Below are 57671 nucleotides of genomic sequence, written 5' to 3' on the forward strand. Positions count from 1 at the left end.
GTCATCGTTCGGTGAATAACTTTATGGTGAATATTATGGCTGCTATAGTGGCTTATTGCTTAAATCCAAATAAGCCAACTTTCCAAAACTTGCTAAAAAGCTAAAATATTTCATCGAACTCAGGTTATTTAACAAAATTTATTCACGAAACACCATGCTATGATAGATATAAAATTTTCATGAGAAAAAACAGATGCACAGCATTAGTGGGGTGATTTATCTCATTTTAGCCGCTTGTCTTTTGCCTTATGTATTTACTTTGATTGCAAAGAAATCGGCAGGCTTTAGCGCAAAAGACAATCAGAACCCACGAGAGTTTTTAGCAAAATCAACCGGGCTCTCGAGCCGTGCCAATGCCGTCCAGCAAAATAGTTTTGAAAGTTTACCATTGTTTATTGCCGCTATTTTAATGGCTGAATATATGGTGGTTCCTCAAACCCTGGTCATGACCTTCGGGATAGCCTATCTGGTATTTCGTGTGTTGTACGGCATTTGTTATCTGGCCAACTGGGCGACTTTACGTTCGATCGTCTGGCTGCTTTCAATCTTATGTCCTGTGGCTTTATTGCTGCTGATCATCAAGATCGTTTAAGCAATCAATTACAGTTCGCGGACATATTTACAGTTCGATATTTTAAAATCCAAAAATTTCTTTAAAAACCGTTATAATTGTCGCGGTTTTTTAAAAGATATAACTTGTTAAAGAGTGATGCTATGAGCTACAGCAATATCCCAGCGGGTAAAGATGCGCCAAACGACATCTATGTGATTATCGAAATTCCTGCCAATGCAGCACCGATCAAATACGAAATTGATAAAGATTCTGATGCATTATTCGTAGACCGTTTCATGGGTACAGCAATGTTCTACCCAGCAAACTACGGTTATGTACCTAATACACTTTCTCTTGATGGTGATCCACTTGACGTATTGGTTGTAACGCCACACCCAGTAGAGCCAGGTTCTGTGATCCGTTGCCGTCCTGTCGGTAAACTGAACATGGAAGATGATGGTGGTGTTGATGCGAAACTGGTTGCAGTTCCACACGACAAATTGACTCCAATCTACAAAGATATTCAGGAATATACTGATCTTCCGCCATTGTTGATTAGCCAAATTGAACATTTCTTCCAGCACTACAAAGACTTAGAGCCTGGAAAATGGGTTAAGTTAAGCGGTTGGGAAGGTGCTGATGTTGCGAAACAAGAAGTACTCAGCTCAATTGCAGCTTATGCAGAAGCAAATAAATAATTCATTTGCTTTTTCAGTTTAAGTCTTTAACTTTTTAAAGCTTAAACAAAAAAACCTGCACATTGTGCAGGTTTTTTATTATGGCTTGAAATTCGAGTGAATTAGAATAATTTCACAGGAATGTCTAACCAGATACGCCATTCGTTGGTGTCACCAATGTAGTTAGATTGGTAATCATTGCTTGCACGGTAGTAAGAGTGACGTAAACGCAAGCTTGCATCTTTAGCAAAACCAGATTGAACAGTATATTTCACCTGGTTAAAGAATTCACGTTCATGAGCATCGCTAGTCGCTAACACTGAACGATCGCCTTCAGGGTCTGCTGGTACATCAATATCCCAACCATATACAAATGCTGAAGTCCAAGATAGACCAGGAACATTTACAGCACCGAAGTCAAAGGTATATTGAAGTTGTGCTGATTTTTCATTATTTCCAATGAAATCAGATAGATATGAGTTTGGTAGATAAATTGTTTGATGACCATCACCTACACCGCGACCCAAACCATAGTCATAGCCTGTGTTACCAGTATTTTGTTGGTAAGCCACCATGACATTGTGCGGACCAGTATTGTAAGTGGTAGAAATAGCCCAAATATTGTTGCTTAAGTTACTTAAGTCATTTGTGGTATGAGAATAAGTATATGCACCACCATCAGCTTTTTTATCCCACTCAGTATGATAGCCACTAAAATCGTGAGTTAAAGTGCCGCCATTGGCTACTGCATAGCTATAGTTCGCATTCACATAATGACGGTCTAAACGGTCTTTAATATCTGTACCATAGTAAGAAGCGTTTAGCGCATCACTAAATTTATATTTTGCGCCCCAAACAACAGCACTATCGAGCTCGTTACCATCAGAGTCGATTTGGTCTGAATATTGGTTTTTAGTAAATTTACCAGCTGTTAATGACAGGTTATCAATTTCATTACTAGTAACTAATACACCTTCAAAGTATTCAGGAACGAGACGTGCAGTATTTGATGCCAATACAGGAAGATCTAAAACTTGGGTACCATATACAGCAGTGGTATTAGATACACGAGCTTTCACATAAGCACCACCACGCGCCCAATGATCATAAGTATCGCCAGCGCCTTTAACGTAATCACCGTCAGCGTTGAAACCATTTTCACGAGGAATCATGCCATTACCGGCATTTTTGTTGTTTCCTAGTTTGAAAGAAGCATCACCGATGATCCCGGCACCAAAACCGACTACACCTTGAGTAAAGCCAGAATCCAGTTTCACGATTGCAGTTTGTGCAGCTGAACTTGTATCTGCTACGCCATTTTTCTTATCACGAGATAAATAACCAGTACGGAATAAAACTGTACCCTCAGCATCTTCTACAAAACCTTTCGATTCACTTTGCTCGCTAGCGAAAGCAGTAGAAACCAAAGCAGCCTGAATCAAAACTGCTAATGTTAATTTTTTTGAATTTTGCATTGGGAAGAGAGCCTTATACAAATTGATCGGAATTTTTTAGGAATTGTATAAGAAATGCTAAAAAAATGTCATTTTTTATTAGATATATTCCACTAAAGTTTAGATTTTTTTAACTCAATTAAACAATAGCAAGGATTTGAGGTGATTAATTTTTAAACTGTCGGTAAAAAGTGAGTAAAAACATAATTTTATTGGAAGATATAAATGATATTTCTGAAGGGGTGAAATGAACATAAGCAGCTTATTTATTTTAGAACGTGCAAAAAATGTGATCAAAAATTACGCACTATTTTTTAGCACAAATTTTAATCATTACAAAAATAGAATCAAAATGGGGCAAATTGTAAATGATTATGTATAAGTATTAAAAAATTGATGAAATACCCTTAACTACATTTATTTAAAAGAAAGCTTAGATAATTCATTTTTTCATAATTTTAATTTTTATTTAAAAACAATGGTTTAAATTTTATTTGTCTTTTTAGATTTATTATTTTGGTTCCTTTTATCCAGATTGGCATAGCTCTTGCAAATTTTGAGCTTGAGTTTAATCAATGATCATAAAAACGTCTCAGACGATCTGGGGGAGCCACACAATGAAATTAACATTAAAAGTATTATCTCTTGCTTTATTGGGCGCTGTATCTTCTTTTACTTTTGCCGAAGAACCTGCTGCTGAACATACAGTATCTGGAAATATCAGCGTACTTTCAAGCTATGTATTACGTGGTAATACAACAGCAGTTGAGAATACAGGGGCGACTTTACAAGGTGGGTTGGATTATAACCACGCATCGGGTTTTTACGCAGGTTGGTGGACATCAACTTTAGGTACAGATTCTTATGGTACTACTAACCCAATGGAAAATAACTTTTACCTAGGTTACGGTGGTTCAATCAATGAAGACGTAGGCTTTACAGTAGGAACCACTTACTATTATTACTATGATGTAGACACAAGTATTTATGATGGTTTTGAGCTGCTATTAGGTCTGGATTATAAAGATGTAAGCCTGACTGCACAGACTTTATTGGAAGATACTGGTTGGGGTAATGCAGGTGATACATACTTAAAAGGGACATATAGCTATGCACTGCCAAAAGACTTTAGCCTAGATACAGCTTTGGGTTTATATATTTACGAAGAATCGGGTAAGTATATTGAAGACAGCAGTGAATCATTTGGCTTCCGCCATTTTGATATCGGTTTAAGTAAACCTCTAGCGGATACAGGTGTGACTGCAAGCATGAATTATATCTTGGGTGGTTATGACCGTGACGATAATAAATTTAAGAACAAGGTCGTATTTGGACTGGGTTATAGCTTCTAATTCTCTTTAGATAAAAAGGCGACCTTAGGTCGCCTTTTTTAATGACTTAAATCTGCTGCTGCCCGCGATAAGAGAGGGCTTCAGACAGATGCTGACTTTGAATATCTGGACTTTGACTTAAATCGGCAATGGTGCGTGCGACACGCAAGACCCGATGGTAGCCGCGTGCTGATAAATTTAGTTTTTGCTGAGCCAGTTCAAGCATATTCTGGGCAGACTGATCCAAGCCAGCATAATGTTCTAGCTGCTTTGGACTCAAACTCATATTCAAGCTATTTTGCCGTTGCATCTGAATCTCATAAGCTGCTATCACGCGTTGTCTGACCGTTTCAGAGTCCTCTGTCGGCCGATTATCCTGTAACTCATGCGCCTGTAAGGGCGGTACATCAATATGTAAATCAATCCGATCCAGCAGCGGCCCTGAAATCCGGTTCTGATAGCGCTTGATACTGTCAGGCGAACATTGGCAGCGAATATCCTGATTAAAGGCATAACCGCATGGGCAGGGATTCATGGCAGCCACCAGCTGAAAATTGGCTGGAAAAGTGATCTGACGTGATGCACGAGAAATCACAATTTCTTTGGCTTCCAGAGGCTGGCGCAAAACTTCAAGTACCTTTCGATCAAATTCAGGCAATTCATCCAGAAATAACACCCCCAAATGCGCCAGCGTAATTTCACCCGGTTTGGGGTGTGAGCCGCCACCGACCAGTGCAACAGCAGAAGCAGTATGATGCGGGGCTCGAAACGGCCGCTGGCCAAAAGGATGATTGGCATTGGCGACTGAATAAATACTGGCAACTTCCAGATTTTCCTGGGTTTTTAAAGGCGGTAAAATACTGGCTAATCGAGATGCGAGTAAGGTTTTTCCTGTCCCCGGTGGTCCTCGAAACAGCAGGGAATGGCCACCCGCTGCTGCAATTTCCAGTGCACGCCGTGGCCGCAATTGGCCTTTGACATCGGCAAGATCACATTTATAAAAATGGTTGGTATCGACTGGGATGGTTTGTATTTCTGCTAAGCACTGCGTCTGAGCAAGATGCTCACACACCTCTTTTAGATGATTGGCAGCAAAGACCTTAAAGTCCGGGAGTTGGCAGGCTTCTTGTGCATTCGGACCCGGCAGCATCAGTTGATGCTGATCATGTTGACAGGCAATCGCAATGCTCAGGATCCCTGTGACTGGGCGAAGTTGACCATCGAGAGCCAATTCTCCAATAAACTCAAGATCATCGGTGCAGTTTTCCGGAAGCTGTCCGGAGGCGACCAAAATACCTAAAGCAATCGGTAAATCCAGACGCGAACCATCTTTCGGTAGATCTGCTGGAGCCAGATTAATGGTCAGGCGTTTGGTCGGAAACTGAAAGCCACTATTTAAAATGGCAGAACGCACCCGGTCTTTACTTTCCCGGACTGCGGCTTCAGGAAGCCCCACAATCGTGAGTGAAGGCATGCCGGAACTGACATGAACTTCGACTTCAATTAAAGGCGCGTGCAGGCCAAGCAAGCCTCGCGTATAAATTTTGGCAAAAGACATTATTATTGTTCCAATTTAGTGCATTATTTTTATCGGTCTTAGGTCTTTTGTGCACTGTACTTGTGCTTATTTTTTATTCGAAATTTTATCTTCTAAGGCTTCAACCTGTTTCAGCAAATCATTGAGGCGATGATTGGCATTATCGAGGGCAGTACGTTGACGTTCAATTTCTTCTTTGGACACCAGATCCATTTTTGTCACAGCTTCATTTAATAGAGCACGAATATTCTGTTCCAGATCTTTCTTAGGTTGTTCAACTTGCTGCAAAATTGCTTGTAATAGGGTTTCAATCATTGTCTGATCCATCGCCATCGAAAGGAAGCGACAGTTTAGCATTGCTCGAATACAGACCCTAGTATTTCAGACAAAATATAGGCTTAATCGATAAGAGATATTGTAAAAATCCACATAAAAAATGTCGGTTTTTTAAAGATTCAAAACCTTTATAAGTATAAAATAAGGTATAAATAAACCGCATGCCGGGCTTTCTAATTTCCCCCGACCTTAGGAATCTTGGCATGAAATTTGAACGTAAAACCTTACTGGTGAAATAAGCCGAAGGAAAACAAACATGAAGCTCGTAACTGCAATCGTAAAACCTTTTAAATTGGATGATGTTCGTGAAGCATTGTCTGAAATTGGTGTTCAAGGCATCACTGTAACTGAAGTGAAAGGCTTTGGTCGTCAAAAAGGCCATACTGAACTCTATCGTGGTGCTGAATACGTTGTAGATTTCCTGCCGAAAGTCAAAATTGAAATCGCGATTAGCGATGACATGGTTGACTCCGTCATTGAATCTATTACGCGTGTTGCTAGCACTGGAAAAATTGGTGACGGAAAAATTTTCGTGACGAACTTAGAACAAGTCATCCGTATTCGTACAGGTGAAACAGGTGCAGACGCTGTCTAACTTGGCACGAAGTTTGCTGAGTACCTAAGAACTCACAAAAACTTGGTTGGGGGATACGAATGAAAAAAATGCTACTTGCGTTCGGCATGGCCGGCGCACTTTTTGGTGGTTCTGTTGCATGGGCTGAAAATGCTGCAACAGCAACACCACCCGCAGAAGACATTGTGCTTGTTGAAGAAACAGGCGAAACCACACTGAATAATACGGCAGATACTCCAGCAGCAATTGCTGAAGCAGCGCCAGTTGAAACAGCAGTACCTGCAGAAGAAGCAACATTAGATACAGGTGATACTGCCTGGGTTTTAACGTCCACCGCATTAGTTTTACTCATGACCATTCCGGGTCTAGCACTCTTTTATGGCGGTATGGTCCGTAAGAAAAACGTCCTGGCGACCATGGCGCATAGCTTTATTGCCGCTGCAGTCGTCAGCATTGTCTGGGTGATTATCGGTTATACCCTGGCCTTCGGGGAAGGGAATGCCTTCATTGGTAGCTTGGACAAATTTATGTTGGCCGGTATTACCACAGAGGCGCTTTCAGGCACCATTCCTGAAATTCTGTTTGTCATTTTCCAAATGACTTTTGCCATCATTACCGTTGCAATTATTAGTGGTTCGATCGCAGAACGGATGAAATTTGGTGCTTTCGTTGCTTTCATTGCACTTTGGGTGGTGATTGTCTATGCGCCGATTACTCACTGGGTCTGGGGCGGCGGCTGGTTGGGTAATGACGGTGCGCTCGATTTTGCTGGTGGTACAGTGGTTCACATCAACTCGGGTGTTGCCGGTCTGGTAGCAGCGTATATGCTGGGCAAACGTATGGGCCTGGGCCGTGAATCGATGGCGCCACACAACTTGACCCTTACTGTGGTGGGTGCATCTTTACTTTGGGTGGGCTGGTTCGGTTTCAACGGTGGTTCTGCCTTGGGTGCGAACGGCTCTGCAGGTTATGCGCTGGTGGTGACTCAAGTGGCAGCGGCAGCGGCAGCGATCTCTTGGCTGATTACTGAAAAACTGGCACGTGGCAAAGCATCTGTATTAGGCGGCGTATCGGGTGCAGTTGCTGGTCTGGTGGTGATTACGCCAGCCGCAGGTTTTGTGACTGTCGGTGGTGCATTGGCGATGGGTCTGATCGGTGGTGTGGTGTGTTTCTGGGGAATCACTGCGCTGAAACGTGCCTTGAAAGCCGATGATTCTTTAGATGCGTTTGGCCTGCATGGTGTAGGCGGTGTGGTCGGTGCGATTTTGACCGCTTTTTTTGCCAGCGAATTCATTATGGGGGATGCTGCGCCAGCCAACATGATGAGCCAGCTTTGGGTTCAAGTTGAAGGTGTACTTGCGACCATCGCTTACTCTGCCATCATGACGTTCATTATCCTGAAAGTGATTGACTTGATCATTGGTATCCGTGTCGCATCTGATGATGAGCGCATGGGTCTGGATTTGAGCCAGCATGGTGAACGTGTCGAATAATAATAAACACACAATAATCAATATATAGTGCAAAACAGCCCAAATGGGCTGTTTTTTTTCTATATGTTGCGTAAGACTCTACAAAGTTTGCAATTTTTGCTACACTCGGAATCCATCTGGATTTGTTCAATTAAACCGCTATGCATTGCCCATTTTGCAATACTGCCGACAGTAAAGTGATTGATTCACGCCTGGCAGCTGAAGGCTGTCAGATTCGTCGTCGCCGTGAATGTGTCAGTTGTAATGAACGTTTTACGACTTTTGAAAGTTATGAAGTGGTGATGCCGCGCGTGATTAAATCGGATGGCAAGAATGAACCCTTTGATGAAGCCAAATTACGTCGTTCCCTGATGCATGCCTTGCAGAAACGTCCGGTAACTCAGGAACAGATTGAAACGGTATTGAGCGATATCCAGTTACAGATTCGCCGTCTGGGTGAACGTGATGTGAAATCGCGTACCATCGGTGAAATTGTCATGCAGTCTTTATTCGCACTCGATCACGTGGCCTATGTGCGTTTCGCTTCGGTTTATCAGGATTTCCAGGATGTTGAAGCTTTTCGTCATCAAATTGAACAGATGCAACAGCGAGAATCACAAGAATAAGCATGTCTGAACTGAATCAAGATCAAGTCTGGATGCGCCGCGCAATTCAGCTTGCCCAGCAAGGTCAATACTCGACCAAGCCCAATCCGAATGTCGGCTGTGTCATTGTCAAAGATGGCGTCATTATCGGTGAGGGTTTTCATCCTCAAGCAGGGCAGCCGCATGCTGAAGTATTCGCGCTGCGTCAGGCTAGTGAGCAGGCACGTGGTGCAACCGCGTATGTCACTTTGGAGCCGTGTGCGCATTATGGCCGAACGCCGCCATGTGCCAAGGGTCTGGTTGAAGCTGGTGTGGCTAAAGTGGTCGTGGCCTGTCCTGATCCAAATCCGCTGGTGGCGGGCAAGGGTGTACAGATTTTAAAAGATGCCGGTATCGATGTTGAAGTCGGGATTGGTCAGGAACAAGCGCATCAGCTGAATCAAGGTTTCCTGAAAGCCATGGCGACCGGCATGCCGTATGTGCGACTTAAAATTGCATCCAGTCTGGATGGCCGTACGGCGATGGCATCCGGTGAATCGAAATGGATTACCGGAGCCGAGGCGCGTCAGGACGTGCAGTATTGGCGGGCCATTTCCGGTGCAGTCATCACTGGGATTGAAACAGTTCTGGCCGATGACTGTCAGCTGAATGTGCGGCAACTCGATGGCATTGAAGATATTGAAACAGTAGTACAGCCCAAGCGTATCATTTTGGATCGTCAGGGGCGTTTGCCATTAACGGCGAAAATTCTAGCGCAAGCCGACACCGTGTTGGTGATGGGACCTTTTCGGCAAGAGCTGGCCGATCTGGGTGTGTTACAATTGCCGGTACAGCCTTTAAAACAATTATTGTCCCAGCTGGCTGAGCAGCATCAGATTTATGATGTCTTGGTGGAAGCAGGGGCGACCTTATCTACGGCATTTTTACAAGAACAATTGGTTGATGAACTGATCAGTTACGTTGCACCGACCTTATTGGGTCAGTCTGCACGTACTATGTTTAATGCAGAATTCAGCCTTATGGCAGAACAACTCCGATTTAAGCTGCGCGATGTGACCCGCTTGGGTGATGACGTGCGCTTCAGGTTAATTCCTTTTCAAGAGACACTATGAGTTCAGAGTCTACGGTTTATCATAAACGTCGCCATGCGGCACGTACCACCGATGAATATCTTTTCCATCAGCTGGTTCCTTATCTGGGCAACAAACGCCGTTTATTACATTTGATTCTGGAAGCACTTGAAATTACAGGAACTCTGAAGCGTGAAGATGGCCGTGCGCCGATTTTTGCTGATTTTTTTGCTGGTTCTGGTGTGGTATCACGCTTAGCCCGTCAAAATGGTTATCGCGTGATTGCCAATGACTGGGAACCCTATAGCCATGCATTGAATCATGCGGTGCTGGCCTGTACTGAAGCACCGGCGTTTAAAGAATTGGGTGGCTATCAGAAAGCCATTGATTATCTGAACCGTCTGCCGGAAGTGAAAGGCTGGGTCACGCATAACCTGTGTCCGCGCAATGATGAAATTTATGATCCCGCCCGTGACCGTTTGTTCTTTAAACGTCGTAACGGCATGCGTATTGATGCGATTCGTCAGCAGATTGCAGCTTGGCAGGCCCAAGGTGCCATTGACGATGTAGAGATGTCTGCCTTGCTGGCACCATTACTGTATTCAGCCAGTTTTGTCAGCAATACCTCGGGCGTTTTCAAGAGTTTCCACCACGGCTGGGGCGGAAAAACCCAAACGGCGCTGGAACGGATTGAATCTTTACTGTGGCTGACCCCAAGCCGCTTTTGCGAGTCGGATCAGAAGAAAGGTATGGCTGCCGAAATGTGGTGTGTCGATGCCCAGCATCTGGCCAATCAGATGAGCGGTTTTGAAGTAGATGTGGCTTATCTGGATCCACCGTATAATCAGCATGCCTATAGCAGTAATTACCATGTCCTGAATGCTTTGACCTTATGGGATCAGGCCGATTTACCGACGCCAGATACCAAGGGCTTCAAGAGCGGGATTGACCGGGCATGGCGCAAAGAGCGTCCGAGCCAGTACAACTCTTCCAAATATGCCAAAGAAGCCTATGAAAACTTGTTGGCGACCATCAATGCGCGTTTCATTCTGACCAGTTATTCAACGGATGGTAATATCAGCGCCACTGATTTATTGCAGGCCAACCTGAAACGTGGCCGGGTGACCTTGCTGACTCAGGATGTACCACGTTATCGGGTCAGCAAACAGCGCCAATCTGAACGTGCACGCGTACTGGAATTTATTGTGATTACCGATACCCATGCCAGGTCAGGTCCACCGATCCGTCAACTCCTCAGCCAGTTGCATCATTATGCAGAATTGGGCGGTGTGGATACCACCGGTGTCAGTACCCAGTTGGCACTCTGGTAAAAGAATAGAAAAGGAAATAAAAATGTTTACAGGTATTATCGAAAGCCTTGGCAAAGTAGACAGTCTGCAAAGTGTGGGTGGTGATGTACGTTTACGTATCCAGACTGACCTGGACATGTCGGATGTACATCTGGGTGATTCTATTGCTACAAATGGCATCTGCCTGACAGTCATTGACTGGGGCGAAAACTGGTATGCAGCTGATGTGTCCCGTGAAAGTCTGAACCGGACGACACTGGGCAACTGGAAAGCCGGTCAACCTGTTAACGTCGAAAAAGCCATGTTGCCGACCACGCGTTTTGGCGGCCATATTGTTTCAGGTCATGTCGATGCAGTCGGCGAGATCACTTTGGTGCGTGCAGATGCACGCTCGATTTATTATGAAGTCACTGCACCGGCTGAAATTGCCAGATATCTGGCAGAAAAAGGTTCGGTCACAGTCGATGGTATTAGCCTGACCATTAATCACTTGCGTGGCTGTGTGATTAGTCTGAACTTGATTCCGCATACGGCTGAACGTACCAATATCGGTACCTGGAAAGTGGGTAGCAAGGTCAATCTGGAAGTGGATGTGTTGGCACGTTATATCGAGCGTTTATTGCTCGGTGATAAAGCCGCAGATACCACTGAACAGTCTAAGATCAGCATGGATTTTCTGGCTGAAAATGGCTTTTTAAAATAAGCGGAATGCTTAAATACTGAACAGTCTGATTGAAAAATTAGACTGTTTTTTTATTTTTCGGGATAATCAGCAATTCAATTTGCAAATATTGCCTTGGTGGACGGGTCGAATGCTCGATTTTTTACTCAACTTGGAACAGTCATTACCGCTATTGCTTGATCAATATGGGGTATGGATCTACGCGATCCTGTTTCTGGTGATTTTTGCGGAAACCGGCTCAGTATTTTTCTTTTTTCTGCCCGGTGACAGTTTATTGCTGGCTGTAGGAGCGTTATGTGCCAGCAGCGATATATTGACCCTGCATTCGATGGGATTACTGCTCTTTACTGCATCGGTACTCGGCTACACCGTGAATTATTACACTGGAAAAGTGCTGGGCCTAAAATATTTTAATCGGCATTCACGCTATTTCAAGCCAGAATATATGGTGAAAACCAATCACTATTTTGTGAAACATGGCGGTAAAACCATTCTGATTGCGCGTTTTATTCCTTTTGTTCGTTCATTTGGCCCTTTTGCTGCCGGTTCAGCCCATATGAGTTTTGCCACATTCAGCTTTTATAATATTACGGGTGGTATTCTCTGGATTGGTACTTTATTAAGTATTGGCTATTTGCTTGGAAATGCTGCCTTTATGCTGGCCGATGTGCTCTAAAAGATCAAATTAAAAATCCGAATCAGCCGGATGCCACTCAGTTAAGCAATTGACTGGTATTTTCTTTTTTAAATTCATAATTATATTTGATGGATGGAAAGGTCATCCGCAACTGTCTGAGGCATGCGGTGAATTGCACCGCAAGATGTCCTCCTTGCGAAGCTCCGCTTCTCATTTGGGCAAAACCAAATTAACCAATAATTTACAGATGTTTGATGTAAAACCTTAAGGCTCCATCGTGAACGGCTAAACAGTTAAAGCATCTATTTCTAAACTCCTTAACTGATCAGCATTACCGAATGAGCGGGCTTTTTATATGAGTTGGGATTTTTAATCAGGTCTCACTTGCTCGGAAAATTCTGAATTTTTCAGTATATAGTCGATTTCTTCTTGGGCCGCCACACGCATTTGTTCTCTTAGTGCATTGATGGTCTGTTCAATCACCGTTTCTGCCTCCAGTTCCAGACGCAAACGCACACTCTCTAATTCAGATAAAATGGTGTGGTCTTGAATCTGGATACGACCTTGGGCAAAGTCAAAACTATGCTCAGGATTTTTCTGATAACGGGCAACATAGTGCTGCATTTCTGTCTCTAGACTGAGGTTTATGTCAGCGAGGGCTTGAGTCTGCTCAGTAAATTTACGCTGTTCATCCTGATATAACTGTGCAATCGCAGCCTGCTCTGCAGCACGTTTATCGGCCAGGGCCTGTTCGAGTGCCAGCTGTCTGCGAATACGTGCAGCCTCAATCAATTCAGCCTTGCGCTGCGCATAGGCTTCTTCAATCTTGCGTTCAGATTCCTGCTGTAAGCGCTGATCACGAATCTGCCATTCTTCTAAAGAGGTTTCAGGCTTTAAAATGTCACAGATCCGAGAGAGGTCATCGATAAAGGTCTGACGTACAGCTTCTGGCACATTTAACCAGCGCTGTTTAAAATCTGGACCTACATTTAATGCCACATGCCTCTCCTTGTGGGTGATATCGGTTAAAGCTTATGGGTGTTGGGCTCAATACCTAAACGACGATATTGTTTGAATTTTTCACGACCCAGCTGTTTAGCCGTTTCATGGTTTTCAATGATCTCAATAATGTGACTAAATTTTGCGTAAGGTTCAAGTGCTTCCGGATTAAAATTGAAAATAATCCAGTCGGACTGTTCAGGCAATGTTGCCGAAATACACACGCTCGCCTCAGGCTGATCAATGCCATGCGGAATAAAACTCGCGCGATCAAAGCTCCACAGGCGTTCATCCAGCTGCTGTTGTAACGCTGCATCGGCACATAGTAACCAGATCCGCGCCGGCTGGCGCAGAATCTTGCGGCATAAACGACAAGCACTTTCGACTTGTCGTTCAGGACTTTTTTCAAATAAATAAAAGCTGACCTTAGCCATTCGTTTGAACGCGGTTGGCCAGGAACTGCATCAATAATGGCACTGGACGCCCGGTTGCCCCTTTATTGGCACCTGAGTTCCATGCTGTACCTGCAACATCCAGATGTGCCCAGCGATATTCACGGGTAAAACGTTGCAAGAAGCAGGCTGCAGTGACAGAACCAGCTTTTGGGCCACCGATATTGCCAATATCGGCAAATGGTGAATCGAGTTGTTCCTGATAGTCATCTATGACCGGCATACGCCATACCCGGTCAAATGAATGCTGGCCGGCAGTTTCCAGTTCTGCTGCCAATTTATCATCTGGTGTGAACAGACCTGTCAGCACGGAACCCAAAGCCACCACACATGCACCGGTCAAGGTCGCAATATCAATCACCAGAGCAGGGTTGAAACGTTTCACATAGGTCAGGGTGTCACATAACACCAGACGACCTTCGGCATCGGTATTCAGGATTTCAACCGTTTGACCGCTCATCGTCGTGACGATATCACCTGGACGAGTGGCTTTACCAGAAGGCATATTTTCTGCTGCGGCAATGGTTCCTACCACATGCAGAGCTAAGCGGGACTCACACAATGCACGCATGGTACCCAGTACAGAGGCTGCACCGCACATGTCGTATTTCATTTCATCCATACCTGCGCCAGGTTTGAGTGAAATACCACCGGTATCAAAGGTAATGCCTTTACCGACCAGTACCACTGGCGCTTCACTACGCTCTGATTGATATTCAATGCTGATAATACGACCCGGACGCTCTGAACCCTGGCTGACTGCAAGGAAGGCACCCATGCCTAAATCTGCCATCTGTTGTTCATCCAGTACCGTGACTTTCAGTAAATCCGGATATTCAGCAGCCAAGGCGATGGCCTGATCTGCCAGATATTCCGGGAAACAGATATTGCCCGGACGGTTGCCCAGATCACGTGCCAGGTTTTGCCCGCTCTGTACTGCTTGAACCAGTTGCAGCTGTTCTGTCGTTAAAACGCTATGCGTGGCAATCAGGTCGATCTGTTCAAGTACAAATTCATTCTTTTTCGACTTATATTCATCATAACCATAGCTGGCTTGAGTCAAAGCCAGAGCAAACAGATAATGCAATTCTTGTGGAAGTTGTGTCAGGTCTACAGAAATCTGTTTGAATTTTTTTTGAGTGGCCTGAATAATAGTCTGGGCAATTTTTGCGAGTTTTGCTGGTTGCAATTCAGCGACTTTGCCTAAACCGATCAGTGCTGCATGGCTGGACTGGCTGACTTGGCCAATCAGGCTCAGACTTTCAGCCAAAGCTGCTTTGAACTGAGATGCTTCAATTAATCTGTCTAAATTGTTGATTTGATAGGTTGAGGTGGTATTTTGAAGTTGTTCTGAGTCAACTAAAATCAACAAAGATTGACTTGATCCATTCTCTGGGAATGACGTATTAATTGTAAGTTTCATATTCTGTTTTCACGCCTGTCTAGATTTGTAAATCATTCAGTCATTGAACCATTTATCTGAATAGAGTTTCAATGGGTAGGGCCGTCTAGGTTTTATATTTTTGCTATTCGGGTAAACTAGCACTCGTTTTATAGACCTTATTTTGGAAGAATTAATTTGATTATTCGGCGTTATCTGGTCAAGCAAGTTGTCTCGACATCCTTGGTGGTGATTGCCTTATTGACCTTGATCATGATGGGTGGCCGACTGATCAAGTATTTTGGTGTCGCAGCGCAAGGCCGTCTGGATGCAGGCATTTTATTTAGCATCATTGGCTACCGTTTGCCTGAGTTTTTGACCTTAATTCTTCCGCTCGGTTTCTTTATTGGCCTGATGCTGGTATTTGGCCGTTTATATGTCGACCATGAAATGGCGGTGATGAATGGCAGTGGTGTCAGCCGGCATCAATTGGCGCGCCTTCTGGTGCCGATGACCTTGGTGTTTCTCATTGCCCAAGCCGGCTTGATGCTCTGGGCAGCGCCATGGGGAATCCGCCAGTTTGAAGCGCTGACCACCAGTCAGGCGGTACGCACCGGCTTTGACCTGGTGCGACCGAAAGAATTTATTTCCTCTGGCCCCTATACCATTTATGCCGGTGATCTGTCCGAAGACCGTAAAAACTTAAAAGATATTTTCTTCTATCAGCGAGCAGAAAAACCCGGTAAACCAGATGTGATGATTCTGGCCCAGGAAGCCACCCGCATTGAGGTGCCAAATGATGCGGCCAATGTGGTCGATCTGATTCAAGGTCGCCGTTATGAAATCTATCCGGGCACTCCGCAATATACCCAGGCTGAATTTGCAAGCTATCGTCTGCGTTTAGAAAATGATGAGGAAGCACAGTTTGCCAGTGCTGAAGTTGAAGCCCTGCCAACCTCGCAATTGTGGCAGAACCGTCAGGATCCTGTGGTGGCCAGTGAATTAGGCTGGCGGGTATTTGTACCATTTGCGATTCTGATTGCTTTGATTCTGGCCGTGGCCTTGTCTGAAGTGAGTCCGCGCCAAGGTCGTTATCTCAAGTTATTTCCGGCGCTCATGATCTTTGCCAGTCTGATTGTGGCGTTAATGGCCGTGAAAACCCGGATCAGTAAAGAGGAAATGGGGATCTGGGCTTATCCATTGATCCTGATTGCTTATGCGATTGCGGGTGCCTTGTTCTCACGTAAACAGAATTTGGCCCCGAAAATCAAGAAACAGATTCAGCGAGTGAGGTCTTAATAATGTTGGCACGTCGTATAGTTGCAAAACATGTGACCCAAACCACTGCGCTGGCGATGCTGGGTGCAACCGCTGTGTTGGCGGGTTTACAGGTGTTATTTACTTATCTGGGTGAGCTGGGTTCACTAAAAGAAGGTTATGGCGCCTGGGATGCCTTGAAATATGTGCTCTGGGGTGCTCCGAATTATCTTTATGAAATTCTGCCGATCTCGGCGCTGATCGGTGCGGTTTTAGGTTTGGGCACATTAGCCTCAAATAGTGAACTGATTGTGATGCGCTCGATCGGGATCAGTCTGTGGCGGATTGTTGGCTGGGTGATCCGTTCAGCATTACTGCTGGTGGTCTTGTCATTTGCCTTGAGCGAGTGGGTGATTCCTTATACCAATGAACAGGCCAAGAGCGTAAAAAGTTCGAGTAAAGCCGCGCAACTGGGCGAAGTGCGGGGTTACTGGACACGGGAAGGGCAGCGCTTTATTTATATTGATTATGCCAATTCGCAAGGTCAGCTGAAAAATGTGCAGATGCTGGATTTTGATGAAAATTATCGCTTACGCGGCACCTTGCAAGCGGATCAGGGCGAATTCGTCACAGATGGCTCCTGGACATTAAGCAATACCGAGCAGTTCGATATTCTGCAAAATGGTAGTGCTACCCTGATCAAGCAGGAACAGCAACCTTTGGCACTGGCATTACAGCCAAAATATGTGCATATGGTCACCATCGATCCTGAAGACTTGTCACCGAGCCAACTGGTCAGTTTCACAAGTTATATGCATGAATATAGTCAGGTGCCAAAAACCTATCAACTGGCTTTCTGGCAGAAACTCGGTTCTCCTTTTGCCCTGATTGCACTGGTGGTGATTGCCTGTTCATTTATTTTCGGGCCGCTGCGTCAGCAATCCATGGGTTTTCGTCTGGTGATTGCCTTATTTGCCGGTCTGGGCTTTTTCTATCTACAGGATTTCCTCGGCTATGCCAGTCTGGTCTATGCGCCATCTCCGGCATGGTTTGTCTTTATTCCGATTCTGATCATGTTCGGTATTGGGGGTTACCTGCTGCATCGGGCACGCTAAGACCCAGGAAAATAGAACAAATCAATCGCGATGAGTGGCTTAAACCATACTCTGGTCATGGCCTCTTTTTGCAAACTTCGCTAAAATAGAGCGATTAATTCGTAGACGAACAGAGTATTTCATTATGACGGATGCAACTGCTGGCAAAATCCCTCACGTTTTGGTGATTATGGATGGTGTGGGTCATCGCGAAGCGGTCGAAGACAACGCGTTTTTAGCAGCTAAACGACCAAATTTAACTGCAATGCAGGACAAGCATCCGCATGGTTTGATCTCGGGTTCAGGCGAAGATGTTGGTCTGCCAGATGGCCAGATGGGGAACTCGGAAGTCGGACATATGAACCTCGGTGCAGGTCGTGTGCTGTATCAGGATTTTACCCGGATTACCAAAGACATTCGTACCGGTGATTTCTTCAATCATGAAGTACTCGTCGATGCGGTTGAAAAAGCCAAAGCTTCAGGTGGTGCAGTGCATTTGCTCGGCCTTTTATCTCAAGGCGGTGTGCATTCGCATGAAGACCATATTGTTGCGATGGCTGAACTGGCACTCAAACGTGGTGTCAAAGTTTATTTGCATGCTTTCCTGGATGGTCGTGATACGCCGCCACGAAGTGCCCAGCCGTCATTGGAAAAACTGGATGCCTTATTCGCACAATATCCAGGTCAAGGTCGTATTGCGACCATGATTGGCCGTTATTTTGCCATGGATCGTGACAACCGTTGGGATCGTGTTGAACAGGCCTATCGCTTGTTGACTGAAGGTGAAGCGGTTCGTACAGCTGCCAGCGCAGTTGAAGGTCTGGATCAGGCTTACGCAGCCGATGAGTCGGATGAGTTTGTCAAAGCGACCCGTATTGGCGAGCTGGCAAAAATTCAGGATGGCGATAGCGTCGTATTCATGAACTTCCGTGCCGATCGTGCCCGTGAATTGACCCGCGCATTTGTGGAAAAAGACTTTGCCGGTTTTGAACGTAAAGTGGTGCCAAATCTGGCGAAGTTTGTCATGTTGACGCGTTATCAAGCCACGATTGATGCACCTGTGGCGTATATGCCTGAAGCATTGGTCAACTCGATTGGTGAATACCTGTCTAACTTGGGTAAAACTCAGCTGCGTATCGCGGAAACAGAAAAGTATGCGCATGTGACCTTCTTCTTCAGCGGCGGCCGTGAAGATGAATATCCGGGTGAGAAACGTATCCTGATTCCATCGCCAAACGTAGCCACTTATGACCTTAAACCGGAAATGAGTGCTTATGAAGTGACTGATGAGCTGGTGGCTGCGATCAATTCAGGTGAATTTGATCTGCTGGTCGTGAACTTTGCTAATGGTGATATGGTCGGTCATACGGGTGTATTCGATGCTGCGGTGAAAGCTGTTGAAGCAGTTGATACCTGTTTGGGCCGGGTTTATGAAGCGGTAATGGCGCAAAAAGGTCATATGATTGTGACTGCCGATCATGGTAACGTAGAGCAGATGCAGGACTATCACAGTGGTCAGGTACATACTCAGCATACCACTGAACTGGTTCCATTTATTTATGTGGGTCCAACTCAGGCCACGATCGCAGAAGGCGGTGTATTGGCAGATGTTGCACCGACTTTATTAAGCCTGATGCAAGTTCCAGTGCCTGCTGAAATGCAAGGTCGTAACCTGATTCAGCTTGATGCATAATTTTCGATAAAATTCTAAAAAGGTCAAAGAATGACAAGAACACGCTGGAAGTCTGTTGTAATACCATGCTTACTGATGTGTTTGAGTCATTCAGCCTGGGGTGCGGGTTCAAATGAGCCCGCATTCGATGATATGGAAATGGATGGGCAGGTCTATTCTGAAATCCCTGTAGCATCTATTCAGGAATTCGTACAAATTTATGGCATTGTAAAAGATAATTATATTCAAGATAAAAATGACGATGCCTTATTCCAACAGGCCATTCAGGGTCTGGTCAGTGGCTTAGACCGCTATTCCCGTTATTTGTCGCCTGAAGATTATAAGCAGCTGCGTGAATATACCGAAGGGGATCTGGCCAGCATTGATTTTGATCTGCAATTTGACCCGCGGTTGAAGCAATGGGTGGTTCAGGGACTGAGTGCCGATGCAGATTCAGCCAAGCAAGGACTGCGAAATGGCGTCACTGTTTATAAAATTGACGATCAGGTCTTAAGTAGCCTGAATCAGGAACAAGTCCGGCAGTTATTGAGCGGAGCCGTTGGCTCTACGCTCATGATTCAGCTCTCCCCGCAAAGTCCGGCCGTTCGTCTGGTCCGCAATACCAAACTGGATACTGAAATTAAATCGAGCCTGCACAATAATCAGGTTCTGGTTTTACAGATCAAGGTTTTTCAGCAAGATACTGCCAATGAAATTAAACGTCTAATCGAAAGTTACTCGGATAAACGCTTAAAAGCCGTATTATTTGATCTGCGTAATAACCCGGGAGGCTTATTGTCTGCAGCAGTTGAATCTGCCGATTTATTTTTGAATCAGGGCGTAATTGTCTCGACCAAAAGCCGTGCTGAAGGCAACCAGCAATTTCAGGCCTTGCCGAGTTTTGAGTTCCAGAATCTGAAAGTTGGGGTGCTGATTAACAACCGCTCGGCTTCTGCAGCAGAAGTGTTTACTGCAGCCTTGAAAGAACATAATCGTGCCTGGGTAGTCGGAGAAAAGAGCTATGGCAAAGGCGTAGTGCAGAAACTCTTTCCTTTAAGCAATGATTCAGCCTTACAGATGACCGTATCGCAATACTTTAGCCCGAGTGGCCAGATGATTGAAGGGCGGGGCGTGCAGCCGCATTTCAACTATCCGTTTAAGCAGGAAATGCGTGAGGAGAGCTATCTGGAACATGTTACAGACTTGCTGCTCCTACAAAAATAATTATTCGTCTTCTTCGGTATCCAGTCCGAACTTTTTCAAACGATAGCGCAGGGAACGGAACGACATGCCGAGTTTTTTTGCGGCCAGTGTTCGGTTCCAGTGCGTTAGATTCAGCGCATTGAGTAAAATTTCTTTTTCGACCTTTTCCAAATACAGCTCTAGACCCTCTTCAGGCAGCTTTTTAGGTGCAATCAGGGTTTCGGTCGCAATAATCTCGCTCGTGAGCGTATTCATCTCCTGAGGGCTGTTTAGCGCCTGACGCAGCGGTGCACTCTGCAAATGCTGAAGATCAATCCGCTCTTCATCACTTAAAGTAATCGCGCGTTCCATAATGTTACGTAATTCACGTACATTACCTGGATAATATTGTCCCAATAAGAACTCTTTGCTGCGTTCGGTCAGTTTTTTATTGGAAATGCCCCATTCCTGGCAAATCTTCTGAATAAAGTGTTCGGCCAATAACAGAATATCCTGGCCGCGTTCACGCAGCGGCGGTAAAGTCAGATCCATTACATGAATACGGAAATATAAATCCTGACGGAATTTGCCTTGTTGCACCAAGGCTTCCAGATCCTGATGCGTGGCACTGATCACACGGAAATCCACATCAATTTCGGTATCCGAACCGAGTGGACGAATACGTTTTTCCTGTACGGCACGTAACAATTTGACCTGCATAGAAAGCGGTAATTCTGCAATTTCATCCAGAAACAGACTGCCACCATGGGCAGATTGAATCAGTCCCTGTTTGTCCTGAGCAGCGCCGGTAAAGCTGCCTTTCTTATGCCCAAACAGTTCGCTTTCCATCAACTCAGTCGGAATGGCACCACAGTTAATCGCAATAAAAGGACCTTCATTGCGGTTACTCAGGCGATGGACCAGATTGGCCACCACTTCCTTGCCAGTTCCCGATTCGCCAGTAATAAAAACCGGTGCCTGTGAGCGGGCAATTTTTTGTAAGGTAATACGTAAGTGCTGAATCGGTATCGATTGCCCAATCAGCATTTTATGTTCTAAAGCATCATTTGGATTATTATGGGAATAATCCACCGGTTTATTCAGTGCTTTTTGTAGCAGCTGTTCCAGATGTTTCTGATTGATCGGTTTGCTGACAAAGTCAAAGGCACCGGCCTTGAGTGCAGCAATCGCGATTTCCATGTTGCCATAGGCGGTCAGAACCGCGACAGGAAGTGCAGGGTAGAGATGGCCAATCCACTCCAGTAACTCCAAACCATTGCCATCGGGCAGGTTCAGGTCAGTTAAACAGGCATCATATTGATGATCTGCAAGACATTTTTTAGCATCTTGCAGACAATGTGCGATGTGCGTACGAATCCCCATCCGCAGCAACGACATTTGCATGAGGGTGCATAAATCTTCTTCATCATCCACCAAGAGCACCAGTGGCTGTTGTTCCACACTCATTTCCCTTAAACCCCTTTATACCGTAATACGTTGGCAGCTAATGCGAAAGCATGCGCCCTGTTCTTGTTGTATATAGTTTAATTGTGCCTGATTTGCTTCACAAAAACTATGTGATAAGTACAGTCCTAATCCGGTTCCACTAATCGAGGTGCTGAAAAAAGGTTGAAATAATAGGGCCTGGTCGTGTATGGCTACACCTGAGCCGAAATCCCGGATATCAATCCAGACCCGATGTTCATAGGGATGTATATTCAGCTGAATGTAATTGGCATCTGCTGAATTGTGACGGATGGCGTTGCGAATCAGATTTATCAGGATTTGCCGGAATTGTGCCTCATCAAACTGAATCGCCAGCGAGACATCAATATTAAATTGAATCTGATCACGAATATCAGCCAGATCTTCCTGGATAAATAACGGGATAAATTCATTGAGATGAATCGGCACCGGATGGGTTTCTTTATTTTTGACCATATTCAGTGTGTCCTGAATAATCCGGTCAATCCGGGTCGCCTGCCGGCCAATCATCTGGTGGAGTAGCTGTTGCTGTTCAGCTTCCGAGTCTAGATACAAATCATTGGCCTGGACAATGGCGGCTAGAGGATTACGAATTTCATGCGCAATACTGGCCGAAAGCTGCCCCAGTGCGGCAAGTTTGAGTTGTTGCACTTGCTGATTGAGTTTTTTGGCATCCTGTAATACCAGTAGCGTTAGGGTTTGATGCGGTACAATCAGCTTTTGTACCTGGACATGAATGTTATAGCGACTTTGCTGGGATTCAAACTGAAAGCGTTCACCATTTTCCAGCGTTTCAAAATGGATCAGTTCAAATAAATCCGGCTGTGACTGGTATAAGGTAAATTTTTCCAGACCGTATTTGGATTCAATCCCAAGCAGATGACAGGCAGCAGGATTACTGAGTACCACATGATAATTTTCATCCAGAACCAGATAACCGGTTTCAATTTGCTCCAGAATATAACGGTTAATATTCTGTAAGCGATAAAGTTCCAGCGATTGAGAGAAGTTCAGGTTTTCCAGAATCTGAAAACGGCGCACGGCAATTTGCCCGGTGCCATAGACGACAAAAAACAAAAAGGCCAGCAGGGCGCTATTACTGATATTGCTAAGTGAGGAAAATGCAAAAATACTGCCGATAAAATGCTGATAGATAATGCTAATGACGGCAATCAGGGTGAAGACCAATGCTTTTTTTGCATCTAATAATAAAGATGCAGAAAAAATGGTAATCACGAACAGCAGCCCGATTTGCAGATTCGGACCATTGCTGGCCAAGGTCAGCAAACTTAATAGGCAGACATCAACAAAGAAAATCATGATCAGCTGCGGCTGGATCAGACGTCTGATCCACTTCAACGCGAACAGCTGTACCGTATTGATTGCTACCCAGATTCCCAGCGCATAATAATACAGCTGCGGATATTGGTAGTCGCTGGTCAGTTCGGGGTAGGTCAGTAGAAAAATAAGCAGCAGGCCAGTGCTGATCAGCAGGCGATAAGCGCTATACCAGATACCAAGATGATATCGGTTGAGAGCAGAGTAACTAGATGGTTGTGCCATATGCACCGGAACTCGTTAAAGGCTAGGGTTTAATGAGTCCATAGCGCATGGCCAGATGCGTCAGTTTGACATCACTATCAATATTCAGTTTTTCAAAAATACGATAACGATAAGTATTTACGGTTTTGACGCTGACAAAGAGCTTGTCAGCAATTTCCTGAGCGCTGATACAGTTCACCACCATCATCGCCACTTGCATTTCACGTTCTGACAGTGCATCAAAAGGCGATTGCTGTGTATCAGAAAGGTAAGAACTCGCTAACTGTTCTGCAATGTCGGCACTAAAATATTTACCGCCTTGCATGACTTTATTGATGGCGCGAACCATTTCTGAAATCGGCGCCCCTTTGGTAATATAACCTTTGGCTCCGGCTTTTAATAACAGCGAAGGATAGGGTTCTTCTGCCAGACCGCTGACAGCCAGTACTTTGGTTTCAGGGGCGCTCTGAAGCAGACGACGCGTGGTTTCTACGCCACCAATGCCCGGCATATTCACATCCAGTAAAACCACATTCGGATGATGCTGACGAACCAGAGAAATCGCTTCTTCACCAGATTCAGCCTGTCCAATCACCTGAACCTCCGCATGGTCTTCCAGCATTCTGCAAATTCCAGTACGTACTAATTCATGGTCGTCCACAACTAAAACTGTGATCACCTACGCTCTCCCTCTGTTAAAAAAATCATTTTTTTGTTACATAAAGCAAAATAAGCTTGCAATGAAAGTACAAAATTAGCAATCCTATTCGCAAGATAAAATCTGAAACTTATCACACAGTGTCAAGATCAAAAAATGTTCTGCAATGTGTTTAAATGTAAGGCATATTAGAGGTAATACGCAAATCAATCTTACCTCTGTTAGTTGAGTGAAGAAATAGTGAAGAAAATAAACAAGTCTTTAAGGCATGTATTGGGCCTGTCCGTGTTAGTCAGCATGAGTGCGACAAGTTTTGCTGAAATCATTATGAATTCTGGCACGACAGAGGGCGGATCCAGCATTAGTTGGTCTTCTGAGGAAGTCAATCAGCTGATGAGTGATGATTTCCGTGTGGCTGCTGATGAGCCTTCGCCACCCGGTTCAGCCACCGTGACCACGACCTTGCGTCAGAGTGTACCGAGCACCCAGCAGTCGGTCAGTGTTCAGCAACCAGCAAAAACAACACAGATTTTTGATACAAACAGTTATAGCAATCAACCCTCTGTAAATGCCCGTGCTGCATTGGTTATGGATGCGCAAACCGGTGAGGTACTGTTTAGCAAAAACACCAATACCGCTTTGCCGATTGCATCTATTACCAAATTAATGACAGCAGTGGTGATTTCCGATGCACGTTTAAACATGTCAGAAAAAATCACGCTGCAACAGGCTGATTTCTCTTGCGCAGGTTGTAAAAGCTCAAGCTCGACCTTACGTGCTGGCGATAGCATGAACCGTGCCGAAGCTTTATTGTTTGCTCTAATGAAGTCTGAAAACCCGGCAGCTGCAGCCTTGGCGCGAACGTATCCAGGTGGTCGCAGTGCATTTATTGCAGCGATGAACAGTAAGGCCAAGGCCTTAGGCATGAATTCATCCCGCTTTATGGAATCAACCGGCTTACACCCTGGAAATGTGGCATCAGCACGTGATTTGGGTATTTTAGTGAATACCGCTTCTCAATATGGTTTGATTCGTCAATTCTCGACCACACCAAGCTATGACTTTAACTTGGGTTATCGTGTATTGAAATCGAATAATACCAATGCACTGGTGCGTAACGGCGGCTGGAATATCAATATTTCTAAAACCGGTTTTATTAATGAAGCAGGGCGCTGTGTGGTGATGCATACGACCCTGAATAACCGTCCGGTGGCAGTGGTACTGTTAGGTGCAAATAGCTCACAGGCGCGTACCAATGATGCGACCCGTTTGATGAGCTGGGTGAGCCAGCAACCAAAACGAATCTAATCTCTGCGCTCATAAAAAACCCTGCAAATGCAGGGTTTTTTATTCTGGCTGAAATTACATGTTCGACAGAATAGAGTCTTTTACCTGAGCCATGGTTGCGTCGATAGACAGCATCACCGCATCGGCACATTGTTTGATCGCGGTATCTGGATCTTTTAGACCATTACCGGTTACGGTACATACGATTACTGAACCTTCAGCAATTTTACCTGCTTTGATATCACGGATTGCACCGCCAACAGACGCAGCAGATGCAGGTTCTACGAATACACCTTCATACATCGACAGCAGACGTTGTGCTTCAAGAATCTCAGCATCCGTCAGTTCATCAAACCAGCCGTTTGAATCACGAACGACGGCTTTGGCATGATTGAAACTTTGCGGATTACCAATACGAATTGCAGTTGCAACAGTTTCCGGATTTTCTACTGGACCACCACGCAGGAACGGAGCAGCACCAGACGCTTGGTAACCGGCCATGATTGGCAAGCCAGCCGGTTTAGGACCAGTGAAAGCATCGGTTTCAGCATCGTAAATCACTTGCTCAAATTCTTCTTTCGACTGATTGGCCACCGCTTCGGTATAGCCCATCCAGTGTGCAGTGATATTACCTGCGTTACCCACTGGCAGGCAGTGGTAATCCGGGGCACGACCTAAAGCTTCAACGATCTCGTAAGCAATGGTTTTTTGACCCTGCAGGCGGTACGGGTTGATTGAGTTTACAATCGTTACCGGTGCCTGATCTGCAACTTCCTTCACCAGACGCATGCCGTCATCGAAGTTACCACGAATTTGCATGGTGATCGCACCATACATCATCGCTTGCGCCATTTTACCCATGGCAATTTTGCCTTCCGGGATGAGCACGAATGCTTTGATACCGGCACGAGCAGCGTATGCAGCCGCAGCAGCAGAAGTATTACCAGTGGATGCACAGATGATGGCTTTAGAGCCTTCTTCAACGGCTTTGGTCACTGCCATAGTCATACCGCGGTCTTTAAATGAACCAGTCGGGTTTAAGCCCTCGTACTTCACATAAATTTCAACATCTTTACCAATAATGCGTGGAATATTCTCAAGCTTGATCAGTGGAGTATTACCCTCACCCAAAGAGATCGCACGAGTAGTTGCAGACACTGGTAAACGGTCGCGATAGCGGTCAACTAAACCAGTATAACGATTGGCATTCGACATGATGATGTTCCAATTGTGTGTAGAGCTTGGCAAGGGGAAATACTCCCCTTAACCCGATTAATTATCAAGCGATTCTAAACGAATTCGTACAATTTCGCCATGAATGACGGGTAATGCTTGAATTTGTGAGAGCGCTGCATCCATTTTTGATTCGACGATAGGATCGGTCAGAATCACGATCGGAATAAGGTCTTTTAAGCGAGGTTGCTGCATGATGGCATCAATACTGATCCCGGCACGACTGAGGATCGTGGTGACATCGGCAAGCACGCCCATTTGATCTTCGGCATTAATACGGATGTAATAGCCGGTGGTCATTTGTTCACGACTCAAGATCGGTAAATCGGTCAGGGCTTCAAAGGCCAGTTGCGGAATGGTTCCAGCACCGTCTTCGGTATAAATGATATCACGGACAATATCCACCACGTCTGCGACCACAGCAGAAGCCGTTGGGCCTGCACCCGCACCTGCGCCATAGTACAGCGTTGGGCCAACCGCATTGGCTTGTACCAGTACGGCGTTTTTCACGCCATTGACGTTGGCAATCAGTTCTTCTTCAGGAATCAGGGTTGGATGAACACGGAGTTCAATCCCGGCATCGGTGCGGCGTGCAATTCCCAGGTGCTTGATACGGAAACCGAGGTCTTCTGCATATTTCACATCTTGTGCAGTGACTTTGCCAATACCTTCAGTAAAGACTTTGTCAAACTGTAGCGGAATACCAAAGGCACATGACGCCAGAATGGTCAGCTTATGTGCAGCATCAATACCTTCCACGTCAAAGGTTGGATCGGCTTCGGCATATCCGAGTTCTTGTGCTTCTTTGAGTACGTCTTCAAAAGTACGGCCTTTTTCACGCATTTCGCTGAGAATGAAGTTCCCCGTACCATTGATGATGCCCGCCAGCCATTCAATCTTGTTGGCCGCCAGACCTTCACGAATCACTTTAATAATGGGAATACCGCCAGCCACTGCCGCTTCATAGGCAATCTGCACGGCGTTGTCTTCAGCCGCTTTAAACAGCTCATTCCCATGTTCAGCCAAGAGTGCTTTGTTGGCAGTGACAATATGCTTGCCATGTTTCATGGCTTCCATAATAATTTCAAAAGCAGGATGAATCCCGCCCATGACTTCGACCACCACGTCTACGTCAGGTTGACGCACGATGTCCATCAAATCTGCACTTTGTTTCACTGATGCAGGTAGGTCCAGATCAGGACGTGGACGACGGGTGCCTACATAGGTAATTTCAATTTCACGACCGGTGCGACGTTTAATCTCAGCAGCATTTTCTTTTAATAGTTTCAAGGCACCACCACCTACAGTACCAAGACCGAGGATAGCCAGACGAACTGGTTTCACGTCACACTCCAAATAAACAGTTTTTTACGAGAACCTAGATCATAGCTAAAAAAACGCCATGACTCTAGGGTCATTTCAGAATATCTTTATGTATAAAATAAAGTTAAATAACGTATTAAAATGAGTTATTTAAGTCGCTTCAATAATTCAGCGCTAGACAGATATCCGCCTAGGTAAACCCCTTCCGAACTATAAATGGCAGGGGTGCCATTGACGCCCATATTCAGGCCCATGTGATATTGATCTTGAACAGGATTTTCACATTTCTCTGCACTAATCTGTGCGCCGGCAATGGCCTGATCAAAAGCACTATGACGGTCAGCACTACACCAGATTGCTTCCATGGCCGGCATATGCTGTTCACCACGCGGCCAGGCGATATAACGAACCTCAATACCTTTACTATTCATTTCATCCATTTGTTCATGGAATTTATGGCAATACGGACAGCTGACATCGGTAAAGACATAGACCACATGCTTGGCCTTGCCTTTGGCCGGATAGATCAGCAGATCTTCTGCTTTCAGTTCGGCAAAGAGTTTGTTGTTGATTCCGGCTTGCAGGTTTTCACTGACATTATGCAGCTGTTTATCACCGAGTCGGATCACGTCGCCCTGAATCAGGTATTTACCATCGCTGGTGACATAGACCGCAGACATATCTTCCAGACTGACCCAGAACAGGTTCGGTACTTCGGTGGTTTTAATATCGATAATTTTGGCACTGATCCCCGCAGTTTTGAAATGCTTTTCCAAGGTAGAGACCAGACGCTGTTGTGCATTGCGTTCGGTCAGGGTAGAGGCTTCTCCCGTTGCTGGTGCACTTGCAGTCAGTGTATCTTGCTTTTTAGTGTTGTTATCGGAATTGGAACATGCGCTAAGCCCCAAACCAGCAGCAAGTGTACAAGCCATAAAAACTTTTGAGCGGGCAAATGTCATAAATAACCCTTTTCTTCTTGGACTAAAAACAGAGCATTAGCATAACAAAAAAAAATACAAACACGTCAAACTTCTCAGTTTATTCCATATGTAGATGTTTTAAGCCCGTGGATGATGCGCTGCATGCAGCTGCTGCATCCGCACTTGCGCGACATGGGTATAAATCTGGGTGGTCGACAGGTCACTATGTCCAAGCAGCATCTGTACCACACGTAAATCTGCGCCATGATTGAGCAGATGCGTCGCAAAGGCATGCCGCAAGGTGTGCGGTGACAGCTCGGATGCAATCCCGGCCTGTAAAGCATAGCGTTTAATCGCATACCAGAAATTTTGCCGGCTCATGATGCCGCCATGCTGAGTCAAAAACAGATAATCGGTTGAGGTTTTATACAGTTGTGGACGGGCTTCATTCAGATATTTTTCCACCCATTCACAGGCCATGTGTCCCATCGGTACCAGCCGTTCTTTATTGCCTTTACCGACGATGCGTAAATAGCCCTGTTTTAAGTTAATCAGTTCCAGACGTAAGTTAATCAGTTCAGTGACACGTAAACCGCAAGCATACAGCACTTCAAACATGGCACGGTCACGCAGGCCTAAAGCAGTATTGATATCGGGGGCATCAATCAAGGCCTCAACATCGGCTTCAGACAAATCTTTGGGCAAGGCACGGCCAAGCTTCGGGGTTTTATGCGCTGCCACCGGATTATCACTACGCAGCTTCTGTTCACGCAGAAATTTATAAAATGAACGCAAGGCTGACAGACAGCGGGCAATTGAGCGTGGGCTTTTTTGCTGTTTGGTCAGTGCAATCAATACATCGGAAATATCGTCATGGGTCCATTCTGGCAAAGGCTTGCTCAGACATTCTGCACATTGCAGCAAATCAGATAAATAGGCATTTCGGGTGTGTGGACTGACCGTTTGCGCAATCAGATAATCACGAAAACCCTGTAAATAGCTCAAGGCTTCAGGAATTTGAACCGGGGCGGGAATACGGGGTTTTTTATTCAGCATAGGGTGCAAGGATCTGATCTGAAAAAGCGATGAATTTAATAGGTATTCTCCACTGTAGTTTAATTTCACCAGACTGTCGATGTGATATAAAAACTAATTCAGCATGTAATCAATCTTATTTGTTAATTATTCTCATTTGTTTGTATACTGTACAAAATAGTTCAGGAATTTCACGGTGCGTTTGTCTGATTTAAAAGCAAAACAAATTGCCATCATTCGAAAAGTGAGTCGAACAACTGATGGTGAAAGTGCTCTACACGATGTCGTCGCGAGTCGTTTGGAAACTCTAGGCTTTGTGCCGGGTACGAAGGTACAGGTGATTACGAAAGGTATTTTTGGTGGAGATCCCATTTTGATTCAAGTTGGATTTACCCGTTTTGCTTTGCGTAAATCAGAAGCAGCCAAAATTGAAATCGAACAGGCGGTGTCGGCATGAGTGATACATTACGTATTGCCCTTGTCGGTAACCCTAATTGCGGTAAAACTTCATTATTCAACCATTTAACCGGAACACGCCAAAAAGTTGGTAACTATGCGGGGGTCACGGTTGAACGTAAAGTCGGTACGTTTCAGCTTGCTTCAGGCAAAGCGGTGCGGGTACTGGATTTGCCAGGAACTTATAGTCTGGATGCGACCAGTCCGGATGAAGAAATCACCCGTAATGTGGTGCAAGGTAAAATCGCAGAAGAACAGCAGCAGGATGCATTCTTATGTGTAGTAGATGCCACTAACCTGAAACTGCATCTGGGTCTGGTCCTAGAAATGATTGCTTTGGGTCGTCCGATTCTGGTTGTACTCAACATGATGGATGAAGCACGCCGTCGTGGGATGCAAATCAATACCCAGAAGCTGTCTGAACGTCTCGGCGTGCCCGTGGTGGAAACTGTAGCGGTACGCAGTTCAGGGATTGAAAACCTGAAGAATGCCCTGGATCAGGGAAAATTCTCGGTACCGCAGACTGAACTGAGTGGCTTAAAGGGTGACCCGCATCAGCAGGTAGAAGTCATTCTGAACGACGTGGTCAATTTCGTCGATCAGGAAGACAAACGTACTGATTTTCTCGACAGGATTTTTTTACATCCGGTACTGGGTCTACTCAGCCTGGCTGTAATGATGTTCGTGATTTTCCAAGCGGTATTTGCCTGGGCTGCGCCGTTTATGGATGGCATCGAAACCTTCTTTGGTTGGCTCGGTGAATTCCTCGGTGAATATATTGCTCATCCTTTACTGAATAGTCTGGTGGTGGACGGGATTATTGCTGGTGCCGGCGGGGTGGTGGTATTCCTGCCACAGATTCTGATTCTGTTCTTCTTTATTCTAGTCTTGGAAGAATCAGGTTATTTACCACGAGCAGCCTTCTTGCTCGATAAGCTGATGTTTAAAGCGGGCCTGTCAGGCCGTGCCTTTATTCCGTTATTGTCCAGCTTTGCCTGTGCCATTCCGGGCATCATGGCATCGCGTACCATCAGTGATCCGCGAGATCGTTTAACCACGATTTTTGTGGCACCGCTGATGACCTGTTCAGCACGTTTGCCGGTATATGCCTTGCTGATTGCAGCTTTCATTCCACAGCAAACTGTCTGGGGTTTTATGAACCTGCAAGGTCTGGTGTTATTTGGCCTGTATATGGCGGGTATTGTCAGTGCTCTGGCGGTGTCTTTTGTACTGAAATTTTTCCATAAAGATAAATCCCAGCACATGCTGTTGATGGAGCTGCCAAGCTACCGTTTCCCGGATCTGAAAAACGTCTGGATCGGCTTGCTGGATCGCGGCAAAATCTTCTTGAAGCGGGTCGGCGGTATCATCTTTGCCTTATCGATTGTACTCTGGTTCCTGTGTACCTTCCCGCAACCCCCAGAAGGTGCGACTTTGCCGGCGATTGATTATTCACTGGCAGGTATGCTCGGTCATCTGATGCAGCCAATCTTTGCACCGCTCGGTTTTAACTGGCAGATCTGTATTGCCTTGATTCCAGCCATGGCAGCACGTGAAGTGGTGGTTGCTGCATTGGGCACTGTCTATGCACTGTCTGCCGTAGATGACGATGCAATGTCCGAAGGTCTCTCTTCACTCATCAGTAGTGGTGGTGATCTGGGCTGGTCAGTGGCGACAGGTCTGTCTTTACTGGTGTGGTTTATTTATGCACCGCATTGTCTGGCAACTTTGGCGACAGTCAAACGTGAAACTGGTTCCTGGAAAACGGTCAGTATCATGACGGTTTACCTGTTTGGCTTGGCATATTTCATGTCATTCCTGACTTATCAAATTGCTTCATATTATTTGGGCTAATCTCAGGTTGGCCTCGGCCCGTTGAGCTTGCCTGAGTATATGCATGGGAGATTGAGATGATTGAAATTCTGATTGTGGCGGCACTGGTGCTGTGGAGTGCGCTGGTGGTATTTAAAAAGGTGTTTCCGAACACCTCTCACTCAGTCTTCCAGAAGCTGTCTGATGCCTGCGCAGCAAAAGGCTGGACGCGTCTGGCCAAATGGCTGCAACCGGGTATGGCTGCAGGCTGTGGTGGCAACTGTGCCTGTCCGGTGTCGGAGCAAAGTGCACAGGAAAAGCCGGCCCAGCAAGCGGTCAAATGGAAATAAGTTCCTTTTTGGCTGTAATTTTAAAAACCGTCATGAGCATGACGGTTTTTTTACGCATGGACACAAAAAAATATGCAGAAAGCTCAATCAGAAAAGGCATTCAAAACAGCAAAGTGCTACCATTTCGTCAGTTTCAAAATAGACCAAAATATGGGGCGAAAATGTTAATACAACGTGGTGGGTTAAAAGTCGTTGCAGGACTCGGAATATCAGGTGTTGCAGCAGTCAATTTCTTACATGACCAGGGCTACCGCGTTGCAGTAACGGATTCTAGAGCCATCCCTCCGGGACATGACCAGATTCCGGCCGAAGTCCAGACCAGTTTCGGCCAGTTTGATGCCGAGCTGTTGCTGTCTGCAGAAGAAATCGTGATCAGTCCGGGACTGGATCCAAAATTGCCAGAAATTCAGGCGGCGATGGCGCAGGGTATTCCTGTGGTGAGTGAAATCCAGATTTTACGCCGTGCTACGGATAAGCCCATTGTCGCGATTACCGGTTCCAATGCCAAAAGTACAGTGACCACTTTGATTGGCTTAATGGCAGCCGATGCTGGCAAAAAAGTCGCGGTCGGTGGCAATCTGGGACGTCCTGCACTGGATTTAACCAAAGATGATCCTGAGTTATATATCTTAGAATTATCCAGTTTTCAGCTGGAAACTACTTCAAATCTGGCGGCTGAAGTGGCGGTGGTACTGAACATGAGTGAAGATCATCTGGATCGGCATGGCGATATGATGGGCTATCACACCGCCAAGCACCGGATTTTTCAGGGTGTGAAAAAAGTGGTGTATAACCGGGATGATTCTTTGACCCGTCCTTTGGTGCCAGATGTGACGCCGATGCAAAGTTTTGGCCTGAATGCACCCGATATGAACCAGTATGGGATTCTTAAAGATACCGATGGTGGCATCTGGTTGGCGCGTGGTCGTGAACGTCTGTTAAAAAGTACCGAGATGTATATGCAGGGCACGCATAATGTTGCCAATGCCCTGGCTTGTCTGGCACTCGGTGAAGCGATTGGTTTGCCATTGGACAGCATGCTAAACACTTTAAAAACCTTCAAAGGTCTGGAACATCGCTGCGAATTTGTCAAAGCAGTGCAGGGCGTACGTTATTATAACGACTCCAAAGGCACCAACATCGGTGCAACCTTGGCGGCTCTCGATGGTCTCGGTATGGCGATTGAAGCCCAAGGTGGCAAAGTTGCGATTATTCTCGGTGGACAGGGCAAAGGACAGGACTTTAAGGCTTTGCGTGAATCATTGAGTAAATATGCCAAGATTGCAGTGCTGATTGGTGAAGACCGTCCGATCATCGAAGCAGCGATTAGGGGCACGACTGAGCTGGTTCATGCAGAGAGTTTGCAGCAGGCCGTAGAAATCTGCCAAAAGCACACCCAGGCAGATGATGTCGTGCTATTGTCTCCTGCATGCGCAAGTTTTGATATGTTCTCGGGTTATCCTGAGCGTGGTCGCAAGTTTGTTGCGTATGTGAATGAACTCAATTAAGAATAACAAGGATTCGTGATATGGCTGGGTTTGCTCAGACTACGATCAATAAACTAAACCAATTTTATAGCCAGTGGGTACCCAAGCTCCCCGCTGAGCTAAATCCACGGAATGTACTAATTTTCTGTGTATTGGCTTTACTGTGTATTGGTTCGATCATGGTGGCATCGGCCTCGATGCCTTATGCTGAACGTATGCATGAAAATGCCTTTCATTATATTAGCCGCCATGGCATTTCGATTTTTGTGGCAGCAGTAGCCGCCTATCTAACCTATAAAATTCCCTTAAAGGTCTGGTTTAATAACACCTTCTTTTTGTGGATTATTACCATTGTACTGTTGGTGGCCGTGCTGGTGGTCGGGACTGAGGTCAATGGTTCCAAGCGCTGGATTCGGGTGGCCGGATTTACCTTGCAGGCCTCGGAAGTGGCGAAAGTGATGATGGCGATTTTTACCGCGGACTATGTGGTACGCCGTGCGGAAGAAGTCCGGAACAATATTAAAGGTTTGGTTCGTTTAAGTGCGATTATGGGTGTGACCGTCGGTTTGATTATTCTTGAGCCGGACTTGGGGGCAACCGTAGTAATTACCTTGACCATGCTTGGCGTGTTTTTCCTCGCGGGTGCGCCGTGGATTCAGTTTGGTGTGGCCTTTATGACCTTGGTCGGTGCATTTGCCGCAGCGATTTTATTAGAGCCTTATCGCTTGCAGCGTTTGATGTCTTTTTCAAATCCATGGGAAGATCCACTGGGTAGCGGTTATCAGCTCTCGAATGCACTAATGGCCTTCGGCCGTGGTGAGTGGGCCGGGGTTGGATTGGGGCACAGCATTCAGAAAATGTCTTATCTGCCTGAAGCGCATACTGATTTTATGCTGGCGATTTTAGGTGAGGAATTTGGCTTTTTAGGTATTGCGACCATCCTGATCCTGTCTTTTACCATGCTGGTCTGCTGTATCCGGATCGGACATCGTGCCTTGCAACATCAATATCTACGCGCCGGCTATCTGGCCTATGGGATCTGTATCATTTTCCTGTTACAGATTCTGGTGAATGCCGGTATGAATATGGGCGTGTTACCGACCAAAGGTTTGACCCTGCCATTTATTAGTTATGGGGGGTCATCATTGATTATCTGTGCGGTGATGATCAGTTTAGTGCTGAAAATTGATTCGACCACTCGGCAGGTCAATCCAAGCCGGGAAGAATCAAGCTTCTAGATTGGAGTTGGACCCGGGCTCCGGCTGAGCATGGTCAAGCACTGTGCTCGGCATTGCAGTTCCGCAATTGGAACAGGTCACAAAAGCAGTTTTAGGCTTGGAAAGTGGAATCAATGGAATAAAAAACAAAGAAAAATAATGACGTTGCTGTTTCAGCTCATAGCCTGTACGGGTTCGGCAGACTGGACACAGGAACTGGCTCTTTTCAATAGTTTTGGTTTTAGGGCCGAATCCAAAAATAAAAAACATCTGCTTTTCCTCTCTGATTTTAATTCTAGAATTCTAGCTTAAGCCAAAACAGGTTTTATTGATAACAACCTTGTAGCGCTGTTGTATGTGGAATCCGTTCAATGTTCCATTGCGCAACCGCCTGTTGCAGCATGCGTTGTGGCGTATCCAGATCAACTTCAGCCTGATGCAAAGCATTAAGTGCCTGTTTTAAGAGTTGTGGGGCCTGACTTAAATCCAGTGCTTGGGCCAGATTCTGTTTTGAGAGTTTTTGTCCCTGATCATTCATCGCCAGGGGTAGATGCATATAATTCAGACGCGGATAACCGAGCAACTGCCCCAGATAGATTTGCCGTTCGGTATTGTCCAGCAGGTCAGCACCACGTACCACATGGGTCATGCCTTGCAGATAGTCATCGACCACTACCGCCAGCTGATAATTAATAATCCCGTCACGACGTTTTAAGACAAAGTCTCCCAGATCTTTCTTCAGCTTTGAGCAGTGTCGACCTTGTAATTGATCTTCAAAACAGATTTCGATATCTTCGACTTTTAAACGGATCGCTTGATTGTCGAATGCCAGAGCTAGGTCACGGCAGGTATCCTGATAGATATGATTGGAACCGAGCATTTTACGGGTACATTGACAGGCATAAACCAGACCCTGCTGACGTAATTGTTCGATCACATCTGCATAAATATCTAAACGGTCTTTCTGGAAAATGATTTCGCCGTCTGGCTCAAGCTGAAAGGCGTCCATGGCACGCAAAATATGCTCTTCACTGCCCGGATAAATACGCGGAATATCGGTATCTTCCACCCGAACCAGCCATGTGCCGTGGTTGGCTTTGGCATCGCAATAACTGGCAACTGCGGTAATGAGGGAGCCAAAATGCAAAGGGCCGGTTGGCGATGGCGCGAACCGACCCACATAAGCCATCCTATTGTCCCCCTCCTTTTTTAAAGGAGGGGTTAGGGGAGGATTATTCAACAGCATCATTAACCGTTATTTTGCTTCTCTTTGATTTCCGCCAGGGTTTTGCAGTCAATACATAAAGTAGCCGTTGGACGGGCTTCTAAACGACGCAAACCAATTTCGATGCCACAAGTTTCACAGAAACCATAGTCATCATTCTGGATCGCTTCGATTGACTGTTCGATTTTACGGATCAGTTTACGTTCACGGTCACGGGTACGCAGCTCAATTGCAAATTCTTCTTCCTGAGTGGCACGATCGTTGACATCAGGCAGGGCAGTATTCTCATCTTGCATCGTATTCAGCGTACGATCCACTTCTGACATCAACTCGGCTTTCCAGGCCAGCAAGATTTGGCGGAAATGCTGAAGCTGACCTTCAGACATGTATTCTTCATTTTTTTTAGGTTGATAAGGTTCAATACCAAATAAGCTAGCAGTAGAACCACCGTCAGTCGTTTTAGGCTTAGATTTGCGTACGCGCTTTGCAGCTTTCTCTTCTACAACATCAGTTTGATTGTCTAAGACTTGATTTTGGTTGTCATTCGCCATTTAGGGCATTCCTCATCATATGCGTATGATTGCTACGCAAAAAATATGGTGATATGCAATTTTTATCCACCCTGTAGAAGGATTATCCTCCTGTGGGGGCCGTCATCATATAGACTTTTTATGCTTATTGATAGTCTTTGATGTCTGGACTATGCATATCACATTTCCTTTGGTTGCAATAAAGTAATGCAAAAAAAACAAATTGAAAAGTTAATAACCTGAAATTTCAGTATTAATATTTTGCTGACTCAATGCCACCCGTTCAATATAGGTATCAAACTCACCATTTTGTTGCAAATGTAATACACGATAACCGGGCGCCGCCTGATCTAGCGCGAAATCCTGGCTTTTAGGTTTGAACTGCACACTGGTCGATGGCGTGGATAAAAAATAGATACCATGCCATTCATTACAGGAATCCTGATGCACATGACCAAACAAGACCAACTTTATATTCTGGTGCCGTGCCAGGACATCTTTCAGAGCTTCGGCATTTTTAAGCCGGTGCTGGTCAATCCAGTGCGATTTCATCGCAAAAGGGTGATGATGACAAGCGATGATGACATGCTGATGCTTAAACTCAAGCAATAATTGGTTCAATTGATCAAGCTGAGCTTGTTCCACCCAGCCATCAACCTTGCCTTGAACCGCACTATTCAACAAAATCATGGTCCAGCTACCAAAATGAATCGCATGTACCTGATTGGCATTCTGATGAAACGGAAAGATCCGGGTGTCATCATGATTACCTGGAATTTGATAATGCGGCACGTTTAAGAACTGGATAAAGTCTAAATAACGCTGATAAGTTCGTTCCACCGGCACTTGCGCCAGATCACCGGTATGAATCAGCGCATCCATTTTGGGAAAGCGCTGCTGAATCTGCTGCATCACTTCATGAAAACTCTGCTCCGGATTCATCCGGGCAAATTCCAGCTCTTCCCGATCCATCAAATGGGTATCAGAAATCTGGATAATGGTCCAGTCGGGCTGTTCGGTTGTATTTGACTGCGAAAAACTCATGTCTTTCCCCTTAGACATATCCCTGCAGTATGAATATGTTGTTGCAACCATTGCAAGGCCATAATGACCGGTGCATTCCTTAAGCGCCCATTGCTGAGTAGTGCGGAAATATCTGCATAATCCAGAATATGCAGCTGGATATTTTCACCTTCATCCGGCATGCCAAAAATCCCGCCATGTTCAGGCAGTTCAGTTTCGGCGACATATAGATGAAACAGCTCGGAACAAGCACCCGCTGAAGGATAGAAGCTGAAAATATGCTGTAACTGATTCAAGCTACAGCCTGATTCTTCGAGTGCTTCGCGACGGATACACGCTTCAGGCGCTTCATCGCCATCCAGAACACCAGCAATCACTTCGAGTTGCCACGGTGAATCGACATCGTCCAGTCCGCCAATCCGGAACTGTTCAATCAGGCCGAATTTCTGCTGTTGATGGTTATAGAGCAGCACACCCGCTGCTTCTGGCCGGTGAATCAGCTCGCGTTGCAAAATAGGCGTCGAGCTGTCCTGCTGGAATAAACGGTGTCGCAGGCTGACTTTTTCCACCTGAATAAATCCCCGGTACAAAAACTCACGTGCCTCTATGCGAAAGTCTTTTTTATTATAAGAGGCCTGTTTAATAATATTCATATGCTCAGATAGAATGAATTGATTTATTTTCATCCTATCTGAGTTTTTTTTGAAGACAACTGTTTTTTTTAAAGTTTTATAGTTTGTGGTACAGATTTTGGCCAGACTTATGGAAGCTGGCTTTCATCTGATCCATACCTGCTTCAATTTCGGCCTGAGAGCTTGCCGGCTGATCCAGCTTGGCCTGCTGATTGGCATAGTCTCGAACATTCTGGCTAATCTTCATTGAACAGAACTTCGGTCCACACATGGAACAGAAATGTGCAGATTTATGTGCTGCTTTGGGCATGGTTTCATCATGCATGCTGCGGGCTGTATCCGGATCCAGACTCAAATTAAACTGGTCTTCCCAACGGAATTCAAAACGTGCCTTGGACAGCGCATTGTCCCGGGCCTGTGCGCCTGGATGCCCTTTGGCCAGATCGGCTGCATGTGCTGCAATCTTGTAGGTAATAATGCCGTCTTTGACATCTTTTTTATTTGGCAAACCCAGATGCTCTTTCGGGGTGACATAGCACAGCATGGCGGTGCCATACCAGCCAATCATTGCGGCACCAATCGCTGAAGTAATATGGTCATAACCCGGGGCGATATCCGTAGTTAAAGGGCCAAGGGTATAGAAGGGCGCTTCTTTACAGACTTCCAGTTGCAGGTCCATATTTTCCTTGATCATGTGCATCGGCACATGGCCCGGACCTTCAATCATTACCTGTACATCATGTTCCCAGGCACGATGGGTCAGTTCACCCAAGGTTCTCAGTTCAGCAAATTGCGCTTCGTCATTGGCATCTTGCACACAGCCCGGACGCAGGCCATCGCCGAGGCTGAAAGACACATCGTAGGCTTTCATAATGTCGCAGATGTCATCGAAATGGGTGTAGAGAAAGTTTTCCTGATGATGCGCCAGACACCACTGTGCCATGATCGAACCGCCACGCGAAACAATGCCGGTCAGACGGTTGGCCGTGAGCGGTACATATCTTAAAAGCACACCGGCATGAATGGTGAAATAATCCACGCCCTGTTCCGCCTGTTCAATCAGGGTATCTTTAAAGATTTCCCAAGTCAGGTCTTCGGCTACGCCGTTGACTTTTTCCAAGGCCTGATAGATCGGTACGGTGCCAATTGGCACGGGAGAATTGCGGATAATCCATTCCCGGGTTTCATGGATGTTCTGCCCGGTTGAGAGATCCATAATGGTATCTGCGCCCCAGCGTGTCGCCCAGGTCATTTTCGAGACTTCTTCTTCAATCGAAGAACCCAAAGCCGAGTTACCAATATTGGCATTGATTTTGACCAGAAAATTGCGTCCGATGATCATCGGTTCCAGTTCCGGATGATTGATATTGGCCGGAATAATCGCGCGGCCGGCAGCGACTTCCTGCCGTACAAACTCCGGGGTGATTTCAGTCAGGTTTTTAGCACCGAAATTTTGTCCCGGATGCTGGCGCATATCGACACCCTCCAGTTGATGCAGGTTTTCACGAATGGCGATATATTCCATTTCTGGCGTAATCATGCCTTGTTTGGCATAGTGCATCTGGGTGATATTCTGGCCGCGTTTGGCTTTGCGCGGTTTTTGAATATGCGCGAAACGGATGGCCGCAGTACGGATATCACGTAAACGTTGTCGGCCAAATTCAGAGCTTAAATCGTCCAGCATTTCTGTATCGTTACGCTGTTCAATCCAGCTGTCACGGATATTGGGCAGGCCTTTATTCAGGTCAATCGTCACATTGGGGTCGGTATAGACACCAGACGTGTCATAAACCATCAAGGGCGGATTATATTCACCGCCCAAGCCGGTCGGGGTTTCACTGAGGGAAATTTCCCGCATCGGCACCTGAATATCAGGACGCGAGCCTGGCAGATAGACTTTACGTGAAGCGGGTAGAATGCGCGTTAAATCACGTGCTTCCTGTTCATGCGTGGAGAGAGAAGTTTCAGAAGAAAGATTCGTTAACTGGTTCATGGCTATGATCCTTATGAATGACATCAACGAATCAAGCACGACCAAAAACGCGGGCAGATTTATCCTGAGCAGATAAAGCAGGGGCTGGGTTTTTAGCTGGCTTGATTCCTACGCAGGTATTAACCTGATCAGGTTCAACGGTACCCATGCTCAATTCCTGATAAAGATAAAAGGAATCACATGATCTCAGCGAGGGATTACTCGCGCTCCGTCAAGCGAGGCTAAAGCTTAGCTCAGTTTATGCCGAATAAACAGGTCTAAATCTCTCAACTTTAGCGATGATCTCTTCAGGCAGGGGAAGCTGGACTTAAGCCAAATATTTCTAGCTAGATACAGAATGCATCCATAAAACAGTCTTTATCATATTTTTGTGAGGGTGGGCTGATCTTGGCATAATACAGAATCTGTTCAGCATCCGAACGGTTTCGATAGTCGGCAGGCAAGGCTTGCTGGCGCTGTTGCGGATTCATGTCCAGAAACTCCAGAAATTGGCGAGCCTGGGTCGAAAGCGTTGATTTCTGACCACTGGATAGACCAATAATGGTTTCCAGATGACTGGTATCGACTGCATAACGGTCGCGATAATCCTCAGAAACGGGAGATGCTTCGGTGCCTCTAAACAAAAAATAGGTATATTGTTTCAGCAGGTATTCGGCATCCCGCTTATAGCTGCTCTCAGGATAGGTCTTGAGATAATCTTCCCAAAGCAGACTGCGGGCTGCAATGTCAGCCGCCTCAATTTGCAGGCGTTTTTCCACCAGTACCGGCTGCATATTCTGTTCAGCCAGATGTTCAATAAAAACTTTTTCAGCGTCGGGTAAATAAGGCGCAAAAATGCGGGCCAGATATTCCGGACTACGACGATAATGTAAGTTGCCATCGCCAAGATCCAGCAGTTCGACATAAGCCTGACCTTTGTGTTTTAACAGGTACTGGTCACGTGAGGTGAGCTGCTGAAAATGGGCTTGCTGAATGGTCGGATGCTGGGCCATTTCAAGCGCATACTGTTCAAAGGCGCGTTGCTGGAACTCGGTACGGTCGACGGCTAAAAAGCGCTGATACATTTCAGTAGAACGCAGCATCAGATGCTTCTGCTCCGCCAATTCCATCAGGGGCAGACACACTTTAAGATCCTGATTAACCTGTTCCAGCGCAAAAGTGGTGCGCTGGTCATTAATCTGGGACATATTTTTTTCAATATTCTTGCACATCAGGCTAAAGTCATTGACTGGACTTTGCTTCTGATTGGTCTCAGTCTGTTCAACCTGGATCTGTGGTTCTGACGGCTGCTGACAGCCTGCCAGAAACAGCAGACTGCCGGAAATTAGACAGGCTTTGAATATCGACGGGAATGGCATTAACACTATGTTTCAGGACTCTGTATAGGTGAATTCAGAAAATAACGGCCTTGCTGGAGATATATTGTATAGATCAAATAAAAATACTATGTTTAGTATTGTGAATTGCTTTGTTACATTGCGGGTATAGATCTTGAAAATTGAATTAATCGTGGATAAAACCCGAGAGTTATATTAAAAAGTTAATAAAAATCATACGCAAAAATGCAAAAAATCTCTTTAGTATGGCTTAGCTTAAAGCGCCAGAATTTTTGATCTGAATGGCTGTTAGGGGTTAACACTATAAAATGAAACTAAAACTCAGTGTCATGGCCGGTTTATTGTGCAGTAGTCCGGCGATTTTTGCCCTGGATTTGCAACAAGCCTATGCGCGCGCCCAGCAAAACGATCCGAACTGGCAAGCGAATCTGTTGCAATATCAGGCCGATCAGCTCAATCTGGGGATTGCCAGCGGAAATTTACTGCCGACCGTGAGCCTTTCAGGAAATATCACCCGTAAAAACCAGTCTGTCAATAATTCGCAATCTGCAGGTTTGCCGCCTGAGTTTGGTGAGTTGCAAAGTTCCAGTACCACCAGCCGTCAGGTGGCTTTAACTGCACGCCAGCCTTTATTCCGCTGGGATGCCTGGCAGGGCTATAAACAGGTCAAAACTTCGGTCGAACTCAGCGAAGTCAATCTGCGTCTGCAAAAACAGCAGCATATTTTACAGGTGGCAGAAGCCTATTTTAATGTCTTGCGTCAGCAGTCTTTGACCACGGCATATTTGCAGGAAGAACAGGCTCTATCTGAGCAGCTGCGCATGATGAATGCCAAACTAAAAGAAGGTCTGGTGGCACGTAGTGAGGTCAGTGAAGCCAATGCCCAGTATCAAAGTGCCCAAGCCAACCGGATTTCGACCCAAGTTCAGCTGATTCTAGCTCAGGAGCAACTGGCTCAGCTGATCGGGCCTTATCAGGAAAATCTGGCGGTATTACGCAATGACTTCCAGTTTCAGAAACCGATTCCAAGTGACATGCAGTCCTGGACAGATTTGGCACAAAGCCAGAATCTGAACATTCTGCAAGCCCGTCTGCAAAAACGCTATTCTGAAGATGCCAAACGGGTTGAGCAGGCCGCCCTCTATCCGCAGGTTGAAGCGGTCGGCACCTATGGCTATCTGAAACAGACACCAGAAACGATTATGTCCAGCAATGGTGATTTCGACCAGATTGGGGTGGAAGTCAACTGGAACCTATTTAGTGGTGGCCGTACCCAGAAAAGTATTCGTCAGGCTGGGGTCAATGTACAAAAAAGTGCAGCCCAATTAGACGCTGCGATCCGCAAAGCCAATACCGATGTGAAGCAGTCCTTCATGCAGGTAGAAACCGATCAGGCCAAACTGAATGCGCGTAAAGCGGCGATGGAATCTTCGGAAATGGTTTCACAAGCCTCCAGAGCCCAATATCAGGAGGGCTTAAAGACCATGGTCGATGTGTTGCTGGCCCAGCGCAATGCTTTTTCTGCCAAAACGGATTATCTGAATGCCAAATATGATTATCTGCTGCATGTACTCCAGTTACAGGCTTCAGTCGGGCAGCTGACCGAAAAGGAGCTGGCAGAGCTGAATGCCTGGCTGATCGAATATGATTCACCTCAGCCCAGATGACGCTACGATTGTCATCAAACTTTCATCATAAATATGCTTTAATGTGCTTTATTATTGATCATCGCTATATGCCGTTTCAGGAGTAGACTTCCTTGTGTCCAAATAATCCTGTGTTAAGTCATCACATTTCTTCGCAATTTAATGAAGAGTTGCAGGACGTCAATACCAAATTCATGACCATGGGCGGACTGGTGGAACAGCAGGTGGCCAACGCCATTCATGCCTTACTGGATACCGATGTCGCCATGGCAATTGATGTGCAGTTTCAGGACAATGTTGTCAATCAGATGGAAAGAGACATTGATGAAGCACTGACCCTGATTCTGGCACGCCGTCATCCTGCTGCGATTGATTTACGTATGGTGCTTGCCATGTCCAAGGCCAATACCGATCTTGAGCGTATTGGTGATGAAGCGTCTAAAATAGGCCGGATTGCACAAAGCCTGAGTGAAGAGGGTAGCTCGCCGCGCGGTTATATGGAAACCCGGCATATTGGCAACCAGGTTCGGGTGATGATTCATGATGCACTGGATGCTTTTGCACGTCTGGATGTAGATCAGGCCTTGAAAGTGATGTTGGCAGATGCGGATATCGACCGTGAATACCAGTCAGCAACACGTACCCTCATGACCTATATGATTGAAGATCCGCGACATATTAGTCGTGTTATCAATGTGCTATGGGTACTTCGTTCACTCGAAAGAATTGGCGACCATGCCCGGAATATTTCTGAACAGGTGATCTATATGGTCAAAGGTTTTGACGTACGTCATACCAGCGTCGAAGAAATTGAGCAAAAAGTTCAGCGTTAAGAGTGATCATCTTTCAATAAAAGACCTCCCGCTCGGAGGTTTTTTTATTGGCTTGGAAGAAGCCCTAACTATGGGTTTCTTCCTCGGCATCATCCTCAAAAGTCTTGGCGATTTTTTCAATATTCAGGCTCTTGGCCATGGCATCAAAAATTTCCTTATACACGCCTTGCTGATGATAAAGCTGAGCGTGCTCACCATGTTCGGCAATCCTTCCCTCTTTCATCACATAGGTATAATCCGCGTCAATAATTTGCGACAGGCTATGTGAAATGATGATCACGGTACGGCCTTGCTTGATTTGATCCAGACTTTGCTTGATCTGTTCGGTGGCGATGGCATCCAGACTCGCCGTCGGTTCATCCAGAAAAATAATCGGTGGATTTTTCAGGAACATCCGCGCCAAGGCAATGCGTTGCTGCTGTCCGCCAGAGAGCATGAGAGCATCACTATCATAGCCATCCGGTAACTGTAAAATCTGCGCATGAATCGAGGCTTTTTCTGCCGCCTCAATGACATCGTCCATTGAAGCTGTAATTTTTCCATAACGTATATTCTCAAAAATGGTGCCTTGAAAAATATGATTTTTCTGCAACACCAGACCAATATGATCACGCAAAAATTGGGTGTCATAGTCTTTCAGGTCAATGCCATCCAGTTTAATCTGGCCTTGTTGCGGCTCATAAAATTTATCCAGCAGGCTGATCAGGGTAGATTTCCCCGCACCGGATAAGCCGACCAAAGCCGTGATCTTATTCGGACGAATTTCCATCTCAATATCTTTCAGGGCGTGATGGCCATTCGGATAATAAAAATTCACCCCATTCAGTTCAAACTTACCTTGAACAGGCGGTTTTTGCTGGCCGCTTTGTTCAATTTCCTGATCCGCTTCCAGAATCTTAAAGAAGCTTTCTGAATAGATCATGGCATCATTCACTTCATCATAAATCCGGTGCAGTGAGCGAATCGGGGCGGAGACATTATTAAACAGCAGCACATGAAACATGATCATGCCGATACTCATCTGGCCATCCAGCACAAAGTAAGAGGTCAGAATAATAATCAGCACAATGCCGATCTGTTCCAGGAACGTTTTCAGACCATCAAACAGGAAACTGGTCTGGCGGGTTTTCATCTGGTTGTCGGTCAGTTCGCGTTGCAATCCTAACTGCTTTTCCGACTCAATCGCTTCCCGGTTAAAGGATTTGATCACGGTAATTGAATTAATAATACTGAGAATACCTTGACTCTTTTTCTCGCGGCCATCTCTTAAACTGCGGCGCCAACCACCGAGCTTTTGTGCCTGTTTATAGGTCAGCCAGAAATAGATTGGGACAATGGCGGTGGCCACCAGACCAACATACATATTGGCATAGTACATCAGGCCCAAAGCCACAATTGCGCTGGTAAATAACGGTAAAATATCAATAAAGAAGATTTGTACCAGACGGGTCAGTGAGCCGATACCACGATCAATACGGGTCTGTAATTTTCCGGCCTGATTATTTTCCTGATTAAAAAATTCCAGACGATATTTTAAGAATTTTTCAATAATTCCTTGGGCCAGATCCTGAGAAACAAAAATCCGTAGCTTTTCTCCATAGAACTTCTGGCCGAACTGGACAAAGGCATTGATAATCTCTTTACCGAGCAAGATCGCTGAAATCGTAATCAGAATATGCCAGCCTTGCTCCAGTCCCTGACCTTGTTCCAGCAGCGCATTGATACTATCGACTGCATATTGCAGGGTCAGCGCATTGACCTGTGCGGTAAAGGAACCGATCAGGGTCAAAATCAGCGTGGCAATGACCAGCACCCGATAGGGCTGAACAAAAGGACGAAGTTTCTGAAACAGCTGCCATAAGTTCATAAAGGATTATTTTTATTGTGAAAGTTAAATTCAGTTTAGGCAGGAACAGGACAAGTCACAAGAGCAAATCTTGTAGTCATTTGTGAAATTCGGTTGTACTTTTTCAAAGTCAATGTCAGTATTTTCAGTAAGATACTCGGTCTAATTGAGATGACTTTAGATTTATTTGCGCCCCAACCTGAAACGAATATCTTACCCTTTGATGGGGTGGTGGAGGACTATGGTCTGATTCTGGATCAGGCGCAAAGCCAGCAGTATTTGCAGTATTTTCTGAGCCAGTTGGCCTGGCAACATGATGAAGTACGGTTGTTCGGCAAGCACTATGTCACAGCACGCAAGGTGGTCTGGTATGGCGATGCGCACTATCAATATCGCTATTCGGGGACGCTCAAGCAAGCTCAGTTGTGGACCCCGGGATTATTGCGTTTAAAGCAGCATATTGAACAGCTGGTGGGTCATCCCTTTAATTCCTGTCTGGCCAATTTATATGAAGATGGTTCACAAGGCTTGGGCTGGCATAGCGATGATGAGCCTGCTTTATATACAGGAAGTTCTCGGGAAAATGTCATTGCTTCTCTGAGTCTGGGCGCGACCCGTAAAATGAGTTTTAAACATAAAACCCACGGGGATAAAGTCGAGTTACTGTTACACAGTGGCCAACTGATTGTAATGCGCGGCCAGACCCAGCAGTACTGGAAACACAGCATTGGTAAAAGCAGCAAAGTTTTGACACCCAGAATTAATCTGACCTTTCGTTATTTTTACCCTTAAATCATGTTTTTAGGCATAAAAAAGCATCCCAAAGGATGCTGATTTTAAAATTTTGCCAGCAGTTTAAGGGGTGATTCCGGCAGGATGGCGATACCAACTTTCAATCAATAAGGCTGCGGCGATACTATCAGCAGAAAGTTTCTTGCCGCGACCTTGCGCCTGATAATGATCCAGCTCATCGCGTGCTTCACGGGTGGTCAGACGCTCATCGACCATCAAAGTTTCAATATTGGTCTGGTGCCGTAAACGGCGCGCAAATTTACGTGCCCGTGTCGAAAGCTCCGATTCACTATCATCCATATTCAGTGGCAAACCGACCAGAAATAGATTCGGTTGATGGCTTTTCACTATTTTGAGCAGTTCATCCCAGTTCGGAATGCCGTCTTTCATGGGAAATAAAGGTAGGGGACTGGCACTTGCAATCAGGGATTGTCCAACAGACATTCCCATTTTTTGTGTACCAAAATCAAACGCCATAATGGTTTGTGGCGTGTTTACATCAGGCATGTCCAATCTCGGAAGATAACCAGTTGCGGTCGACGCCCATCTTTTTATAGGCAGCATCCCAACGGTCGTTATAAGGTAAGTTAAAAATCAGATCCATATCAGAATCACAAATCAGCCAGTCACCGTGGGCAATTTCCTGTTCTAGCTGGTGTTTGCCCCAACTGGCATAGCCGAGTGCGATCTGATAGCGACCTACACCTTCATTATGCGCAATTGCATCCAGAATATCTTTGGAGGTGGTAATGCAGACATTTTCACCCACGGCAATGGAGGAGTGCCAGGTCGGCTGACCGGTATGTAAGACAAAGCCGGCCTCAGGGCGCAAAGGGCCACCTTGCAATACTTCATGCGGATTGACATTATCTGCTTCAATATCCAGATCATTCAGCAATTCTTTAATTTGAATGCCGGCAGGTCGATTGATAATGATGCCTTGGGCACCATCTTCATCATGACGCGCGAGATAAATGACCGTCTGTGCAAAAAAATCATCATTCGCATGCGGTGGTGCAATCAGACAACGATGTGTCAGAAACTGTTTGGTCACCTGAGCAGTTCTCCCAAAGTCAGTATGCTATGCAGTCTGAAAAAGTGAAGCATGGCCTACGGGCCTAATTGTAATCACTCAAACAGCGGCTTTCTTCCTGCTAGTTATCCCATAAAATGCTTAGGCTGACAACTTGGATATGGGGTAAATCAGGCATGAACAGGTTAAGGCCGGTTTTAAAACTCCTTTTAAAAAGACTTTCAGTGATTTTATTTAAATGATGGGAGGTAGTTTTAAGCGTTTTTTATTTATGCTAAAACAGCCAGATAAACCGAGTAAAAACTTACTTAAATTTTAATAAAAAATATTAAATATATTGTGGTGGAATGATGAATAATAACAATAGATCATTCATGGTTAAAAGTAGACTATATATAGTTTCTTGCTTTTAAATAGAATTTATCTGAAAACTAAAGGCAAGTTATTACAATCTCAGCTCATTAATTAAGCTCTAACTATATTTCGATACATAGTTTCTAGTGATTAAAAAATGGTCAATATTAGATAACAAACTATAATATTTGTTTATTTATGTAATAAATTTGCGATATATTGTACAGAATATTTCAATTGTTATACAAAATATACATATTGAAACCATATTGCTTTGTTCGTAGAATGCAGAAATTTTCATCTTTAATTTATTTTTTTAATGGGGTTGTTATGCATCATATTTTAAAAGGGACTTTAATTTCTGCGCTATTTTCTGTGTCGGTCACTTCACAGGCAGCAGTATTTAGTAGTTATAATGAAGAAGGTAGTTTTTTCCGTAGTCATTTGAATAGCGCTTTATCTGAAAACCTCATTACTCAGTTTAAGGACAAAGCTGATTCAAAGGATGGAGTTTTATATTTACTTGAACAAGCCCGCTTATTACAAGTTAACCATCAATATGAAGAAAGCCGAGATTATTATAAGCAAGCCTTTACGCTGTTAGAAAAACAAAAAAATCGGGCCAAAATTAGTGTGTCCCGAATGGGGTTTAAGGCTCTTGCCATGGTCAGCAATGACTCTGTAGTGCCTTATCTGGTACCAGCACATGAGCAGGTGCTGGCGCATATTTCCCAAGCTAAAAACTATATTTTCTTAAAGGATCTGGAAGCTGCTGCGGTAGAAATGCGCGTGGCTCAGGGCCTCCAGCGTGAAATCGAATTGGCACACCAAAAAGAACTAGAAAAGAAAAAAGACAAAGTAGCTAAAAACACGGAAGCAGAGAAGAATCTGAGTGTGCTGGATGAAGCTTTTGTCGGTCTGGACCCCATAGCCGGCAAGATTAAGAACAGCTATCAGAATGCCTACGCTTTTTATATGGCAGCCAATTTATGGGAAACCTTGGGTGAATACAATGATGCCTTGGTTGATTATAAGAAAGCTTATGAGTTACAACCAGATAAGCAAATTTCCGAAGACGTGAAACGTCTGGATCAACTGGTCACACAGCATAAAAAGGGCAGTGTTCCGGTGATTGTATTTATCGAACAGGGAATTGTACCGCAAAAGGTGGAAAATAAAATTGATGTCCCTACACCGGGCGGTTTAATCAATATTGCTTTTGCGACCTATGAACCAAGTACCTATGTGATACCAACTAGCCTGAAAGTGAAAGTCAATAATAAAGCTTTACAAGACAGTTATGTGATTAGTGATATTGGTGCTTTGGCCGTCAAGGACCTCAAAGAAAAAATTATGGCGAATGTGAGCAGTCAGGTGCTGCGCGCCACTGCAAAATATGCCGCACAAAAAGAACTTGGTAACCAGTTTGGTGTGTTTGGTCAACTTGCCGGTAACGTCTTAAATATGGCGACTGAGCGTGCTGACTTGCGTGGCTGGAGTACCTTGCCGAGTAATGCCCAGATTGCGCGCTTAAATTTAACGCCGGGCAAACATAATTTACAACTTTCTAGCGGGAGTGTATCTAGCTCTCCGGTCACCCTAGATGTGAAAGCCAATCAAACAGTGTTTGTCTATGCCCATCATGTTAATGACAAAATTACGGCTAGTGTAAGCACCATTCCACATTAATCATAAATAAGGGAACAATATGAAACGTCAATTTAGCTTTGCTGTACTTGGTTTAGGGGCGCTGTTCATGGTGGGTTGTACCGCACCGAATGCCTTATCTACCCAAACCAATGCCAATAATGAAATGAGTATCCGCACCATTACCAATAATCCGGTATTAACTACGGAAGTCTTTGTGGAACGTGTGAATATGAGCTTGGTTGGTGATTTAAAGCGTGCTTCAATCGCGATCAAAAACCGCCGTTTTAACAATAAAGATTTTAGCTACAAGATTGTTTGGGTGGATGCACAAGGTGTGGAAGTTAATCCTGAAGGTGCCATCTGGAAGCCGATCCAGTTAACCGGACGTGAAACCAAAGGTGTGCAGTCCTTGGCGCCAAATCCATCTGCTGTTGATGTTGTTGTGTATTTGAAAAAATAAGAGAGACTTGAAATGAACGCAAAATTGATTTTCGCCGCATTGGCAACTACGACACTGCTTAGTGGCTGTGCCTCTACTGGTTCAGTAAGTTATGGTGATGCCCAAGCAGTCGAAACCTTAACCACAGACTTTGGTTCAACTGACTTGCAAATGATTGCAGCCAAAATGGTGGATGACATGTTGATGTTCCCGCCAGTGGTGCAAATGACCCAAAACCGCCGTCCGGTCATTGTCCTTGATCGGATTCATAACAAAACCCAGGAACATATCGATACCGAATCGATTACTGACAGTATTCAGAACAAACTAATCAATTCTGGAAAATTTCGTTTTGTTGATATGAAATCGGTGAATGCGGTGGCACAGCAGCTAGCTTATCAAAAGCAGAGCGGTATGGTGAACCAGTCAACAGCAGTACGTGCCGGTGGTCATATTGGTGCCGAATTTATGCTAAATGGCAACTTGTCGAGTATTGTGAAGAATGCCGGTGGCAAGAGTGATGTGTATTACAAGTTCACTTTTAAATTGCAAAACCTGCAAACTGGTATCGTAGAGTGGACTGGCGAGAAAGAAATCCGTAAGGCAGGCAAACGCTCGACTTTTGGTCTGTAATTTCAATGAAGGTCACTGTGCTTTTGGCACAGTGACTGTAGAAGAATATAATATGAAAAAAATATTACTTGCAGGCCTGTTGTCTGGATTGTTGAGCGCTCCGGCCTTTGCAGCCATTAAAGAAGTGGTTAAAGAAGCCAGTGGAAGTGGTCCAACTCAACACCAGGCGATTTCTGAAGCCTTATTAATTGCTGTGCAATCGGTAAATGGTGCTTCAGTTTCTTCCCAAATGAATTATGAAGAGACTGTTTCTGTATCGGTGAATAATCAGGGCTGGAGTTATAACGGTAAAGTTTCACCAGTTTTTAGTGTGGCAAATCAAGGTTCAGGTTCAGTGACCAAGTTTCAGGTGCTGAGTGTGACGGGTGCAAAAAATAATTACCGTGCCAAAGTTCGCGCACATGTGGTGAAGTTTGAATCGACTGTACAAGACCAGCATTTGCGCAGGATTGCAGTATTGCCATTCCAGATGGCCGAGAAAAATAACCGACTGGCCAATGACACATCTGCCTATGAGTTTAGTCAGGAATTATCCGATACTTTAGGAAATTATCTGGCTCAAAGCGGACAGTTGAGTGTGGTAGATCGTCATTATCTGGATGAAATGCAGTCTGAAAATGCATTCCTGTATTGGGATGGTGCACCGCATGAGCTGGCGCGTATCGGTCAGAAAGTTGGAGCAGACTATTTACTGGTGGGACGAATTAATGATCTGTCTAGTGCCAGCCATCAGCAAATGTATGGTTTGAATGCCGGCGCTGAACAAGTGCGTTTAAGCTGGCGTGTCATTGAAGCCAATACCAGTAAAGTGGTAGCAGCGGGCACTTTCAATCGAACTCTGTCTAATTTAATGACACAGAATATTCTGACCAATAGTTTAAATGACAGTACGGCGGATAAAATTGCTCAGGGCTTAAACCCGGAAATTTTACAGGGCTTAAAATTACAGCCTGTACAGTCGCAGACTGGTCAATCTTATGATTCATCACCGGGCTATGAAATGACGCCAGGTTCAAGCGATCAACCTGTAAAATGGTAAGTTAATATTAGTTCGAATGATTTTTAACACATAAAAAATCTCTGACCTAAATGCAGGGATTTTTTATGTGTCGCTTTACAAGTAGCTCAAGCCTGCTGAAATTTCAGCTGACGTAACTGGCGGGCATGTTGCAAGGTGGTTTCACTAATCTCTACACCGCCTGTCATTCTTGCAAGCTCCTGAATAATTTCATTTTCCTCAAGGTCAATGATTGTGCTGCTGGCAGGATCAGTCTGCTGTTTTTTTACCAGTAGATGCTGATCAGATTGTGCTGCCACTTGTGCCTGATGGGTAATACACAGAATCTGTACATGCTGGGCCAGATCGGCCAGTAAACGCCCGACAATCTCTGCGGTACCACCACTAATCCCGACATCAATTTCATCAAAGACCAGCACTTCAGCTTCGGTTTTTTCCGCATTCATGACTTGCATCACTAGCGCAATACGCGAGAGTTCACCGCCTGATGCAACCCGGGCCAAAGGCTGTGCCGGAATGCCTTTATTGGCAGTAAACAGCAATTGAATAAAGCTGAGACCTTCACTAGAGGGATGCTCCAAAGGCTCAAACTTAAACTCAAAATGTGCTTCAGGCAATGCCAGTTGTTTGACCTGCTCAGTGAGCTGCTTGGCCAACGGTGCTGCGGCTTCACGGCGAATCTGATCCAGATGTTGGGCTTTATCCAGAAACTCCTGATAAGAAACCGCGACCTGTTCAGCCAGTGTTTCCGGATCTTCCAGTTGATGCAGCTGTTCTAATTCGGTTTGCCAGGCTTCATATTCTTCTTTGAGTAATTCTGGCTGGGTACGATATTTACGTGCCAGACGATGGAAGATTTCTAAAGTCGAATTTAGTACTTCCATGCGTTCCGGATCAAAACTCTGCCGATCCATAAACTGGCGTAAATTCGCTGCTGCATCTTCAAGTTCGCTTTGGGCATTCAGCAGGGAGGTGTAAATTCCGGAAAGCTGTTCGCTACGACCGGCATGTGATTCCATGCGACGTAGAATGGAAGCCAGTTCTTGGGAAATATTCTGTTCGCCTTCATCCAGACTATTCAGGCTATAGACACAGTCCTGCATGATCGCTTCATGATGGGAAAGCCGGTCAAATTCCTGTTCAATCTCCTGATAATCCGTCTGAACAATGTCTTCCAGTTCTTCTAGCTGCAGTTCCAAGGTTTCCATGCGTTGCTTACGGGTCGCTTGTGCATCTAGCGCTGCCTGATGCTGACGAATATTTTTCTGCCAGGTACTGTAAGCATCCCGTACCGCTTGCGCCGGCGCATAAAAATGATAATAACGATCCAGCCAATGCTTCGGATAAGGGGGTTCGAGTAGTTGCTGCTGGCTATGCTGGCTATAAAGTTGAACCAGCAGACGCCCAATTTCTTTCAACTCTGACAGGCTGCTCGGGCGTCCATTGATCCAGGCCTTGCTGCGGCCGGTAGCAAAAATTACCCGTCGTAAATGAATTTCACCTGATTCATCATCCAGCTCATGCTCTTTCAACCAGGCTGCTTCAGGACTGTGTTCCTGATAGCTGAAGCTGGCGGTGACATCCGCCTTTTCCGTACCATAACGCACATAATTGGTATCGGTTCGCTCACCCAGACAGGCAGACAAGGCATCTAACAAGAGGGATTTACCTGCACCGGTTTCACCGGTTAAAACGTTAAAACCTTTATCAATATCAATAGCAAGGTGCTCAGCTAAAGCAAAATTGATCAGAGTTAAATGTGTCAGCATAAACGCATCCGGGCTGCGAAAAGTTTGAGTGAAATAGCCTGATGTTGGATTGGGGTCACAACACGGCTGTGATTATAAATCAGGATGAATCAATTTCATTCTATCTTAAATTTTAGCGATTCATATATGCTTATTTCACTGTATTTTCGAAAGAAGCTGACTCAAAAGCCGGCAAATTCACTGCTTGTTTTCATAGTTTTGACATTGTCAAAGTTTAAGCTAGAAACCAAATCTGGCGGGCTGAATATACCATCAAGCCAGTAAACAAGCGGCCAGAATACCCCTTTCGCAACAGGCATTCAGGCGAGATAGAATATTTCACCGCTGCGGACAAACTTCGATTGATTAGTTGAGAGTGCACATTTAAACTACAGCAATCAAAATATTACAAAATGCTTTATCTGGAGAAATCGCATGTCAGCTCAGTTTGATCATGTATCTGTACTTAAAAAATCAAATGTATATTTCGGCGGTTTATGTATCAGCCATATTGTTCAATTTGAAGATGGCACCAAAAAGACTTTGGGGGTCATTTTACCATCAGAAAATGCCTTAACCTTTGAAACGCATGTGCCTGAGCGCATGGAAATTGTTTCAGGTGAATGTCGTGTTCAGATCGGAGATAGCGAAGAAAGTGAGCTGTTCCGTGCAGGCCAGTCCTTCTATGTGCCGGGTAATAGCCGTTTTAAAATCGAAACCGATGATGTGCTGGACTATGTCTGCCATTTTGAAGGTTAAGTACAGCGCAAGATCAGTGCAAACCGGGCAAGAAATTTCAGTGCGAATCGGTTAAACTAATCATTCTATAGAAATCCTGTGAAGTCAGCTTTACGGGATTTTTCTTTTATATATAAATTTAATTTAGAGGTCGTTCATGGCAAAACCTGAATATTTTTATGGCGTACATTCAGTGGAGTCATTGTTAGAGCTTGAGCCTGAACGTGTCTTGACATTATTCACTCTCAAAGGACGCGATGATCAGCGTTTAAAACGTGTACTGGAACTGGCTGAACCGTTTGGCATCAGTGTGCAGCAAGCCAGCCGTGACAAACTGGAAAAATTGGCCGGTCAACCCTTTCATCAGGGTGTTGTAGCAGCCGTTCGTGCCCATCCGGTCTTGAATGAAAAAGATCTTGAGACATTATTGAGTACAAATCCGCAAGCCTTGTTATTGGCCCTTGATCATATTACCGATCCACACAACCTCGGCGCATGTGTGCGTACCGCCGCTGCGATGGGTGTTGAGGCGGTGATTGCACCACGTGATCGTTCTGCAAGCTTGACTCCGACTGCACGTAAAGTGGCTGCCGGTGGTGCTGACAAAGTCAAATTTATTCAGGTGACCAATCTGGCGCGTACTTTGGGTCAAATCAAAGAAGATTTTAATGTTCGAGTTGTCGGAACTATGCTGGATGAAAAAGCGCTGCCGATCCAGAATTTTGATTTCACCGGTACCGGGGTTTGTGTAGTGATGGGCGCGGAAGATACCGGCTTACGTCCAATTACGCAAAGCCAATGTGATCAGACCGTGTATATTCCGATGGCAGGTAATCTGCAAAGTCTGAATGTCAGTGTGGCTACAGGTATGGCACTGTATGAAGCCTGCCGTCAGCGTAACCTTTAATTGATGATGGCATTGTCAGACCGTACGCAAGGCTATGTCTTTCTACTGACGACTATGTGTATCTGGGGCGGTTTTACTTTAACCGCCCGTCTGAATGCGCTTTGGAACATCAGTGCCTGGGATATCGTGGCTCTGCGGTTTTCTCTGGCTTTTCTGATTCTGATGCCGATCTTGCTCTATCGCAAGGAGGCGGCTTTTTTACTGAAAAAAGAACCCTTTATTCTGGCCATGATTGGCGGAGTAATTTACTGTCTGTTTGCCTATAGCGCCTTTCATTATGCGCCTACCGCCCATGCCGCGATTTTCTTGAATGGCTGTATTCCGATTTGTACTGCCATCATGGCTTTTTTCCTGATGGGGCAGGCTTTTGATAAGCATACCTGGGCCAGCCTGATTATTATGATTGCGGTGCTCTGTATCATGAGTCTGTTGATGTATCAGGAAACCGGAGTGGCATTCGGGGCAGGGGATGGGCTGTTTTTTATCAGTGCAATACTCTGGGCAATTTTTACCGTGTTATTGCGGAAATATCAGTTAACTGCATGGCAGGCAATGAGCGGTGTCGCGATCTGGTCAGCAGTGGTTTACGTACCTGTTTATCTACTGTTTTTACCCAAAAATTTGAGTGTGCCAGAACCCCAGCATTTATTGTTTCAAACCATCTTTCATGGGGTTTTTGTGGTAATTATTGCCACTTTAAGCTATGTCGAAGCAATCAAGCGTCTTGGTGCATTTAAAGCCGGTAGCATTACCAATCTTGCACCATTTATTGCTGCGATTCTGGCGGTGCCTTTATTAAATGAAGCGCTGAGCCTGGCGATGATTTGTGGCTTGGTGGGGATGGCAATTGGGGCCTTACAGCCTTGGCGCTGGATTGGCCGTAAAGATAGTTTAGAAGCACAACTTGCAGCACAGAAAAAGCAGTCTTAATCGGACTGCTTTTTTTATACCTCAGGCAGCTGCCATGTTTAAATATTTTTCATGCAATGGGCGGAGATGGGCATAAAGATGATCCAGATGACCATCATTCAGCACAATATCATCAGCCATGGCCTGTTTCTGTTCACGTGGCATTTGTGCGGCAATAATGTTTCGGATTTGCTCAATATTTTGAACATCACGTTGTGAGGCACGTTCAATTTGCAATTCGATTGTGGCATCAATCAGTAAGCGATGCTGAGTGAGCTCATGTTGATTGGTCTCAAACAGGAGCGGTGAAACCAGAATGGCATAGGAACTTTGCGCAGCATCTAACTGCTGAATAATCGAGGTGCGAATTGCTGGATGAGTAATATTTTCCAGGGTTTTACGTGCTTCAGGAGACTGGAAAATATATTCGCGCAAGGCACGACGATTCAGTGAACCATCTTCAAGCAGTACCCAATCCCCAAAAGCCTGCTCAATCTGGGCCAGTGCCGGTTGTCCAATTTCGACCACTTCACGTGCCACCACATCGGCATCGACCACGACAATGCCTTGTGCTTCAAACCATTGACTGGCAGCAGACTTGCCACTACCAATCCCGCCGGTTAATCCAAGTATAAATTTCACTTTATTGACCTAAATACACTTTCATAATCTGCTCACCCCACAGAAAAGCAATCCAGCCGGCAATCGCGATATAGGGACCAAAGGCAAAAGGCTGATTTTCCTTACGGACTTTCAGCAGGATAATCCCGATAATCGCACCCACTAAAGAAGAAAGGAGCACAATTAATGGTAATAGCAAAGGCCCCATCCAGGCACCCAAGGCGGCAAGCAATTTAAAATCGCCATAGCCCATACCTTCCTTGCCAGTGACAATTTTAAAGACATAATACACCACCCACAAACACAGGAAGCCAATGATATAGCCCCAGATGGCAGAACTCGGTGAGGTATAGAGGGCATAACTATTGACGCCCAGACCCAGCGCGGCCAGGGGTAGGGTATAACGGTCCGGCAATAACTGGGTGTCAAAATCAATAAAGGTCAGTGCAATTAAGACATAAGTCAGAATCAGGCCAAATAACATCTGGACAGTCGGACCAAAAACAGCCACCACCATCAGCGCACAGGCCGCGGTCAGAAGCTCAATAAATGGATAGCGGGTACTGATGGGATTTTGACAGTTGCCGCACTTGCCGCGCAAGACCAGCCAGCTGATGACGGGAATATTCTGGTACCAGCGGATTGGCTGATGACATTTGGGGCAAGTCGAATCGGGTTTGCTTA

General features: G+C 45.4%; 56 protein-coding genes, 1 pseudogene and 1 riboswitch (1 of these 58 running past the window's edge). Of the genes and pseudogenes, 31 read left to right on the top strand and 26 right to left on the bottom strand.

Annotated elements, in window-relative coordinates:
* From FTU45_RS05195 to ppa, 3 genes and pseudogenes are all read left to right on the top strand, one after another.
* Window positions 1–104, top strand: a pseudogene (locus FTU45_RS05195) (IS982 family transposase); the annotation flags it as partial.
* An 89-nt stretch (window positions 105–193) separates the two neighbouring features.
* Window positions 194–592 carry an MAPEG family protein gene (locus FTU45_RS05200; protein WP_005094494.1) on the top strand — a complete coding sequence of 133 codons (399 nt, stop codon included), beginning with the start codon at window positions 194–196 and terminating at the stop codon, window positions 590–592.
* Window positions 593–714: 122 nt separating this feature from the next.
* The gene (gene ppa, locus FTU45_RS05205) at window positions 715–1251 is read left to right on the top strand and encodes an inorganic diphosphatase (protein ID WP_086214507.1); all 537 of its coding nucleotides are present in this window, start codon (window positions 715–717) and stop codon (window positions 1249–1251) included.
* 101 nt (window positions 1252–1352) lie between these two features.
* On the opposite strand, the gene FTU45_RS05210 is transcribed toward ppa, so the two are convergent.
* Window positions 1353–2705: an OprD family outer membrane porin gene (locus tag FTU45_RS05210; protein WP_180076063.1), complete on the bottom strand. Its 1353-nt coding sequence runs from the start codon at window positions 2703–2705 to the stop codon at window positions 1353–1355.
* Between the two features lie 596 nt (window positions 2706–3301).
* Here FTU45_RS05210 and FTU45_RS05215 point away from each other — a divergent pair.
* A complete protein-coding gene (locus FTU45_RS05215) occupies window positions 3302–4036 on the top strand; it encodes a TorF family putative porin (RefSeq protein ID WP_074383673.1) in 735 nt (244 codons plus the stop codon).
* 46 nt (window positions 4037–4082) lie between these two features.
* Here the strand turns inward: FTU45_RS05215 and FTU45_RS05220 are convergent, their stop codons facing one another.
* Entirely contained in the window at window positions 4083–5573 is a 1491-nt protein-coding gene (locus FTU45_RS05220) for a YifB family Mg chelatase-like AAA ATPase (protein WP_180076064.1), read from the bottom strand.
* A 66-nt stretch (window positions 5574–5639) separates the two neighbouring features.
* Complete coding sequence (locus FTU45_RS05225) at window positions 5640–5867, bottom strand: accessory factor UbiK family protein (RefSeq protein ID WP_005094487.1); 228 nt, start codon at window positions 5865–5867, stop codon at window positions 5640–5642.
* Between the two features lie 277 nt (window positions 5868–6144).
* On the opposite strand from FTU45_RS05225, the gene glnK reads away from it, so the two are divergent.
* The 7 genes from glnK (at window position 6145) to FTU45_RS05260 (ending at window position 12277) form a co-directional block, all read left to right on the top strand.
* A complete protein-coding gene (gene glnK, locus FTU45_RS05230) occupies window positions 6145–6483 on the top strand; it encodes a P-II family nitrogen regulator (protein WP_005094485.1) in 339 nt (112 codons plus the stop codon).
* A gap of 59 nt (window positions 6484–6542) precedes the next feature.
* The gene (locus FTU45_RS05235) at window positions 6543–7955 is read left to right on the top strand and encodes an ammonium transporter (RefSeq protein ID WP_180040931.1); all 1413 of its coding nucleotides are present in this window, start codon (window positions 6543–6545) and stop codon (window positions 7953–7955) included.
* 140 nt (window positions 7956–8095) lie between these two features.
* Window positions 8096–8560: a transcriptional regulator NrdR gene (nrdR, locus tag FTU45_RS05240; RefSeq protein ID WP_005094481.1), complete on the top strand. Its 465-nt coding sequence runs from the start codon at window positions 8096–8098 to the stop codon at window positions 8558–8560.
* A gap of 2 nt (window positions 8561–8562) precedes the next feature.
* A complete protein-coding gene (gene ribD / locus FTU45_RS05245; protein WP_005169044.1) occupies window positions 8563–9651 on the top strand; it encodes a bifunctional diaminohydroxyphosphoribosylaminopyrimidine deaminase/5-amino-6-(5-phosphoribosylamino)uracil reductase RibD in 1089 nt (362 codons plus the stop codon).
* Window positions 9648–10940 (top strand): DNA adenine methylase, encoded by a 1293-nt coding sequence (locus FTU45_RS05250; protein WP_005094477.1) that lies wholly within the window; start codon window positions 9648–9650, stop codon window positions 10938–10940. Before ribD ends, FTU45_RS05250 begins: the two co-directional genes overlap by 4 nt.
* 22 nt (window positions 10941–10962) lie before the next feature.
* Window positions 10963–11622: a riboflavin synthase gene (locus tag FTU45_RS05255; protein WP_180076065.1), complete on the top strand. Its 660-nt coding sequence runs from the start codon at window positions 10963–10965 to the stop codon at window positions 11620–11622.
* A 109-nt stretch (window positions 11623–11731) separates the two neighbouring features.
* Window positions 11732–12277, top strand: a complete 546-nt coding sequence (locus FTU45_RS05260; protein ID WP_180076066.1) for a VTT domain-containing protein — start codon at window positions 11732–11734, stop codon at window positions 12275–12277.
* A gap of 330 nt (window positions 12278–12607) precedes the next feature.
* Here the strand turns inward: FTU45_RS05260 and FTU45_RS05265 are convergent, their stop codons facing one another.
* The 3 genes from FTU45_RS05265 to FTU45_RS05275 are packed head-to-tail and all read right to left on the bottom strand — an operon-like array spanning window position 12608 to window position 15112.
* On the bottom strand, window positions 12608–13237 hold the full coding sequence (locus FTU45_RS05265) for a hypothetical protein (RefSeq protein ID WP_005094469.1): 630 nt from the start codon (window positions 13235–13237) through the stop codon (window positions 12608–12610).
* Between the two features lie 26 nt (window positions 13238–13263).
* A complete protein-coding gene (locus tag FTU45_RS05270; RefSeq protein ID WP_005094466.1) occupies window positions 13264–13671 on the bottom strand; it encodes a DNA polymerase III subunit chi in 408 nt (135 codons plus the stop codon).
* Window positions 13664–15112 (bottom strand): leucyl aminopeptidase, encoded by a 1449-nt coding sequence (locus tag FTU45_RS05275; RefSeq protein ID WP_005094464.1) that lies wholly within the window; start codon window positions 15110–15112, stop codon window positions 13664–13666. The genes FTU45_RS05270 and FTU45_RS05275 overlap by 8 nt, the downstream gene beginning before the upstream one ends.
* 156 nt (window positions 15113–15268) lie before the next feature.
* Between FTU45_RS05275 and lptF the strand changes: the two genes are divergently transcribed.
* From lptF to FTU45_RS05295, 4 genes are all read left to right on the top strand, one after another.
* Window positions 15269–16369, top strand: coding sequence for an LPS export ABC transporter permease LptF (lptF, locus tag FTU45_RS05280; RefSeq protein WP_005169028.1), 1101 nt, complete (start codon window positions 15269–15271; stop codon window positions 16367–16369).
* Window positions 16370–16371: 2 nt separating this feature from the next.
* Window positions 16372–17442, top strand: a complete 1071-nt coding sequence (lptG, locus tag FTU45_RS05285) for an LPS export ABC transporter permease LptG (RefSeq protein ID WP_100355203.1) — start codon at window positions 16372–16374, stop codon at window positions 17440–17442.
* A gap of 124 nt (window positions 17443–17566) precedes the next feature.
* Window positions 17567–19114, top strand: coding sequence for a 2,3-bisphosphoglycerate-independent phosphoglycerate mutase (gpmI, locus tag FTU45_RS05290; RefSeq protein WP_180076067.1), 1548 nt, complete (start codon window positions 17567–17569; stop codon window positions 19112–19114).
* A 30-nt stretch (window positions 19115–19144) separates the two neighbouring features.
* On the top strand, window positions 19145–20317 hold the full coding sequence (locus tag FTU45_RS05295) for a S41 family peptidase (RefSeq protein ID WP_180076068.1): 1173 nt from the start codon (window positions 19145–19147) through the stop codon (window positions 20315–20317).
* Here the strand turns inward: FTU45_RS05295 and FTU45_RS05300 are convergent, their stop codons facing one another.
* From FTU45_RS05300 to FTU45_RS05310, 3 genes are read right to left on the bottom strand one after another with little or no spacing between them, the layout of a single operon-like run.
* Window positions 20318–21742 (bottom strand): sigma-54 dependent transcriptional regulator, encoded by a 1425-nt coding sequence (locus FTU45_RS05300; RefSeq protein WP_180076069.1) that lies wholly within the window; start codon window positions 21740–21742, stop codon window positions 20318–20320.
* A 15-nt stretch (window positions 21743–21757) separates the two neighbouring features.
* Window positions 21758–23323 (bottom strand): nitrogen regulation protein NR(II), encoded by a 1566-nt coding sequence (locus FTU45_RS05305; RefSeq protein WP_180076070.1) that lies wholly within the window; start codon window positions 23321–23323, stop codon window positions 21758–21760.
* 22 nt (window positions 23324–23345) lie between these two features.
* Entirely contained in the window at window positions 23346–23981 is a 636-nt protein-coding gene (locus FTU45_RS05310; RefSeq protein ID WP_005108454.1) for a response regulator, read from the bottom strand.
* A 219-nt stretch (window positions 23982–24200) separates the two neighbouring features.
* Between FTU45_RS05310 and FTU45_RS05315 the strand changes: the two genes are divergently transcribed.
* Window positions 24201–25268, top strand: coding sequence for a serine hydrolase (locus FTU45_RS05315; RefSeq protein ID WP_141667085.1), 1068 nt, complete (start codon window positions 24201–24203; stop codon window positions 25266–25268).
* A gap of 54 nt (window positions 25269–25322) precedes the next feature.
* Here the strand turns inward: FTU45_RS05315 and thrC are convergent, their stop codons facing one another.
* The 4 genes from thrC to xerD form a co-directional block, all read right to left on the bottom strand.
* On the bottom strand, window positions 25323–26462 hold the full coding sequence (thrC, locus tag FTU45_RS05320) for a threonine synthase (RefSeq protein ID WP_005094446.1): 1140 nt from the start codon (window positions 26460–26462) through the stop codon (window positions 25323–25325).
* 57 nt (window positions 26463–26519) lie between these two features.
* Entirely contained in the window at window positions 26520–27824 is a 1305-nt protein-coding gene (locus FTU45_RS05325; protein ID WP_005094444.1) for a homoserine dehydrogenase, read from the bottom strand.
* Between the two features lie 125 nt (window positions 27825–27949).
* Window positions 27950–28762 carry a DsbC family protein gene (locus tag FTU45_RS05330; protein WP_180076071.1) on the bottom strand — a complete coding sequence of 271 codons (813 nt, stop codon included), beginning with the start codon at window positions 28760–28762 and terminating at the stop codon, window positions 27950–27952.
* A 99-nt stretch (window positions 28763–28861) separates the two neighbouring features.
* Window positions 28862–29779, bottom strand: coding sequence for a site-specific tyrosine recombinase XerD (gene xerD / locus FTU45_RS05335; RefSeq protein WP_005094442.1), 918 nt, complete (start codon window positions 29777–29779; stop codon window positions 28862–28864).
* 175 nt (window positions 29780–29954) lie between these two features.
* Here xerD and FTU45_RS05340 point away from each other — a divergent pair, with 175 nt between their 5' ends.
* The 5 genes from FTU45_RS05340 (at window position 29955) to ftsW (ending at window position 35101) form a co-directional block, all read left to right on the top strand.
* Window positions 29955–30215: a FeoA family protein gene (locus tag FTU45_RS05340; protein ID WP_004281065.1), complete on the top strand. Its 261-nt coding sequence runs from the start codon at window positions 29955–29957 to the stop codon at window positions 30213–30215.
* Window positions 30212–32068: a ferrous iron transporter B gene (locus tag FTU45_RS05345; protein WP_005094440.1), complete on the top strand. Its 1857-nt coding sequence runs from the start codon at window positions 30212–30214 to the stop codon at window positions 32066–32068. The genes FTU45_RS05340 and FTU45_RS05345 overlap by 4 nt, the downstream gene beginning before the upstream one ends.
* A 56-nt stretch (window positions 32069–32124) precedes the next feature.
* Window positions 32125–32376 (top strand): DUF6587 family protein, encoded by a 252-nt coding sequence (locus tag FTU45_RS05350; protein ID WP_005094438.1) that lies wholly within the window; start codon window positions 32125–32127, stop codon window positions 32374–32376.
* Window positions 32377–32537: 161 nt separating this feature from the next.
* Entirely contained in the window at window positions 32538–33884 is a 1347-nt protein-coding gene (murD, locus tag FTU45_RS05355; protein ID WP_034608365.1) for a UDP-N-acetylmuramoyl-L-alanine--D-glutamate ligase, read from the top strand.
* Between the two features lie 20 nt (window positions 33885–33904).
* Window positions 33905–35101, top strand: a complete 1197-nt coding sequence (gene ftsW / locus FTU45_RS05360) for a putative lipid II flippase FtsW (protein ID WP_005094435.1) — start codon at window positions 33905–33907, stop codon at window positions 35099–35101.
* On the opposite strand, the gene FTU45_RS05365 is transcribed toward ftsW, so the two are convergent.
* The 7 genes from FTU45_RS05365 to FTU45_RS05395 form a co-directional block, all read right to left on the bottom strand.
* The gene (locus FTU45_RS05365; protein WP_005094432.1) at window positions 35090–35350 is read right to left on the bottom strand and encodes a zinc ribbon domain-containing protein; all 261 of its coding nucleotides are present in this window, start codon (window positions 35348–35350) and stop codon (window positions 35090–35092) included. The two genes, ftsW and FTU45_RS05365, sit on opposite strands and share 12 nt — an antisense overlap.
* Window positions 35351–35405: 55 nt before the next feature.
* Window positions 35406–36326, bottom strand: coding sequence for a tRNA glutamyl-Q(34) synthetase GluQRS (gene gluQRS, locus FTU45_RS05370; protein ID WP_225553535.1), 921 nt, complete (start codon window positions 36324–36326; stop codon window positions 35406–35408).
* Between the two features lie 2 nt (window positions 36327–36328).
* A complete protein-coding gene (gene dksA, locus FTU45_RS05375; RefSeq protein WP_004281072.1) occupies window positions 36329–36856 on the bottom strand; it encodes an RNA polymerase-binding protein DksA in 528 nt (175 codons plus the stop codon).
* A gap of 210 nt (window positions 36857–37066) precedes the next feature.
* The gene (gene cpdA / locus FTU45_RS05380) at window positions 37067–37879 is read right to left on the bottom strand and encodes a 3',5'-cyclic-AMP phosphodiesterase (RefSeq protein WP_180076072.1); all 813 of its coding nucleotides are present in this window, start codon (window positions 37877–37879) and stop codon (window positions 37067–37069) included.
* Window positions 37876–38511, bottom strand: coding sequence for an NUDIX domain-containing protein (locus FTU45_RS05385; RefSeq protein ID WP_074383659.1), 636 nt, complete (start codon window positions 38509–38511; stop codon window positions 37876–37878). The genes cpdA and FTU45_RS05385 overlap by 4 nt, the downstream gene beginning before the upstream one ends.
* Before the next feature lie 76 nt (window positions 38512–38587).
* Complete coding sequence (gene thiC / locus FTU45_RS05390; RefSeq protein WP_180076073.1) at window positions 38588–40483, bottom strand: phosphomethylpyrimidine synthase ThiC; 1896 nt, start codon at window positions 40481–40483, stop codon at window positions 38588–38590.
* Between the two features lie 88 nt (window positions 40484–40571).
* Window positions 40572–40704: riboswitch (TPP riboswitch) on the bottom strand.
* A gap of 105 nt (window positions 40705–40809) precedes the next feature.
* Window positions 40810–41841, bottom strand: coding sequence for a hypothetical protein (locus tag FTU45_RS05395; protein WP_180049962.1), 1032 nt, complete (start codon window positions 41839–41841; stop codon window positions 40810–40812).
* 287 nt (window positions 41842–42128) lie between these two features.
* Between FTU45_RS05395 and FTU45_RS05400 the strand changes: the two genes are divergently transcribed.
* On the top strand, window positions 42129–43487 hold the full coding sequence (locus tag FTU45_RS05400) for a TolC family outer membrane protein (protein ID WP_180076074.1): 1359 nt from the start codon (window positions 42129–42131) through the stop codon (window positions 43485–43487).
* Window positions 43488–43579: 92 nt separating this feature from the next.
* Window positions 43580–44299, top strand: a complete 720-nt coding sequence (phoU, locus tag FTU45_RS05405) for a phosphate signaling complex protein PhoU (RefSeq protein WP_005094412.1) — start codon at window positions 43580–43582, stop codon at window positions 44297–44299.
* A gap of 64 nt (window positions 44300–44363) precedes the next feature.
* Here phoU and FTU45_RS05410 read toward each other — a convergent pair whose 3' ends face one another.
* On the bottom strand, window positions 44364–46166 hold the full coding sequence (locus FTU45_RS05410; protein WP_100329420.1) for an ABC transporter ATP-binding protein: 1803 nt from the start codon (window positions 46164–46166) through the stop codon (window positions 44364–44366).
* Between the two features lie 150 nt (window positions 46167–46316).
* On the opposite strand from FTU45_RS05410, the gene FTU45_RS05415 reads away from it, so the two are divergent.
* Window positions 46317–46937, top strand: coding sequence for an alpha-ketoglutarate-dependent dioxygenase AlkB (locus FTU45_RS05415; RefSeq protein ID WP_074383654.1), 621 nt, complete (start codon window positions 46317–46319; stop codon window positions 46935–46937).
* Between the two features lie 63 nt (window positions 46938–47000).
* On the opposite strand, the gene ruvX is transcribed toward FTU45_RS05415, so the two are convergent.
* Window positions 47001–47444: a Holliday junction resolvase RuvX gene (gene ruvX / locus FTU45_RS05420; protein ID WP_100329418.1), complete on the bottom strand. Its 444-nt coding sequence runs from the start codon at window positions 47442–47444 to the stop codon at window positions 47001–47003.
* Window positions 47437–47991 carry a YqgE/AlgH family protein gene (locus FTU45_RS05425; protein WP_100329417.1) on the bottom strand — a complete coding sequence of 185 codons (555 nt, stop codon included), beginning with the start codon at window positions 47989–47991 and terminating at the stop codon, window positions 47437–47439. Before FTU45_RS05425 ends, ruvX begins: the two co-directional genes overlap by 8 nt.
* Before the next feature lie 663 nt (window positions 47992–48654).
* Between FTU45_RS05425 and FTU45_RS05430 the strand changes: the two genes are divergently transcribed.
* Genes FTU45_RS05430 through FTU45_RS05445 form a run of 4 tightly spaced genes read left to right on the top strand, consistent with a single transcriptional unit; the run spans window position 48655 to window position 52085 of the window.
* Window positions 48655–50013: a COG3014 family protein gene (locus FTU45_RS05430; protein WP_180037278.1), complete on the top strand. Its 1359-nt coding sequence runs from the start codon at window positions 48655–48657 to the stop codon at window positions 50011–50013.
* Between the two features lie 19 nt (window positions 50014–50032).
* A complete protein-coding gene (locus FTU45_RS05435; protein ID WP_005248406.1) occupies window positions 50033–50434 on the top strand; it encodes a YcfL family protein in 402 nt (133 codons plus the stop codon).
* Window positions 50435–50446: 12 nt separating this feature from the next.
* Window positions 50447–51046, top strand: a complete 600-nt coding sequence (gene lpoB / locus FTU45_RS05440) for a penicillin-binding protein activator LpoB (RefSeq protein ID WP_005108476.1) — start codon at window positions 50447–50449, stop codon at window positions 51044–51046.
* 52 nt (window positions 51047–51098) lie between these two features.
* The gene (locus tag FTU45_RS05445; protein ID WP_005108477.1) at window positions 51099–52085 is read left to right on the top strand and encodes a CsgG/HfaB family protein; all 987 of its coding nucleotides are present in this window, start codon (window positions 51099–51101) and stop codon (window positions 52083–52085) included.
* A gap of 86 nt (window positions 52086–52171) precedes the next feature.
* Here the strand turns inward: FTU45_RS05445 and recN are convergent, their stop codons facing one another.
* Window positions 52172–53833, bottom strand: a complete 1662-nt coding sequence (gene recN / locus FTU45_RS05450; protein WP_180076075.1) for a DNA repair protein RecN — start codon at window positions 53831–53833, stop codon at window positions 52172–52174.
* 414 nt (window positions 53834–54247) lie between these two features.
* On the opposite strand from recN, the gene FTU45_RS05455 reads away from it, so the two are divergent.
* The 3 genes from FTU45_RS05455 (at window position 54248) to FTU45_RS05465 (ending at window position 56387) form a co-directional block, all read left to right on the top strand.
* On the top strand, window positions 54248–54571 hold the full coding sequence (locus tag FTU45_RS05455) for a pyrimidine/purine nucleoside phosphorylase (RefSeq protein ID WP_004281089.1): 324 nt from the start codon (window positions 54248–54250) through the stop codon (window positions 54569–54571).
* Between the two features lie 136 nt (window positions 54572–54707).
* Window positions 54708–55457 carry a 23S rRNA (guanosine(2251)-2'-O)-methyltransferase RlmB gene (gene rlmB / locus FTU45_RS05460; RefSeq protein ID WP_180076076.1) on the top strand — a complete coding sequence of 250 codons (750 nt, stop codon included), beginning with the start codon at window positions 54708–54710 and terminating at the stop codon, window positions 55455–55457.
* A gap of 6 nt (window positions 55458–55463) precedes the next feature.
* The gene (locus FTU45_RS05465) at window positions 55464–56387 is read left to right on the top strand and encodes a DMT family transporter (protein WP_005094400.1); all 924 of its coding nucleotides are present in this window, start codon (window positions 55464–55466) and stop codon (window positions 56385–56387) included.
* 21 nt (window positions 56388–56408) lie between these two features.
* Here the strand turns inward: FTU45_RS05465 and coaE are convergent, their stop codons facing one another.
* Together coaE and FTU45_RS05475 are read right to left on the bottom strand one after the other, a co-directional pair.
* Window positions 56409–57008, bottom strand: coding sequence for a dephospho-CoA kinase (coaE, locus tag FTU45_RS05470; protein ID WP_180076077.1), 600 nt, complete (start codon window positions 57006–57008; stop codon window positions 56409–56411).
* Between the two features lies 1 nt (window position 57009).
* Window positions 57010–57671: the 3' portion of an A24 family peptidase gene (locus tag FTU45_RS05475; protein WP_180076078.1), read on the bottom strand. The gene runs 199 nt beyond the window's last position; 662 of the gene's 861 nt are visible here — the last part of the coding sequence; its start codon lies beyond the right edge, outside the window; it ends in the stop codon at window positions 57010–57012.

The sequence above is a fragment of the Acinetobacter sp. YH12106 genome, from assembly GCF_013418995.1.
In the GTDB taxonomy this organism is placed as follows: Bacteria; Pseudomonadota; Gammaproteobacteria; order Pseudomonadales; family Moraxellaceae; genus Acinetobacter; species Acinetobacter pseudolwoffii.

Excerpts from the sequence above, each read along its gene's own strand:
- FTU45_RS05200 (WP_005094494.1), top strand. The coding sequence starts at position 194 with ATGCACAGCATTAGTGGGGTGATTTATCTCATTTTAGCCGCTTGTCTT.
- ppa (WP_086214507.1), top strand. The coding sequence starts at position 715 with ATGAGCTACAGCAATATCCCAGCGGGTAAAGATGCGCCAAACGACATC.
- FTU45_RS05210 (WP_180076063.1), bottom strand. The coding sequence starts at position 2,705 with ATGCAAAATTCAAAAAAATTAACATTAGCAGTTTTGATTCAGGCTGCT.
- FTU45_RS05215 (WP_074383673.1), top strand. The coding sequence starts at position 3,302 with ATGAAATTAACATTAAAAGTATTATCTCTTGCTTTATTGGGCGCTGTA.
- FTU45_RS05220 (WP_180076064.1), bottom strand. The coding sequence starts at position 5,573 with ATGTCTTTTGCCAAAATTTATACGCGAGGCTTGCTTGGCCTGCACGCG.
- FTU45_RS05225 (WP_005094487.1), bottom strand. The coding sequence starts at position 5,867 with ATGATTGAAACCCTATTACAAGCAATTTTGCAGCAAGTTGAACAACCT.
- glnK (WP_005094485.1), top strand. The coding sequence starts at position 6,145 with ATGAAGCTCGTAACTGCAATCGTAAAACCTTTTAAATTGGATGATGTT.
- FTU45_RS05235 (WP_180040931.1), top strand. The coding sequence starts at position 6,543 with ATGAAAAAAATGCTACTTGCGTTCGGCATGGCCGGCGCACTTTTTGGT.
- nrdR (WP_005094481.1), top strand. The coding sequence starts at position 8,096 with ATGCATTGCCCATTTTGCAATACTGCCGACAGTAAAGTGATTGATTCA.
- ribD (WP_005169044.1), top strand. The coding sequence starts at position 8,563 with ATGTCTGAACTGAATCAAGATCAAGTCTGGATGCGCCGCGCAATTCAG.
- FTU45_RS05250 (WP_005094477.1), top strand. The coding sequence starts at position 9,648 with ATGAGTTCAGAGTCTACGGTTTATCATAAACGTCGCCATGCGGCACGT.
- FTU45_RS05255 (WP_180076065.1), top strand. The coding sequence starts at position 10,963 with ATGTTTACAGGTATTATCGAAAGCCTTGGCAAAGTAGACAGTCTGCAA.
- FTU45_RS05260 (WP_180076066.1), top strand. The coding sequence starts at position 11,732 with ATGCTCGATTTTTTACTCAACTTGGAACAGTCATTACCGCTATTGCTT.
- FTU45_RS05270 (WP_005094466.1), bottom strand. The coding sequence starts at position 13,671 with ATGGCTAAGGTCAGCTTTTATTTATTTGAAAAAAGTCCTGAACGACAA.
- FTU45_RS05275 (WP_005094464.1), bottom strand. The coding sequence starts at position 15,112 with ATGAAACTTACAATTAATACGTCATTCCCAGAGAATGGATCAAGTCAA.
- lptG (WP_100355203.1), top strand. The coding sequence starts at position 16,372 with ATGTTGGCACGTCGTATAGTTGCAAAACATGTGACCCAAACCACTGCG.
- gpmI (WP_180076067.1), top strand. The coding sequence starts at position 17,567 with ATGACGGATGCAACTGCTGGCAAAATCCCTCACGTTTTGGTGATTATG.
- FTU45_RS05295 (WP_180076068.1), top strand. The coding sequence starts at position 19,145 with ATGACAAGAACACGCTGGAAGTCTGTTGTAATACCATGCTTACTGATG.
- FTU45_RS05300 (WP_180076069.1), bottom strand. The coding sequence starts at position 21,742 with ATGAGTGTGGAACAACAGCCACTGGTGCTCTTGGTGGATGATGAAGAA.
- FTU45_RS05305 (WP_180076070.1), bottom strand. The coding sequence starts at position 23,323 with ATGGCACAACCATCTAGTTACTCTGCTCTCAACCGATATCATCTTGGT.
- thrC (WP_005094446.1), bottom strand. The coding sequence starts at position 26,462 with ATGTCGAATGCCAATCGTTATACTGGTTTAGTTGACCGCTATCGCGAC.
- FTU45_RS05330 (WP_180076071.1), bottom strand. The coding sequence starts at position 28,762 with ATGACATTTGCCCGCTCAAAAGTTTTTATGGCTTGTACACTTGCTGCT.
- xerD (WP_005094442.1), bottom strand. The coding sequence starts at position 29,779 with ATGCTGAATAAAAAACCCCGTATTCCCGCCCCGGTTCAAATTCCTGAA.
- FTU45_RS05345 (WP_005094440.1), top strand. The coding sequence starts at position 30,212 with ATGAGTGATACATTACGTATTGCCCTTGTCGGTAACCCTAATTGCGGT.
- FTU45_RS05350 (WP_005094438.1), top strand. The coding sequence starts at position 32,125 with ATGATTGAAATTCTGATTGTGGCGGCACTGGTGCTGTGGAGTGCGCTG.
- murD (WP_034608365.1), top strand. The coding sequence starts at position 32,538 with ATGTTAATACAACGTGGTGGGTTAAAAGTCGTTGCAGGACTCGGAATA.
- ftsW (WP_005094435.1), top strand. The coding sequence starts at position 33,905 with ATGGCTGGGTTTGCTCAGACTACGATCAATAAACTAAACCAATTTTAT.
- FTU45_RS05365 (WP_005094432.1), bottom strand. The coding sequence starts at position 35,350 with ATGTTTTTTATTTTTGGATTCGGCCCTAAAACCAAAACTATTGAAAAG.
- gluQRS (WP_225553535.1), bottom strand. The coding sequence starts at position 36,326 with ATGCTGTTGAATAATCCTCCCCTAACCCCTCCTTTAAAAAAGGAGGGG.
- dksA (WP_004281072.1), bottom strand. The coding sequence starts at position 36,856 with ATGGCGAATGACAACCAAAATCAAGTCTTAGACAATCAAACTGATGTT.
- cpdA (WP_180076072.1), bottom strand. The coding sequence starts at position 37,879 with ATGAGTTTTTCGCAGTCAAATACAACCGAACAGCCCGACTGGACCATT.
- FTU45_RS05385 (WP_074383659.1), bottom strand. The coding sequence starts at position 38,511 with ATGAATATTATTAAACAGGCCTCTTATAATAAAAAAGACTTTCGCATA.
- thiC (WP_180076073.1), bottom strand. The coding sequence starts at position 40,483 with ATGAACCAGTTAACGAATCTTTCTTCTGAAACTTCTCTCTCCACGCAT.
- FTU45_RS05395 (WP_180049962.1), bottom strand. The coding sequence starts at position 41,841 with ATGCCATTCCCGTCGATATTCAAAGCCTGTCTAATTTCCGGCAGTCTG.
- FTU45_RS05400 (WP_180076074.1), top strand. The coding sequence starts at position 42,129 with ATGAAACTAAAACTCAGTGTCATGGCCGGTTTATTGTGCAGTAGTCCG.
- FTU45_RS05410 (WP_100329420.1), bottom strand. The coding sequence starts at position 46,166 with ATGAACTTATGGCAGCTGTTTCAGAAACTTCGTCCTTTTGTTCAGCCC.
- FTU45_RS05415 (WP_074383654.1), top strand. The coding sequence starts at position 46,317 with ATGACTTTAGATTTATTTGCGCCCCAACCTGAAACGAATATCTTACCC.
- ruvX (WP_100329418.1), bottom strand. The coding sequence starts at position 47,444 with ATGCCTGATGTAAACACGCCACAAACCATTATGGCGTTTGATTTTGGT.
- FTU45_RS05430 (WP_180037278.1), top strand. The coding sequence starts at position 48,655 with ATGCATCATATTTTAAAAGGGACTTTAATTTCTGCGCTATTTTCTGTG.
- FTU45_RS05435 (WP_005248406.1), top strand. The coding sequence starts at position 50,033 with ATGAAACGTCAATTTAGCTTTGCTGTACTTGGTTTAGGGGCGCTGTTC.
- lpoB (WP_005108476.1), top strand. The coding sequence starts at position 50,447 with ATGAACGCAAAATTGATTTTCGCCGCATTGGCAACTACGACACTGCTT.
- FTU45_RS05445 (WP_005108477.1), top strand. The coding sequence starts at position 51,099 with ATGAAAAAAATATTACTTGCAGGCCTGTTGTCTGGATTGTTGAGCGCT.
- recN (WP_180076075.1), bottom strand. The coding sequence starts at position 53,833 with ATGCTGACACATTTAACTCTGATCAATTTTGCTTTAGCTGAGCACCTT.
- FTU45_RS05455 (WP_004281089.1), top strand. The coding sequence starts at position 54,248 with ATGTCAGCTCAGTTTGATCATGTATCTGTACTTAAAAAATCAAATGTA.
- rlmB (WP_180076076.1), top strand. The coding sequence starts at position 54,708 with ATGGCAAAACCTGAATATTTTTATGGCGTACATTCAGTGGAGTCATTG.
- FTU45_RS05465 (WP_005094400.1), top strand. The coding sequence starts at position 55,464 with ATGGCATTGTCAGACCGTACGCAAGGCTATGTCTTTCTACTGACGACT.